Annotated in this window: 56 protein-coding genes and 2 pseudogenes (1 of these 58 cut by a window edge); 35 read left to right on the top strand and 23 right to left on the bottom strand. The window is 42.3% G+C overall.

Going from position 1 to position 57,265, the window contains the following annotated elements:
- Positions 1–622 carry the 3' portion of a hypothetical protein gene (locus tag V7K50_RS26485; protein ID WP_334965339.1) on the top strand. Its footprint begins 11 nt before the window's first position, so 622 of the gene's 633 nt are visible here — the last part of the coding sequence; its start codon lies off the left edge, out of view; the stop codon is at positions 620–622.
- Between the two features lie 17 nt (positions 623–639).
- Here V7K50_RS26485 and V7K50_RS26480 read toward each other — a convergent pair whose 3' ends face one another.
- The 3 genes from V7K50_RS26480 to V7K50_RS26470 all read right to left on the bottom strand — a co-directional run bounded on the left by V7K50_RS26480 (position 640) and on the right by V7K50_RS26470 (position 3,731).
- Entirely contained in the window at positions 640–1,863 is a 1,224-nt protein-coding gene (locus V7K50_RS26480) for a M20 family metallopeptidase (RefSeq protein ID WP_334965337.1), read from the bottom strand.
- A gap of 100 nt (positions 1,864–1,963) precedes the next feature.
- Positions 1,964–2,656: a DUF4337 domain-containing protein gene (locus V7K50_RS26475; RefSeq protein WP_334965335.1), complete on the bottom strand. Its 693-nt coding sequence runs from the start codon at positions 2,654–2,656 to the stop codon at positions 1,964–1,966.
- A gap of 169 nt (positions 2,657–2,825) precedes the next feature.
- A complete protein-coding gene (locus V7K50_RS26470; RefSeq protein ID WP_334965333.1) occupies positions 2,826–3,731 on the bottom strand; it encodes an undecaprenyl-diphosphate phosphatase in 906 nt (301 codons plus the stop codon).
- A gap of 544 nt (positions 3,732–4,275) precedes the next feature.
- On the opposite strand from V7K50_RS26470, the gene V7K50_RS26465 reads away from it, so the two are divergent.
- From V7K50_RS26465 to V7K50_RS26455, 3 genes are read left to right on the top strand one after another with little or no spacing between them, the layout of a single operon-like run.
- The gene (locus tag V7K50_RS26465; RefSeq protein WP_334965331.1) at positions 4,276–4,440 is read left to right on the top strand and encodes a type II toxin-antitoxin system HicB family antitoxin; all 165 of its coding nucleotides are present in this window, start codon (positions 4,276–4,278) and stop codon (positions 4,438–4,440) included.
- Positions 4,441–4,490: 50 nt separating this feature from the next.
- Complete coding sequence (locus V7K50_RS26460) at positions 4,491–7,349, top strand: protein kinase domain-containing protein (RefSeq protein ID WP_334965329.1); 2,859 nt, start codon at positions 4,491–4,493, stop codon at positions 7,347–7,349.
- A 27-nt stretch (positions 7,350–7,376) separates the two neighbouring features.
- Positions 7,377–7,532 (top strand): hypothetical protein, encoded by a 156-nt coding sequence (locus V7K50_RS26455; RefSeq protein ID WP_334965327.1) that lies wholly within the window; start codon positions 7,377–7,379, stop codon positions 7,530–7,532.
- 314 nt (positions 7,533–7,846) lie between these two features.
- On the opposite strand, the gene V7K50_RS26450 is transcribed toward V7K50_RS26455, so the two are convergent.
- A complete protein-coding gene (locus V7K50_RS26450; protein WP_334965325.1) occupies positions 7,847–8,821 on the bottom strand; it encodes an alpha/beta hydrolase in 975 nt (324 codons plus the stop codon).
- A 151-nt stretch (positions 8,822–8,972) separates the two neighbouring features.
- Here V7K50_RS26450 and V7K50_RS26445 point away from each other — a divergent pair, with 151 nt between their 5' ends.
- The gene (locus tag V7K50_RS26445; RefSeq protein WP_334965323.1) at positions 8,973–9,932 is read left to right on the top strand and encodes a lysylphosphatidylglycerol synthase domain-containing protein; all 960 of its coding nucleotides are present in this window, start codon (positions 8,973–8,975) and stop codon (positions 9,930–9,932) included.
- 122 nt (positions 9,933–10,054) lie between these two features.
- Here the strand turns inward: V7K50_RS26445 and V7K50_RS26440 are convergent, their stop codons facing one another.
- A complete protein-coding gene (locus V7K50_RS26440) occupies positions 10,055–10,732 on the bottom strand; it encodes a Uma2 family endonuclease (protein ID WP_334965321.1) in 678 nt (225 codons plus the stop codon).
- A 215-nt stretch (positions 10,733–10,947) separates the two neighbouring features.
- Between V7K50_RS26440 and V7K50_RS26435 the strand changes: the two genes are divergently transcribed.
- The gene (locus V7K50_RS26435) at positions 10,948–12,522 is read left to right on the top strand and encodes a CPBP family intramembrane glutamic endopeptidase (protein WP_334965319.1); all 1,575 of its coding nucleotides are present in this window, start codon (positions 10,948–10,950) and stop codon (positions 12,520–12,522) included.
- Here V7K50_RS26435 and V7K50_RS26430 read toward each other — a convergent pair.
- Positions 12,508–12,765: a hypothetical protein gene (locus V7K50_RS26430; RefSeq protein WP_334965317.1), complete on the bottom strand. Its 258-nt coding sequence runs from the start codon at positions 12,763–12,765 to the stop codon at positions 12,508–12,510. The two genes, V7K50_RS26435 and V7K50_RS26430, sit on opposite strands and share 15 nt — an antisense overlap.
- Positions 12,766–13,054: 289 nt before the next feature.
- On the opposite strand from V7K50_RS26430, the gene V7K50_RS26425 reads away from it, so the two are divergent.
- The 6 genes from V7K50_RS26425 to V7K50_RS26400 all read left to right on the top strand — a co-directional run bounded on the left by V7K50_RS26425 (position 13,055) and on the right by V7K50_RS26400 (position 18,012).
- On the top strand, positions 13,055–13,330 hold the full coding sequence (locus tag V7K50_RS26425) for a TM2 domain-containing protein (RefSeq protein WP_334965315.1): 276 nt from the start codon (positions 13,055–13,057) through the stop codon (positions 13,328–13,330).
- 107 nt (positions 13,331–13,437) lie between these two features.
- Positions 13,438–13,704, top strand: coding sequence for a TM2 domain-containing protein (locus V7K50_RS26420; RefSeq protein ID WP_334965313.1), 267 nt, complete (start codon positions 13,438–13,440; stop codon positions 13,702–13,704).
- A gap of 26 nt (positions 13,705–13,730) precedes the next feature.
- Entirely contained in the window at positions 13,731–14,207 is a 477-nt protein-coding gene (locus tag V7K50_RS26415; protein WP_334965311.1) for a DUF2752 domain-containing protein, read from the top strand.
- A gap of 68 nt (positions 14,208–14,275) precedes the next feature.
- A complete protein-coding gene (locus tag V7K50_RS26410; RefSeq protein WP_334965309.1) occupies positions 14,276–14,470 on the top strand; it encodes a hypothetical protein in 195 nt (64 codons plus the stop codon).
- A 347-nt stretch (positions 14,471–14,817) separates the two neighbouring features.
- The gene (locus tag V7K50_RS26405) at positions 14,818–17,295 is read left to right on the top strand and encodes a heavy metal translocating P-type ATPase (RefSeq protein ID WP_334965307.1); all 2,478 of its coding nucleotides are present in this window, start codon (positions 14,818–14,820) and stop codon (positions 17,293–17,295) included.
- A 225-nt stretch (positions 17,296–17,520) separates the two neighbouring features.
- The gene (locus tag V7K50_RS26400; protein WP_334965305.1) at positions 17,521–18,012 is read left to right on the top strand and encodes an FHA domain-containing protein; all 492 of its coding nucleotides are present in this window, start codon (positions 17,521–17,523) and stop codon (positions 18,010–18,012) included.
- 181 nt (positions 18,013–18,193) lie between these two features.
- On the opposite strand, the gene V7K50_RS26395 is transcribed toward V7K50_RS26400, so the two are convergent.
- Positions 18,194–18,541, bottom strand: a complete 348-nt coding sequence (locus V7K50_RS26395; RefSeq protein ID WP_334799169.1) for a hypothetical protein — start codon at positions 18,539–18,541, stop codon at positions 18,194–18,196.
- A gap of 312 nt (positions 18,542–18,853) precedes the next feature.
- On the opposite strand from V7K50_RS26395, the gene thyD reads away from it, so the two are divergent.
- Positions 18,854–19,774, top strand: coding sequence for a thylakoid membrane protein ThyD (gene thyD, locus V7K50_RS26390; protein WP_334965303.1), 921 nt, complete (start codon positions 18,854–18,856; stop codon positions 19,772–19,774).
- 133 nt (positions 19,775–19,907) lie between these two features.
- Here the strand turns inward: thyD and V7K50_RS26385 are convergent, their stop codons facing one another.
- From V7K50_RS26385 to V7K50_RS26370, 4 genes are all read right to left on the bottom strand, one after another.
- Positions 19,908–20,153 (bottom strand): hypothetical protein, encoded by a 246-nt coding sequence (locus V7K50_RS26385; RefSeq protein ID WP_334799070.1) that lies wholly within the window; start codon positions 20,151–20,153, stop codon positions 19,908–19,910.
- A gap of 117 nt (positions 20,154–20,270) precedes the next feature.
- Positions 20,271–20,693: a tetratricopeptide repeat protein gene (locus tag V7K50_RS26380; protein WP_334965301.1), complete on the bottom strand. Its 423-nt coding sequence runs from the start codon at positions 20,691–20,693 to the stop codon at positions 20,271–20,273.
- 120 nt (positions 20,694–20,813) lie between these two features.
- On the bottom strand, positions 20,814–21,170 hold the full coding sequence (locus tag V7K50_RS26375) for an iron-sulfur cluster assembly accessory protein (protein ID WP_334799170.1): 357 nt from the start codon (positions 21,168–21,170) through the stop codon (positions 20,814–20,816).
- Positions 21,171–21,356: 186 nt separating this feature from the next.
- On the bottom strand, positions 21,357–21,566 hold the full coding sequence (locus tag V7K50_RS26370) for a hypothetical protein (protein WP_334965299.1): 210 nt from the start codon (positions 21,564–21,566) through the stop codon (positions 21,357–21,359).
- 81 nt (positions 21,567–21,647) lie between these two features.
- Here V7K50_RS26370 and V7K50_RS26365 point away from each other — a divergent pair.
- The 4 genes and pseudogenes from V7K50_RS26365 to V7K50_RS26350 all read left to right on the top strand — a co-directional run bounded on the left by V7K50_RS26365 (position 21,648) and on the right by V7K50_RS26350 (position 27,922).
- Positions 21,648–23,300 (top strand): annotated as a pseudogene (locus V7K50_RS26365) (DUF6930 domain-containing protein).
- 2,239 nt (positions 23,301–25,539) lie between these two features.
- Entirely contained in the window at positions 25,540–25,704 is a 165-nt protein-coding gene (locus tag V7K50_RS26360; RefSeq protein ID WP_334965297.1) for a CopG family transcriptional regulator, read from the top strand.
- Between the two features lie 271 nt (positions 25,705–25,975).
- A complete protein-coding gene (gene zds / locus V7K50_RS26355; RefSeq protein ID WP_334965295.1) occupies positions 25,976–27,415 on the top strand; it encodes a 9,9'-di-cis-zeta-carotene desaturase in 1,440 nt (479 codons plus the stop codon).
- A 63-nt stretch (positions 27,416–27,478) separates the two neighbouring features.
- Complete coding sequence (locus V7K50_RS26350) at positions 27,479–27,922, top strand: SRPBCC family protein (protein ID WP_334965293.1); 444 nt, start codon at positions 27,479–27,481, stop codon at positions 27,920–27,922.
- A gap of 149 nt (positions 27,923–28,071) precedes the next feature.
- Here V7K50_RS26350 and V7K50_RS26345 read toward each other — a convergent pair whose 3' ends face one another.
- The 4 genes from V7K50_RS26345 to V7K50_RS26330 form a co-directional block, all read right to left on the bottom strand.
- Positions 28,072–28,266: a type II toxin-antitoxin system HicB family antitoxin gene (locus V7K50_RS26345; protein WP_334965291.1), complete on the bottom strand. Its 195-nt coding sequence runs from the start codon at positions 28,264–28,266 to the stop codon at positions 28,072–28,074.
- 99 nt (positions 28,267–28,365) lie between these two features.
- Positions 28,366–28,602: a 2Fe-2S iron-sulfur cluster-binding protein gene (locus V7K50_RS26340; protein ID WP_334965289.1), complete on the bottom strand. Its 237-nt coding sequence runs from the start codon at positions 28,600–28,602 to the stop codon at positions 28,366–28,368.
- Positions 28,603–28,690: 88 nt separating this feature from the next.
- A complete protein-coding gene (gene cobQ / locus V7K50_RS26335) occupies positions 28,691–30,172 on the bottom strand; it encodes a cobyric acid synthase CobQ (RefSeq protein ID WP_334965287.1) in 1,482 nt (493 codons plus the stop codon).
- Positions 30,173–30,396: 224 nt separating this feature from the next.
- Positions 30,397–30,801: an Npun_F0494 family protein gene (locus V7K50_RS26330; protein WP_334965285.1), complete on the bottom strand. Its 405-nt coding sequence runs from the start codon at positions 30,799–30,801 to the stop codon at positions 30,397–30,399.
- 195 nt (positions 30,802–30,996) lie between these two features.
- On the opposite strand from V7K50_RS26330, the gene V7K50_RS26325 reads away from it, so the two are divergent.
- Entirely contained in the window at positions 30,997–31,434 is a 438-nt protein-coding gene (locus V7K50_RS26325) for a peroxiredoxin (protein ID WP_334965284.1), read from the top strand.
- A 79-nt stretch (positions 31,435–31,513) separates the two neighbouring features.
- On the opposite strand, the gene V7K50_RS26320 is transcribed toward V7K50_RS26325, so the two are convergent.
- From V7K50_RS26320 to V7K50_RS26305, 4 genes are all read right to left on the bottom strand, one after another.
- On the bottom strand, positions 31,514–31,897 hold the full coding sequence (locus V7K50_RS26320; RefSeq protein ID WP_334965283.1) for a hypothetical protein: 384 nt from the start codon (positions 31,895–31,897) through the stop codon (positions 31,514–31,516).
- Positions 31,898–31,933: 36 nt separating this feature from the next.
- A complete protein-coding gene (locus tag V7K50_RS26315) occupies positions 31,934–32,821 on the bottom strand; it encodes an ABC transporter permease (RefSeq protein WP_334965281.1) in 888 nt (295 codons plus the stop codon).
- A gap of 350 nt (positions 32,822–33,171) precedes the next feature.
- Entirely contained in the window at positions 33,172–34,191 is a 1,020-nt protein-coding gene (locus V7K50_RS26310) for an ABC transporter ATP-binding protein (protein ID WP_334965279.1), read from the bottom strand.
- Between the two features lie 426 nt (positions 34,192–34,617).
- The gene (locus V7K50_RS26305; RefSeq protein ID WP_334965277.1) at positions 34,618–35,976 is read right to left on the bottom strand and encodes an amidase; all 1,359 of its coding nucleotides are present in this window, start codon (positions 35,974–35,976) and stop codon (positions 34,618–34,620) included.
- A 207-nt stretch (positions 35,977–36,183) separates the two neighbouring features.
- On the opposite strand from V7K50_RS26305, the gene V7K50_RS26300 reads away from it, so the two are divergent.
- From V7K50_RS26300 to V7K50_RS26290, 3 genes are all read left to right on the top strand, one after another.
- Positions 36,184–37,962 (top strand): asparagine synthetase B family protein, encoded by a 1,779-nt coding sequence (locus V7K50_RS26300; RefSeq protein WP_334965275.1) that lies wholly within the window; start codon positions 36,184–36,186, stop codon positions 37,960–37,962.
- A gap of 254 nt (positions 37,963–38,216) precedes the next feature.
- Positions 38,217–40,364: a beta strand repeat-containing protein gene (locus tag V7K50_RS26295; protein ID WP_334965273.1), complete on the top strand. Its 2,148-nt coding sequence runs from the start codon at positions 38,217–38,219 to the stop codon at positions 40,362–40,364.
- A 318-nt stretch (positions 40,365–40,682) separates the two neighbouring features.
- Positions 40,683–41,339, top strand: coding sequence for a pentapeptide repeat-containing protein (locus V7K50_RS26290; RefSeq protein WP_334965271.1), 657 nt, complete (start codon positions 40,683–40,685; stop codon positions 41,337–41,339).
- 469 nt (positions 41,340–41,808) lie between these two features.
- On the opposite strand, the gene V7K50_RS26285 is transcribed toward V7K50_RS26290, so the two are convergent.
- On the bottom strand, positions 41,809–42,237 hold the full coding sequence (locus V7K50_RS26285; RefSeq protein ID WP_334965269.1) for a hypothetical protein: 429 nt from the start codon (positions 42,235–42,237) through the stop codon (positions 41,809–41,811).
- Positions 42,238–43,348: 1,111 nt separating this feature from the next.
- Here V7K50_RS26285 and V7K50_RS26280 point away from each other — a divergent pair.
- Positions 43,349–44,059 carry a hypothetical protein gene (locus V7K50_RS26280; protein ID WP_334965267.1) on the top strand — a complete coding sequence of 237 codons (711 nt, stop codon included), beginning with the start codon at positions 43,349–43,351 and terminating at the stop codon, positions 44,057–44,059.
- Positions 44,060–44,353: 294 nt separating this feature from the next.
- Positions 44,354–45,673: a hypothetical protein gene (locus tag V7K50_RS26275; RefSeq protein ID WP_334965265.1), complete on the top strand. Its 1,320-nt coding sequence runs from the start codon at positions 44,354–44,356 to the stop codon at positions 45,671–45,673.
- Positions 45,674–45,877: 204 nt separating this feature from the next.
- On the opposite strand, the gene V7K50_RS26270 is transcribed toward V7K50_RS26275, so the two are convergent.
- The gene (locus V7K50_RS26270; protein WP_334965263.1) at positions 45,878–46,093 is read right to left on the bottom strand and encodes a hypothetical protein; all 216 of its coding nucleotides are present in this window, start codon (positions 46,091–46,093) and stop codon (positions 45,878–45,880) included.
- A 156-nt stretch (positions 46,094–46,249) separates the two neighbouring features.
- Between V7K50_RS26270 and V7K50_RS26265 the strand changes: the two genes are divergently transcribed.
- The 5 genes from V7K50_RS26265 (at position 46,250) to V7K50_RS26245 (ending at position 49,516) form a co-directional block, all read left to right on the top strand.
- Positions 46,250–46,867 (top strand): tRNA-(ms[2]io[6]A)-hydroxylase, encoded by a 618-nt coding sequence (locus tag V7K50_RS26265; RefSeq protein WP_334965261.1) that lies wholly within the window; start codon positions 46,250–46,252, stop codon positions 46,865–46,867.
- An 18-nt stretch (positions 46,868–46,885) separates the two neighbouring features.
- Positions 46,886–47,290, top strand: coding sequence for a VOC family protein (locus tag V7K50_RS26260; RefSeq protein WP_334965259.1), 405 nt, complete (start codon positions 46,886–46,888; stop codon positions 47,288–47,290).
- A gap of 191 nt (positions 47,291–47,481) precedes the next feature.
- Complete coding sequence (locus tag V7K50_RS26255) at positions 47,482–47,976, top strand: GNAT family N-acetyltransferase (protein ID WP_334965345.1); 495 nt, start codon at positions 47,482–47,484, stop codon at positions 47,974–47,976.
- Between the two features lie 51 nt (positions 47,977–48,027).
- Positions 48,028–48,705: a ComF family protein gene (locus V7K50_RS26250; protein WP_334965257.1), complete on the top strand. Its 678-nt coding sequence runs from the start codon at positions 48,028–48,030 to the stop codon at positions 48,703–48,705.
- Positions 48,706–49,060: 355 nt separating this feature from the next.
- Positions 49,061–49,516 carry a PPC domain-containing protein gene (locus V7K50_RS26245; protein WP_334965255.1) on the top strand — a complete coding sequence of 152 codons (456 nt, stop codon included), beginning with the start codon at positions 49,061–49,063 and terminating at the stop codon, positions 49,514–49,516.
- Between the two features lie 80 nt (positions 49,517–49,596).
- Here the strand turns inward: V7K50_RS26245 and cobS are convergent, their stop codons facing one another.
- A complete protein-coding gene (gene cobS, locus V7K50_RS26240) occupies positions 49,597–50,370 on the bottom strand; it encodes an adenosylcobinamide-GDP ribazoletransferase (protein ID WP_334965253.1) in 774 nt (257 codons plus the stop codon).
- A 381-nt stretch (positions 50,371–50,751) separates the two neighbouring features.
- Here cobS and V7K50_RS26235 point away from each other — a divergent pair, with 381 nt between their 5' ends.
- The 7 genes from V7K50_RS26235 (at position 50,752) to V7K50_RS26205 (ending at position 56,779) form a co-directional block, all read left to right on the top strand.
- On the top strand, positions 50,752–51,204 hold the full coding sequence (locus tag V7K50_RS26235) for a hypothetical protein (protein WP_334803748.1): 453 nt from the start codon (positions 50,752–50,754) through the stop codon (positions 51,202–51,204).
- 259 nt (positions 51,205–51,463) lie between these two features.
- Positions 51,464–52,612 (top strand): tRNA guanosine(34) transglycosylase Tgt, encoded by a 1,149-nt coding sequence (tgt, locus tag V7K50_RS26230; protein WP_334965251.1) that lies wholly within the window; start codon positions 51,464–51,466, stop codon positions 52,610–52,612.
- 78 nt (positions 52,613–52,690) lie between these two features.
- Positions 52,691–52,828 carry a photosystem II reaction center protein K gene (locus V7K50_RS26225; protein WP_006195022.1) on the top strand — a complete coding sequence of 46 codons (138 nt, stop codon included), beginning with the start codon at positions 52,691–52,693 and terminating at the stop codon, positions 52,826–52,828.
- 185 nt (positions 52,829–53,013) lie between these two features.
- Complete coding sequence (locus V7K50_RS26220; protein WP_334803746.1) at positions 53,014–53,310, top strand: 2Fe-2S iron-sulfur cluster-binding protein; 297 nt, start codon at positions 53,014–53,016, stop codon at positions 53,308–53,310.
- Between the two features lie 160 nt (positions 53,311–53,470).
- On the top strand, positions 53,471–53,587 hold the full coding sequence (gene psbM, locus V7K50_RS26215; protein WP_084227279.1) for a photosystem II reaction center protein PsbM: 117 nt from the start codon (positions 53,471–53,473) through the stop codon (positions 53,585–53,587).
- Between the two features lie 534 nt (positions 53,588–54,121).
- Complete coding sequence (locus tag V7K50_RS26210; RefSeq protein ID WP_334803743.1) at positions 54,122–55,306, top strand: NAD(P)H-quinone oxidoreductase subunit H; 1,185 nt, start codon at positions 54,122–54,124, stop codon at positions 55,304–55,306.
- Positions 55,307–55,462: 156 nt separating this feature from the next.
- Positions 55,463–56,779: a phospholipase D-like domain-containing protein gene (locus tag V7K50_RS26205; protein WP_334965248.1), complete on the top strand. Its 1,317-nt coding sequence runs from the start codon at positions 55,463–55,465 to the stop codon at positions 56,777–56,779.
- Here the strand turns inward: V7K50_RS26205 and V7K50_RS26200 are convergent.
- A pseudogene (locus tag V7K50_RS26200) lies at positions 56,776–57,162 on the bottom strand (ISL3 family transposase); the annotation flags it as partial. The gene V7K50_RS26205 and the pseudogene V7K50_RS26200 sit on opposite strands and share 4 nt — an antisense overlap.
- Between the last annotated feature and the right edge of the window lie 103 nt (positions 57,163–57,265).

Below are 57,265 nucleotides of genomic sequence, written 5' to 3'. Positions count from 1 at the left end.
TGAGATTGAAACAGCTATGCTTGCAGCCTTTAATCGTTGTGATACCGCAAGCTGTCCTCTCACTGACACGCAAAAGCAGATATTACTGCAAGTTCTAGAGCAAATTCAGGGAAATTCCACCTCTGGGATGTCAAATATTGCTAATCCCCTAGACGAACTTACCCCAGAGGAGTTAGAAGCATTTTTACAATTTGTTAAGGATGAAGAACAACGCAACCGAACTTGGAAAGTGCAATTACTCAACGACTGGTTGCTGGAAAATGACTCTGGAACGGTACAATTTATTCGCCAACGCTATGGTTTACAGTGGCTCAATCGTGTTGAGTCATGTCATTTTGATAAGTATTCTTATTTTGAGGATGCACTGAAGTTAAGAGTAGGCGATCGCATCGAAGTTTCCAATGCACTATGGGAATGGGTGCAAGAGGATGGCCCTTGTAAACGGGAATGGTTTCCCTGTATGGTGATTCAGGTGGATGAAATTAGCGATGTCTACGACGGGCGTAGATGCAGCGATGATTCCTCTACTAATTGCGTTGTCCGCTTTTTCAACGGCGCTGAGTATGAAATTCAAGGCATCTACGAATGGAATCGCTATAACTGGCGCTGGCCTCAGAAGTAAATGTGATTACTTACCCTTTAGGTTGACATAAAGTAATTTTCTACGCATCTAACAAATATTTCCACACCCATTGCCAAGGCGGTTTCATCAAAATCAAACCGGGGATGATGATGTGGATAAGCCAAATCTTTCTCTGGATTTGCAGAACCTAAAAAGAAATAGCAACCAGGAACCTCTTGCAAGAAAAATGACATATCTTCAGCAGCCATCGTTTGGCATTCTGGTACAATACCCAACGGGGTTTCTACCACTTCTTCTGCTACAGTTCGCACCAATTCTGCCATTCTGATATCATTAATTACTGGTGGATAAAGTGACCAGTATTCTAAGTCATAACTCGCACCATAACTCTGACAAATTCCAGCAATAATCTGCTCGACACGCTCCTTGAAGAAGCCTTTTAAACTAGGATTAAAATACCTGACAGTCGCAGTCATTCTCGCTGTATCAGCAATCACATTCCGCTTGGTTCCTGCATGAAGTTCGCCCACCGTCACCACTGCTGAATCAATGGGATTAACATTCCGAGCGACAATGGTTTGCAGAGCATTCACAATTTGGGCAGCAACTACCACAGAGTCAACAGTTTGATGGGGTAGTGCGCCGTGTCCACCTTTGCCCAAAACTGTGCAGTTAAAGCATTCCACAGCTGCCATCAGCGCCCCAGCCCGGACACCCACTGTTCCTAAAGGCAAATTATTCCACAAGTGCAAACCAATAATCGCGTCAACATCAGGATTTTTCAGGACACCAGCTTCAATCATCGGCTTTGCGCCTCCTGGTGATTCTTCGGCTGGCTGAAAGATAATTTTTACGGTACCGGAGAAGTCTTGGCGATGCTGCTGGAGATAATAAGCTGTACCTAAAGCGATCGCTGTATGTCCATCATGTCCACAAGCATGCATCACTCCATCATGCTGGGATTTGTAGGGCACTTCGTTGAGTTCTTGGATTGGCAAAGCATCCATATCTGCCCGAATCGCTAAAATTTTGTCACTGGGGAGTTTGTTACCTTTGATGGTGGCAACTATGCCAGTGTGGGCAATACCAATTTGATGCTCAATTCCCCATTCTTGCAGCTTTTGTGAGACAAACTCAGCCGTCAGTTTTTCTTGAAAACCCAACTCTGGTTGTTGATGCAATCGCCGCCGCCACTCTACTAATTGTGGTTGCAATGAGCGGATCGCTAGTCGGATGCGAGATAGATCAACAGAAGAGGAATTGGGAAAGATAGAAACCATTATAAAGACAAATTAGTTTAAGTACAGCTAACGCAAGTTTATCGTCAGGAATGGGAAAGAATCAGCATCAGAATCTTTTTAGCGACTGACAACAAATAAATTATCCAATCTTGTGGGGTGGGGAAGTGCGAGTGGAAAGCACTATTTTTTCTTCGGCTGGCTTTTCTAAGAAATTTTCCGATAGTAATTTGGTCAAAGCATCAGGGTGTAGTTGCCAGTTTAATAATCCTGATAACCCCATGATCAAGCCAAATATAGTTGGAACTAAGGCGGCGTAGAACAACCATTTTTTCTGAGATAGAGATGTAATGGCAAATAGCGAGACAGAGAGCGATAAGGAGGCATCAGCTAAATCAAACTGGTCGTCATGGTAATTAAGCTGATCATAGGTTGTTTGATCTTTTTCGGCAGCTGCCTTCTGTTCCTGCTTTTTCTGGTCTTCTTTATCAGCAATGAGTTGATAAGCGGCAATCTGTTTTTCATAGTCAGCCTTCACAGCAGCAGGTTGAGAAAGAGATTGCAATTTCAGTTGCACCACATTTGCTTTGGCTATTTCTTCACGAATATTACGAGCCTGGTATAACGCCCAATCGTCAATTTTATTTGCTTGAGCTTGCTGCATTGCCTGAACCAGATTATCATCTTTGACTTTACAGATGCCCATAAAGGTTGCTATCAATGCAACCGCAATTGCCACACCACTATTTAAACGACTTTTGCGTTTTTCGCGGTTAGCTGGCGTTTCGGGTTCCTCGTTGTCATCCTCAAGCAGGTCAATTGGGTTTATGTCCATATCGATTTGGAGACTGGGGACTGGGGGCTGGGGACTGGGGGCTGGGGACTGGGGGCTGGGGACTGGGGGCTGGGGACTGGGGGCTGGGGACTGGGGGCTGGGGACTGGGGACTGGGCAAGAATGGGGTCTGAATCCACATACTTATCTTAAGAGTCCGCAATCCCTAGTTCAATTCTGCAACCAACCAGCCATCACCGCAACTATCAAAAATACACCCATCGCCAAGCGGTAGAAAATAAAAATCAAGGTACTGTGTTCTTCCAGGTAGCGTAGGAGTCCCCAAATTGCTAGAAAAGCGGAAATGCTGGCGGAGATTAAGCCCACCAATAAAGTTAACCAACCAGCTGCACTCAGTCCTGCTTTGCTGAGAGTGTGGAGTTCTACGGCACCTGCCAAAATGACGGCTGGTAAGCCTAACAAAAAAGAAAATCGGGCTGATGTCTCCCGTTTCATGCCCAAAAATAATCCAGCAGTGAGGGTGGAACCAGAGCGAGAAACGCCAGGTATCAGGGCAAAAGCTTGAGCAACCCCTACCCAGATGCCATCCCAGAGGGTGAGGTTGTCGAAAGTGCGATCGCGTCCTCCACGTTTTTCGGCGATCGCCAGCAATCCTGACATAATAATTGAAGCTGCACCAATCACTACTAACCCTCGGATTGGTGAGTTGCAGGCGTTAAGAATTGGTTTGAGTAGCACACCAGCTACAGCAATGGGCAAGGTTCCTACCAATAAACCTAACATCAGTTGCAAAGAACTAGATTGATAGTCTTGCCCGCTAATTGCTCTAACTGTCTCTCCGGTTAATTTTTTTAAGTCTTGCCAAAAATAGACTAAAACAGCCGTCAAGCTAGCTAACTGCATTGCTGCTGAAAAAGCAGATCCCGGATCTTTGAGTCCCAGTAGAGTTGGCACTATCCGCAAATGAGCAGTACTGCTAATCGGCAGTAGTTCTGTAATTCCCTGAACGATGCCTAAAATAATCACGTCAATCCAGCTAAGGTTAGCAAAGTCTAGATTCACTTCACTACCGTTGCCACAGACTGCACTCGCCACCGCAAAAGAAAGCATCATCATCTCAGGCGTAAGTAATTTACTTTTTAATCAAATACCGACAAATTAACTTATGCCAGTGACATTTCTGTGACTAAGACATGGCACTTGGATGACATTGAACGCAATAACCCCTATCTAACTTAGATCCCCGACTTTTTTGAAAAGTCGGGGATCTGAAAATTGCTTAAAGTTTAAGCTTGGGAAAAGAAGTCGTTGCAAATTAGGAACAGTAGCCGTATCAAAAGAGGCATAGCTATTAGCCTCAACTGCGTAATAACCTCGCATAAACCCAATGCATCCGACCGCCGAAAGGTGATCTGCGGCGGATGATTGGAAACGTTAAAGCAAATTTAGGTTTGACATACCCCAGATGAATTATTCTCGCTTTTGCTAATCACGCTCCCCGATCATATTGTCGAGCAAAAGCGATGTCTAGGACGGGCTATTCGGCGTCGCCCCATTTAGTCTAAAAATGCGATCGCCATAAATTGATTACGATTGAATATACTGCTTATTGTAGGCTCCATCAGAATCGCCTAAAATCTCCCTTGCCAAAGCCCTAGCGATGAAACAAATCAAAATTATTGTAGAAAAACATTCTGACGGTTATGTTGCCTATCCTCTGGGTATAAAAGGGGCGATCGTTGGTCAAGGTGACACCTATGAAGAAGCCTTAGCCGATATCAAGTCAGCTATTCGCTGCTATGTTGAAATATTTGGCAAACGCTGATATTTATGATGTGCAAAAATAAAATATCAGTAAAACTACGGTTTTGACCAATGGCGTGGAATCCAGGGCAGGAGTTATTTGGCGATCGCTACATAATCGAGAGAAAATTGGGCGAAGGTGGAATTGGCATCACCTATCTTGCCAGAAACCAAAGCGATGAGTTGCGCGTAATCAAAACTCTGCTAGACAAGTTTTTTAATGACCCTAAATGGATACCCCACTGTAACAAGTTACAGCAAGACTTCCGGGATGAGGCTTTACGACTGGCTTTGTGTCACCATCCTCATATTGTGCAAATAGAAAATGTCTTTGATGAAGGTAATTTTCCCTGCATGGCGATGGAGTATATTGAGGGACAAGATTTAGGTAAGCGAATCACTGAAAACGGTGCATTATCAGAAGCCGAAGCACTTATATATATTCAGCAAATTGGCGACGCTTTAACTTTAGTTCATAAAAAAGGCTTGCTGCATCGGGATTTGAAGCCGAGTAATATCATGATGCGTGTGGGTAAACCCGAAGCTGTGCTAATTGATTTTGGCATTGCGAGGCAATTTATCCCTGGTGCTATTCAACAGCATACAGAGAATCGTACTGATGGTTACGCCCCACCAGAGCAGTATGTACCGGATGCTGAACGAGGGGAATTTATTGATGTTTACGCTTTAGCCGCGACGTTGTATTCTTTGCTGACTGGACAGTTGCCAATGCCAGTACCAGCTAGATTACAAAATCTTACACTGCGATCGCCCAAAGATTTTAATTCCAGTGTTAGCGATCGGGTGAATAAGGCAATTATGCAGGGGATGACGCTAAATTATAAGTTGCGTCCCCAGTCAGTGCAAGAATGGTTGGATTCATTAAGAGTTAATACAGGGGTAACTTCAGCTACAAAACCCGTTAAAAAAGCAAAATTGACTCCTCAACCATCCATTCAAAATTTAAAATCCTTAAATTCATCTGTAGTAACTTCTCAAAACTGGTATCGGTTAAATACCATTCCTGGTATTGGTAATATATTTGCTCTTGATCCTGATGGAAGAATTTTAGCGATCGTTACACACAGTATTGGTGAAGAAAATTCCATTAATTTAGTAGAAACAAGTGATATTGAATTGGGTATATGCAGGCATCTGCATACTCTCACTGGTCATTCCAAGGAGATTGGCTCACTTGCCTTTGGCTCTTATGGACACGTTACTACACTATTGGCTAGTGGTAGTGCAGATGGAAAAATAAAACTTTGGGATGTCGCCACTGGCAAAGAAGTTTACACACTACATCATTCCGAGTGGGGAGTCTGGTCTGTCGCCTTTAGCCCAGATATGAAAATATTAGCTAGTGGTCATGGTAGAGAGGGGACAGTACAACTTTGGGATGTCCCAACTGGCAGAAAAATTCATAGTTTTCCTGATTCTGGTGGCTTTCATGTTCATTCTCTTGCTTTTAGTCCAATTTCTTACGAATATTCTAATAAAAAGACAGTACAAATGTTGGCTATTGGAAACCTTCACTATTTAGCACTTTCACTAATAGCAGATGGTGAAGAAGTTTATTTTAATCCAAAGAATGTGCAAATATTACCTAGTAGTAATACCTACTGGAAACCTCAAAAGGAATCGCAGAGCCAAGCAATATATATACCTTGTGGCACGGTTAATTCTATCGCCTTTAGTCCAGATGGACAATTATTAGCTACTGCTGGTAATGGAGTTATCAGACTCTGGCGGATTACAGATTCATCGAGCAATAGAACACTTTTTAGACAATCAATATTTACTAGAATACAAAACTTAATTGGCACATTTTTAAATCACTTTGTTGGTAAATTATTAAGCCACAAGTCTTTGCGCTCCTTTTTTCGAGGGGGAATTATAGTTGAAGAAATACGTCAGCTTACTGGTCATTCTGGCAATATTTGGTCAGTTGCTTTTAGTCAAGATGGACGAAAATTAGCAAGTTGTGGTAAAGATAAAACTGTCAAACTATGGGATGTTGCCACTGGTAGAGAAATTCGTACCTTCACTGATGATTCTGACAGATATGATGGGTTTATTAGCGTCGGTTTTTGCTTTAATACTGGGAACCTTTTAGCTAGTGGTTGGTCAAAACTGAAACTGTGGCAAGTTGAAACTGGCAGACAAATCCATACCTTTGCTGGGAATAGTAGTATGTCTGTGCGTGATAGCGGTGACCCTATTGCATTGAGTCCAGATGGGCAAATATTAGCAAGTGGTAGTTTCAGATGGATTCAATTGTGGGAGGTTAGAACTGGTAGAGCAATTAAAATCCTCCGTGATCATGATTATCCAGTTACGTCTATTGCATTTAGTCCAGATGGACTACTTTTAGCTGGTGGCGGTCAAGATAATATTATCAGACTGTGGCATATCGGAACTCTTAAAGAAATTAGAATTATCTATGGTCATTCCCACACAGTTAATTCTGTCTCTTTTAGCCCAGATGGAAAACTCTTAGTTAGCATTAGTTCTGATGGAACTATCAGGCTGTGGCAGGTAGCAACTAGTAGAGAAATCTCTACTTTCAATTATCCTTCTGACTGGGTGAATTCCGTTATGTTTAGTTCTGATAACCAATTATTAGCCATTGGTAGTAAAGGTACAACTATCAAAGTATGGCAAGTTGAAACAGGTGCAGAAATCAATACTTTTACTGCTCCTTCACAGTTTAATTCTTTTGCTTTTAGTTCAGATAGACAATTCTTAGCCATTGCTAGTGAAGATAAAACTGTTAAATTGTTGCACATAGCTACAAAAACAGAAATCTATAAGTTTACTGCTTCTTCACGAGTTCATTCAATTTCCTTCAGCGCCAATGGACAGTCGCTAGCCATTGGCGAATATGGCGGTAATATCCAGATATGGCGATCGCAGTTAATTGTAGAATAACAGCGTCAAAATATCATCTTGAAAGAAATGGTAGACCGTCCAAGAGGAGATAATACAGGAGTAAAGCCCATCAGATTTTCCCAACACGCTTTGGGTTATGTGACAAAACGCGGTTTCACAATAGCTGAAGTAGAAGAAAGCATCCGCAGTAGTTCCTGGGAAGAAGCTGAAGAAAATCGTTGACAATGCCACAAGATGTGCAAGCTCGGATTGAACCAATCGTCTTTCAAGAACTAGAATCAGAAAATCCCTTTGATTTAGGCTATTTGCAAAAAATGAAAGGCTACGACGATAAATAAAAAATTCACGTAGGTGATTACAGAATAGGTATTAATGTTGACAAAGAAACAAAAACATTAATTTGTCAAAGAGTCGCACATCGTAAAGATATTTATAGAATTTTTCCTTAATACAGTCTTTAACTTAGGTCAAAGTCTCCCCACCCCGCTTGCGGGGAGGGGTTGGGGGTGGAGTATTAGGGGACTTTTGCAAGAATTCTAATGAATTTGAGTAATTTTAGCTTGTGTACCATCTAAATTTTTAGTCTTATGTGCTACTTCAGCAAATCGAAATTGTTCACCCACAAATGTTAAAGAATTAGCTAAATTTTCCCGCCAGTATTGCCAAGTGTGACTCCCAGGAAACTGACGAAATGAATTAGAAATTTTTAGGTTGTTTAGTACTTTAGTAAATTGTTTGGCTTCGTCGATTTCTTCAATATCTGATGTACCTGAATCCAGGTAGATTTTTAACCTTTTTTTAGCTTGTAGGGGAATGGTTTTGATATAAGTTATTGGGCTATTTTTCGGGCCGCTTTTGTCATGAAAATAACCACTATGACTAAATAAAATTGAGAAATGATCCACGTTGTGTAATCCCACATTCATTGCTCCCCAACCACCAGAAGATAAACCACCTATCGCCCAAAAATCTGGATTAGTTAGTGTCCGATAACGAGTTCGCACAATTTTTACTAACTCACTCCCTACGGCTGTGGAGACTTTGCCGTTAGGGCCATCGATATATTGCGGGTCCCAATAGGGACTAGAACCACGTTTGTCGTTGCCATCTGGTGTGATGATGATGCTGGGCGGCAACTTACCTGTAGTATAAAGTTGTTCCACTGTCTTGAGAGCTTGTCCCTTATTGGGAATAAACCAATCACTGGGGTTGCCATGTCCACCGTGGAGGAGAAAGATTACAGGATAGTTTCGTTTTGGGTTTTGTTCATAGCCAGGAGGTAATGAAACGCCGTAGGTACGACTTGCGCCCATTACTTGACTATCGTAAGTCTCAATTTTATAGCTGAGGGGAGTAGCCAACTCGCTAGGATTCTGGGATGTTAACAGAGAACCCGTTGTTTCTAAATGCTGCTGTTGCTGTGATTTTGCTGCTAAACTTTGACAGGAATTACAGCCCAATAGAGTTAATACTGAAATTAGCAAGAGAATTTTAGATTGTTTGTAGTTCATCTTTGAAGGGCATTGGGCATTGAGCATGGGGCGGTTAGTGGTGGTAATAATAAAGTTTACCCAAGTAATTTGTCAATGCTGTGTCAACAAGATGGAAACTTTGCGACTGGTTGTAAGTTAAAACTCAAGAGTTAGGATAAGTTTCTTCACGATGCTTAAAAAGCTGCGACTCAATTTCAGTTCTTTGTTTGGCTTGTTGCTGTTGGTGCTTTCTTTGTGGGCGATCGCTAGCCAATTGCATCAGTATAATTATCGTGATATCCTCAACTCTCTAGCCGCTATCCCCAAAAGTCGCTTAAGCTGGGCAATTTGGCTGACAGCTTTGGCCTATCTAGTGATGATTGGCTACGATATCTTAGGTTTTAGCTACATTAATCGTTCCCTAAGTTGGAACAAGATTGCTCTAACCAACTTTATTAGCTCTGCATTTAGTAATACCATCGGTTTTGCTTTGCTGACTGGCAGTGCTATCCGTTATCGATTTTACTCAAATTGGGGAGTGTCAGCAGTTGCGATCGCTCAAGTAATTGCTTTCGCCAACTTCACCTTTTGGTTGGGGATGTTTGCGGTTGCTGGGTTAATATTTGTGATTAATCCCTTGACAATTCCCACACAAGTACATTTGCCTTTTGCAACAGTACGTCCCATTGGTGTAATTTTTTTGCTGTTGATTGCTATTTACTTGTTGGGAAGTATTTTAATTAAACAACCATTAACCATTCGTGACCAAGTATTTCGCTTTCCTTCTTTGCCAATATCCTTAGCTCAAATTGCAATTTCTAGCCTAGACTGGATTCTGGCTGCGGCGGTTCTTTATCCGCTACTTCCTAGTAATACACCTTTGTCTTATCTGGATTTTTTAGGAATTTATTTATTAGGGATGTTTGCAGGTGTGGTTAGTAATATTCCTGGTGGTTTAGGTGTCTTTGAAACTGTGATGTTGCTGTTTCTCTCTGATGATAAAATTTCGGCGGCGGCAGTTTTGGGGTCACTGTTAGCTTATCGGGGAATATACTACTTTTTACCTTTGCTACTTGCAGCGTGTTTGCTGGGAATATATGAAATTAGATTTAGAGCCGCTAGGTTAAAAAATATCAATAAACGGTATTAATTGCTCCAAGTCTACGCGGTAAATATTGTCAGGAGTTTGCAGGTAAAAAAATTTATATTCCTGAGAATCCAATGTATGCACCCAGTAAAAAGGCATTGATAAAGCGATCGCACCCCACAAAATCAACTTAAAGAATCTGGATCTATCCCCAACCTTCGCAATTCTTCTGCAAACCTGTCGGCGCGTTGTTCGGCAGCGATCGCGCTTTCTTCTGGTGTTAGATATCTGACTCCTTGTTTGTCATACCAATACAACCAATCCCGCGTAATTCCCTGATAGATTCCCCGTTCATGACCAATTGCTAAACCTATCTCTGTTAACCAAACAGGATTTCCTCGCTGCAATACATATTCCCCATTTACTAATCGATAAACTTCTAAAGGCGCTTTTCTACGGCGTTGGGGATTGTAAACAACATAATACAAAATATCCATCTCAGCATACATTTTCTTTTTGGTGCTGTATTCCCCACGCCGTTTATGAGAAACTACCTCAAGCGCCATAATTGGCATCACCTTTTCTTCCCACAACACATAACTTAAACGCAAGTTCTCATCAAAAACTCGCTCGACTCCTAAACTTAAAAATCCATCAGGTACAATCGGCGGTAATTCGGGATCGTAATATATCCCCATATCAACCCCAAAAAACCAATCCATCCGGCTTGTCCATAACCAAGCGAGGATTGCTTTGAGCAAGCTGGGAATTAAATCTTGTAGTTCGTTGTCCACGGGTGTATAGTCCGAATCGGGCAGATCCTCGGCGGAGGGTAAGCAGTGCAATGGGTTGTAATTTAACATGGTGGGTGCTTAGGCTAGCAAAAACCGCAGGTATCGCAAACTTATAATATTGATGATATCTATCCACCTCTCACAAGCCCCGAAATTTATTTATGAGATTATTAATTTTGAATTTTGAATTTTGAATTTTGAATTCGGAGCGAAGCGACGTGACTTTTTCTTGCGATAATTCCCAAGGGGGACGCGCTCCTCACTGGTTAGTAAAAGAGGGATAGATGACACTCAAGCGGTTGATTTTAATTTTTATACTGACGCCCATAGCAGTTCTGTTGGCAGTTTCGCAATTATTCGCTAGTTGGCAAGAACCTCAGTTCCAAAGTCGCCTAGAACTGTACCAAACAAATATTGCTCTCCAAGCCCAAGCTTGGAAATCAGAAGATAGCAATGATGACAATCTCCAGGCGATTCGGGAAGCGATACTTGGTGATCAACCTCTGGAAAGCTCCACAAAGCAGTATGAGGAGGCGCGTCAATCAGTTCAAGCTAATTTGGACAAAGTTAATGGCAAACTTGCACAATTACGCTCTCAACCGGAAACAATTCCCATACCTCCGAAACCTTTACCTGACGTTCCTCCCACTACTAAAACTTCTAAACAGGGACAGAAACAGTTACAGCAATCTCTCAAGCAATTACAAAAATTACTGGCTGAATTAGATTTGCGCCTGGGAATTTTACAAGCACAGCAAGGACAGACAGATACAGCTCTCAAAACTTGGAGCGAATTACAACAACGCTCAAATATCAATCCAGAATTTGGGGAAACCGCCTCTGTATTGAGTGGACTATGGAGCAATCCTCCCCGTCTGCTCCAAAATGCTCAAGAACGAATTCAAAAGAATTTAGAAGGTTGGTTTCGCTCTACTGCTTTGGTTAAGCTATACGAACTTCAGCAACGACAAGACGCTTTATCAGCAGTAAAAGCTGCACAACAAGAATCTTCGGCTCAAGCGGTGGTGAAATTGGCGGTTATTGGCACTATTCCCACCTTGGCAGCTTTAATTGGTCTAATACTGCTGATTTTATTATTTGCTCAACGCTTGTTGAAAGGAAAAGCCTCGTTACTAGCTCAAAATGCTGATGTTCCTTGGTCAACTCCTTGGGATGGTGAAACGGTTTTGCAGGTTTTTATCATCGGCTTTTTCTTTATGGGGCAAATTTTTGTGCCCTTGGTGATATCGCTGCTACCCATTCCGCGTCCTATTGTTGATGTGCGACTTCAGGCATTTTCTGTCTTGGTTAGTTACCTATTGGTAGCACTAGGGGCGCTGTTAGTGCTGTATTTCTCTCTCAAGCGCTTTTTTCCACTACCCGAATTCTGGTTTCGCTTCCGGTTTCAAGATAACTGGTTTTGGTGGGGACTAGGAGGCTATTGCACGGCTTTACCTATAGTTGTGGTGGTATCTTTGATTAATCAACAGCTATGGCAAGGACAGGGTGGTAGTAACCCCTTGTTGCAACTAGCCTTAGAAAGCCAAGATGGTGTCGCACTTGGCATCTTTTTCTTTACAGCAGCGATCGCCGCTCCATTTTTTGAAGAACTTCTCTTTCGCGGCTTTTTGTTACCCTCTCTAACTCGCTACTTACCCGTGTGGGGAGCGATTCTGATCAGTAGTTTGTTGTTTGCGATCGCTCACCTCAGCTTGTCGGAAATTCTGCCACTGACTGCATTGGGCATTGTCTTGGGAGTAGTTTACACGCGATCGCGCAACCTCCTCGCTCCGATGTTAGTCCACAGCCTGTGGAATAGTGGTACACTACTAAGCCTATTTATATTAGGTAGTAATTAATACTAATAGACCACTGTTGCTTAAAACTAAAATATCTGTTTCTATCACCATAAGTAAGAACAATTTACTAGCATTTATTGTCATCTGGGTGATTTTAGCTAGCAACTGATCTTGTGATTGGTGCGTAGGGGTAGCCCGTCGTACTCCTACAGAGAAGGCATCGCAAAAAAATCCGGAAATAATACTGATGGACTTGTAAAAAGTGGTGTGTAATAGCAGTTTTTGCTGATTATTGAGGTTCATTCTTCTCAAGATAAATGCCTTACCTAAAAATCTGCAAAACTGCCGCACCAGGGTTTGAAATCATCAAATCCACCGAAACTCATTGAGGAGCGCCAGATTTTTAGGCTATGTCGCAAGATATCTTCGCGTCTCCTTTGGAATAGAAGCACGCTGATTTTGGTTATTCGTCTTAGGGCTTACTCATAATGAAGAAATTAAAACTCTAGTTATTAAGCAAATACATTTACTTGCTTTCATTACAAGAAAGACTTTATTTTTATACTCACTTATCAAGGAGCAGCACTCAATTATGGCAAATCTCAACCCCACCCACCCAACCAAACAACTTTTAGCTGGTTACTGTGGCATTATCCTTGGAGCATTTGGGGTTCATAAGTTTATTCTAGGATACGCCCCAGAAGGCTTTATCATGTTAGTGATTTCTGGGGTTGGGGGTTCTTTCAGCTACAGCATTGCCTTTTTAATTATGCAACTTGTAGGTTTAATTGAAGGCATGATTTACTTGAATAAGTCCCCTGAAGAATTTGTAAATACCTACTTTGTGAATAAGCAGGGCTGGTTTTAGGGCTGGGAATGTCAAAATTTATTACTGTGGGAGATATGCAACCCCTAAGTAAGAATAATTACATTAAAATTGAGGATGTCATTTATAGTTGAGGAGTATCCCTCATAGTGTCTAATATCAACCCCAGTGATGCTAGCAGCAAAAAAGTTGCAGCCGGCATCTGCGCTATCTTGTTAGGGGCTTTAGGTATTCACAAGTTTATTCTTGGTTACAGTACTGAAGGTCTAATCATGCTGCTTGTTACCGTACTCACGTGTGGTTTTGGTGGGGCAATAATGGGGATTGTCGGTTTGGTTGAGGGTATCACCTACTTAACTAAGACTGATGAAGAATTCCTCAATACTTACATTGTTGAGAAGAAAGGCTGGTTTTGATTGGCGTTTTAATTTAATGTGCATTGGTGTTTGAATTATCTCCTTATCCTTTGTTATCCCACGGGAAATTAGTTCGCTGGGGTTTGCTAGGATTTTCCTGTACACCCCTACTTGGTACTTATTTTTATCACCAAGGTTATAGAGTGAGATTCTTAGTTTGCCCAATCCGGTATTTAACTGGAATTCCATGTCCAACTTGTGGGATGACTCGCTCTTTTATGGCTATTGCCCAAGGAGATTTGGTTAAAGCAGTGGCAGAGAATTTATTCGGGCCACTTTTATTTGCTAGTTTTGTGATTGTGGCAGTTCATATTACTCTGGAACTTCTCACAAAACGTCGAATTACAGCATTTTATTGTCATCCAATTAAACAAAGAAAATTACAGATTATCGGACTATTTTCAGTTTTTATTTACTATATTTTCCGACTGTATAACCTATCACAAACTGGAGAAATGTATTTTTCTTTTATTAACTCCCCCTTGGGTAAACTTCTTTTTTGAGTAACTATTAATTGAAGTTATTGTGTACAGCATTTCTAGGTATAAGTAGATACTTCTGCTAAAAAATTATGAATCCGACTGCGATGCCAACTATCAAACGTAAACAACTGATCTGGATCATGTTCTTGTTGTTGGGCTTTGGCTATTTCAGCGCCATGTCTAATTTGGAAATTCACAATTTTTGGAAAAGCCTAATTGTGTTGATGCCAATGCAGGTTGGAGCAATTATTTATGTAACTTACCTACGCTGGAGCCGTCATTGACCCTTAGAGGTTGTTTCAAAAGTAGTTAGCATGTGATTTTAGGCACTTGGAGATCCCCCCTATCCCCCCTTAAAAAGGGGGGAACCGGAATCAAAGTTCCCCTTTTTAAGGGGAGCCACTGCGGTCTTGGGGTCTCCCCAAGTAGAGCACGTGGCGTGGATTTAGGGGGATCTCCTAGGGTTAAACTTATACAAAAAAACTTTTCAAACAACCTCTTAGCGAGATCCGATAAATTAAGAAATTTAATAGGGTTGACATACAGTCGTAGTTCCATATTTAGCCTACGCTCAAATTAGAGACGCTTTTAGTCAGGCGTTGAATTTCTGTAGCGAATCTAAACACAAGCCATGCAACTCGTCCCGAAAACTAAGCTAGCCCCAGAACTTGACCCAATCCTAGAGAAGATTATTCTTGATGTTGGGGGCATGAAGTGTGCTGGGTGTGTGAACGCAGTAGAGCGACAGCTAACCCAACATCCAGGAGTCAAGAGTGCCTGTGTGAACCTGGCCACAGAGGTAGCAGTTGTGGAGTCAGAAGTTGGTGCAATCGATGCAGATGCACTCGCACAGCGATTAACAGGCGTTGGATTCCCAACTCAACCCCGAAAAGCTAGTGGCACCTTAGCTGGTGAGATATCTACTTTACCAGACCCAGCAGAACGACAACGCCAAGAAATGCGTTCTTCTGTAAGACAGTTAGCGATCGCTGCAATATTGCTGTTATTGTCGGGAAGTGGACATTTTGGTAATCTTGGTAGCTCAGTGCTGCCAGTGTTAAATAACATCTGGTTTCACTGTGGATTGGCGACAGTGGCGCTATTAATTCCCGGTCGCCCGATTTTAATTGATGGCTGGCTGGGCTGGCGGCGAAATGCGCCGAACATGAATACCCTAGTGGGATTAGGAACACTGACAGCCTATATTGCTAGTTTAATAGCACTGCTTTTTCCCAAAATGGGTTGGGAGTGCTTTTTTGACGAACCAGTAATGATGCTGGGCTTTATTCTCTTAGGAAGAACATTAGAACAACAAGCTAGAGGTCGCGCCGCCGCCGCATTTAGGAAATTGCTGGCACTCCAGCCACTCTTAGCGCGATTGATTGCCAATCCAGAGAAAGGCGGAGTGGGGTCTTCTAGTGTAGAAATTCCGGCTGAACAGGTGCGTGTTGGAGAATGGTTACAAGTGCTGCCAGGTGATAAAATCCCTGTCGATGGTGAATTGGTGGTTGGTCAAACAACGGTCGATGAGTCAATGTTGACTGGGGAAGCCGTGCCAGTAATCAAGCAACCGGGAGATATGGTGACAGGGGGGACATTGAACCAGTCAGGAGCGATCGCTATTCAAGCAACCCGTACTGGAAGTGATACAACTTTAGCTCAAATTGTTGCCCTAGTAGAAGCCGCCCAAACTCGGAAAGCCCCAGTACAGAAATTAGCAGATACAGTCGCGGGTTACTTTACCTACGGGGTGCTGACGGCATCTGTATTAACATTTATCTTTTGGTACTTTTTCGGTACTCACATTTGGACTAATATCACCATGTCTGGTGGCATGGAAATGATGAGCCACGCTCCCCACTCCCCACTCCCAACTCCCCACTCTCCCCTATTAATCAGTTTAAAACTAGCGATCGCAGTTATGGTAGTCGCCTGTCCCTGTGCTTTAGGACTTGCCACACCAACAGCCATTCTTGTCGGAACTGCGATGGGCGCAGAACGGGGTCTGTTAATCAAAGGCGGCGACGTTTTAGAAAAAGTACACCAACTAGACACCGTAGTTTTTGATAAAACAGGTACTCTGACCACAGGTAATCCCATCGTCACAGATTGTTTACTAATTGAGGGATTGGGGACTGGGGAAGAGGCAGAAAAGCAGGAGCAAAATAACAATCCCCAATCCCTAATCCAACTAGCAGCAGCCGTAGAAAGCGGTACTCACCACCCCCTAGCAAAAGCGATTCAGCAAGAAGCACAACGCCAACAGTTATCGATTCCAGAGGCTGTGGACTTTCACACGGAACCAGGATTAGGGGTGTCTGCTGTGGTAGAAGGCACAGTTGTACTATTGGGTAACTGGGAGTGGTTGAGTTGGCATGGCATTGCCATTAATGAAACTGCACAACACATAATGCAGCATTTGGCAACAGATGGTAAAACAGTCGTTTGTGTAGCAGTTGGGGGAACATTAGCCGGACTAATTGGTGTTTCTGATACCCTCAGACCAGATGCCCAATCCACAGTAGACAAATTGCGTCAGATGGGCTTACGGGTAATGTTGCTCAGTGGCGATCGCCCCGAAGCAGCTAGCGCCATAGCCAAACAACTAGGATTAGACAGCGCTGATGTCATCGCAGGTGTCCCCCCAGCCAAAAAAGCAGCTGCAATACAAGCCCTCCAGGGACAAGAGATACAGAGAGAGGGAATTCCAAATCCAAAATCTAAAATCCAAAATTCAAAATCTGTTGTCGCAATGGTCGGAGATGGAATCAACGATGCTCCAGCTTTGTCCCAAGCAGATGTCGGAATTGCTTTACACTCCGGGACAGATGTGGCGATGGAAACTGCTGAAATTATTTTAATGCGCGATCGCTTAAACGATGTTGTCGAATCTATTCAGCTTAGTCGCGCCACCTTCAACAAAATCCGCCAAAATTTATTCTGGGCTTTCGCATATAACACAGTTGGCATTCCTTTAGCAGCAGGTGTTTTATTCCCTAGTTTCGGTTTTGTCCTTAACCCATCTGGTGCTGCTGCATTAATGGCTTTTAGCTCTGTTAGCGTCGTCACAAACTCAATATTATTACGGCGATTAGCTCATCACCCGTAAAATGCTCTTTTCTACCTAAGATTTCCCAGCACAAATCTTGGTTCTTCTCATCTCAAGTTAAACTGAGTCGGTATTCAGGTTTTACACAGCCCAAAAGTTTATTGAGATACTTACCTAAAGCTATCATAGCTACTGGAGTAGAACGGACATGTTCTACTCTTTCAAGCTATTATGCAATTTTAAAGCTTAATTTAGATCAGCACCCTAGATTTATGGTGCAAGAAAATGGCCGGATACGATACTAAACAAATCTTGATAGATCACAGTTTCACCAATTTGTCAATGGCAGCAGAAACCAATGAAAACCATCTACTGATTATTGAAGACGATCAAGGTCGCAAAGAATTTTCTCTAGAGTACCCCGTCTACTCTATCGGTAGAGATCGTGAGTGTAATATCCGTTTGATGTCGCAGTTTGTCTCCCGGCGCCATGCCACATTAGTAAGATTGCCACGAGAGCATAATAGTCATAGCTACTATTACCGGATTGTAGATGGCGATGCTAAAGGTAAGGCTAGTTCCAACGGTTTGATGATTAATGGACGCAAGATACCAGCCCACGATCTCAGAAATGAAGACGAGATCGTTTTTGGTCCTCAAGTACGTGCCATTTATTACCTTTTAAAAAACACTCAGCGTTTGGGACAAACGGATTCGAGCGAATACGACATTACACTAATAAACCCCGGTATGGCCGAGGATTTAGAGGATAATTGAGTCTCTGGGTCAATGCCTGACTGAAGGCAGCAGCCCCTAGTCAGGCATTCCCATGTAGAGCATGGGAACGAAAAAACAATGGGAAACCGAATTTTTTCGACTTGTGTGTACACCGTCAGCCCGCAGGGAGAGTCTGGGGTGAGGTGTTAGGGGACTTTTGCAACAGGTCTAATCACGAAAACTATCCTGCAAGACTTTCTATCAAATGCCAATGGCGGCTACTTTCAATAGCCTGCTTGATGAATTCAAACATTTGTCGGCAGTAATTATCTAGTTGGAGTGGTAGTTCTTCATTTTTAATCACAATACTCATCCGAGTTTCTGTTTCGGTAGATTTTGATTTATCAATCAGTACTTCTACTGTTATCAATTTAGGAAAAGGAACATTGCCAGGAACCTGACGAGCGATAATGTAATCGCCCGTGTGGTATTGAATATCCAACTGACAGTCCTGTAGAAGTTCTACAAGTAACGGCAACAGATGGTCACTCTTGACAGAAACAATAAATGAACAGGTATAGCGAGCCATAATAGCCCCACCCCTTGCAACACTCTGTCCATCGTATAATACCGAAGCATCTAAACAGAAAGTCATTAAAAAAGCAACGTTTTTGATATGAGAGATATGGGACTTCCAATTAAAAAAATACCCAAAAAACTGGCGAAAAAGCTCTCTCCTCCTCATTGCTCTGTGTTCTCTGTGTCTCTGTGGTTCGTTTATTTGGGTAATTTATTTCTTGGAAGTCCCTATACAGTCACATCTGTTCTATCCACAATGAAAGCGCCGTAAGCTAAAAGTTTGATCAAAAACTTTACAATAAAGGTTTGGCTGAGGTGGAAAATGAAAGTCGCAATTACTGGAGCAACAGGATTTGTCGGTAGTCTTTTGGTACAACGACTCCACGGGGAAGGTCATAAGATAGTAGTATTAACTCGGAATACCGCCTTTGCTCAAAAGGTTTTTCCATCTGAGGCTTTTCCCAATGTAGAAATTGTTGCCTATACACCAAATACATCTGGTTCTTGGCAAAACGTCATTTCTAGTTGTGATGGCGTAATTAATTTGGCAGGAGAACCCATTGGTGAAGGACGCTGGACACCAGAACGCAAACAAGAAATCCTCAATAGCCGAAAGTTAGGTACACAAAAAATAGTTGAAGCAATAGCCAACGCTAATCCGAAACCCAGCGTCTTAATTAACGCTTCGGCTATCGGCTACTACGGCACCAGTGAAACGGCAACCTTTGATGAAACAAGTCTATCTGGTAACGATTTTCTTGCCCAAGTCTGCCAAGCCTGGGAAGCAGAAGCGAGAAAGGTAAAAGACGCTGGTGTACGCCTAGTAATTCTGCGTTTTGGGATTGCTTTGGGCAATGGTGGTGCTTTGGGTAAAATGATTCCGCCTTTCAAACTCTTTGCTGGTGGCCCCATTGGCAGTGGCCGTCAGTGGTTCTCATGGATTCACGTAGACGATTTAGTTAACCTGATTGTGGAAGCTTTAACTAAACCGGAAATAGAAGGCGTATATAATGCCACTGCCCCTAAACCAGTTCGGATGGCAGATTTAAGCCAAGCTTTGGGACAAGTGATGAATCGCCCTTCTTGGCTACCTGTTCCGGCTTTTGCGATCGAAGCGCTTTTAGGAGACGGGGCTATAGTAGTTTTAGAAGGGCAGCAAGTCATCCCAAAACGCACCGTGGAAACAGGTTTTGAGTACAAATATCCTAATTTGCAATCAGCATTAACAGAAATTCTGAATTAAAAGGGAGTGGGGAGTGGGGAGTGGGAATTGGGCAAAACAGGCAGAGAGAGGCACAGAGGAGAGAAATTTTACCACTGCTAATCTGCTTCTTTTTCATTACCCAGTCCCCAGTCCCTAATTCCCAGTCCCGAGTCTATTGACTAGAGAGAAATTTTTTGGAAACCCAACTGATAATACCGCTAAGAATGGCACCGCCCATAAGAATGCCGATCGCTGGATTAAACAAGGGTTGCCACAGTTTATGCCACAAATCCAAACCCAGGTTTACTCCCGCCGCATCACCGATCGCAGCGATCACTAACCAGCCAAAGCCAAACAAAACCAAAAAAACATCTGCGACTAAAACCATGTTTAGCCAATTTAACAATTTATCTTTCATCATTGGAGTGGGGAATGGGGCATTGGGAATGGGGCATTGGGAAACAGGAAGCAGGAGTTCTTCAATTTTGAATTTTGAATTTTGAATTTTGAATTGATTTCTCCCCACTCCCCACCCTCATTTTTCAAACAGCCAATTTTTGACTTTTGTCAAACTCTGCCAATCTGGTTTTCTACTTAAACCGTCGTCAATACTATTTTTTATTTCATCCTGCCATTCTTCATTGACAAAAATTAGCTGCTGTGCTATGTCAATGTGTTCCCGCAAACCTTTTTGCTTTGTTTCCAGCATTGCTAAGGCGAGATTTATTCTCGCCTGGGGATCTTGTGGGTTTAACTTGACTGCTTTCTGTGCAGCTTTGTAAGCTAAGTTGGGTTTGTTATCGAGTAGATATAACCAGGCTAAACAAACCCAAGCAGCACTAGTTTTCGGAGCGCGATCGCACACTTCTTTAAACACAGGGATTAAAGATTCTACTGTTTCTCCAGCTTTATAGCGTTCTAAACCTGTATCAAATAGGGATTCAACTGTATTAGTCATTGGTCATTAGTCATTGGTCATTGGTCATTGGTCATTAGTCATTAGTCATTGGTCATTGGTCATTAGGCAGCTGCAAATGATCAACGACAAATGATGAGGGACAAATGACAAAGGACTATATTACACCCCAAATGACTTGCCGCAACCGCAAGTTTGGTTAGCATTGGGGTTAGTGAATTGAAAGCCACCGCCAATCATGGCATCGCTATAATCGAGCATTAAGCCGTAGAGATATAAAAGACTCTTGCGATCGCTGACAATTTTGAAGCCATCGTAGTCAAAAACTTCATCTTCTGGGGTGATCTTACTAGTGTCTTCAAAGTCCATCATGTAAGACATCCCAGAACAGCCACCCTGACGTACTCCTACCCGTAAGCAGAAATCTGTCCCTTGCTTGTCCCGGAGGGATTTTACCTGGTGCAATGCGGATTCGCTCAACAGAATTCCGCGTTGTTGAGCCTGAATTGCTTGTGTCATCTGCTTTTTAACTCCTTAATTAGTGTCAGCATTACCCCGTATCGGCTGATTAATGCCTCTGGGTTGCCCGTTGAGTGTTTTTGTATTCATTCTAGCGACATCTAAGCCGCTAGATACCAAATTGTAAACACTCCGTTAAAAGCAGCCAAATATTTTTATTCTAGAATTGAGAGACTCTTTGTGTTTCTACATCCGGTATTCTTGAAGTTCAACAGGTTGCGCCAGGATTGCCCAACTTCGGCGCAGCAAGTTGTGGAGGAATGGGGACTGGGAAGAAATTCCTTGATTGTTTTGGTTGGAGTCTGAATCCCCATCCAAATCTTCCCAGTCCCCAATCCCTAGTCCCCAATCCCCAGTCCCTAGTTCAAGCCTTGCGGCAGCAACAGAAGCAACCACCCTTCAGGTGCAGCCAGAAAAATTTAATTCGAGGCTAGTTATCCCCCAAAGTTTACTTCCAAATTGCTTCTTTTGATCTCTATGACAAGTTTTAATCGCTCTACCAGTCGTCGCTTGAAGAAATTAGCTCAAATTCCTTCTGTATGGGAGGGCGATCGCCGTCCGTTGTCATCACCAAACCAGTTCTCAGACCCAGAGGCAAAGGGAGAATGCATTCTTTGGGTAGATTACTCCCAAGGTATTGTTCGAGGAATGGACGTGGTAGCTTCAGAGATCGGACCCGAAGCAATAGTTCGTACCTTAATGCAAGCAATGGAGCATCCCCAGAGTCCAGCAAGACCTGCTAGACCCCAAAGAATTGTAGTCAAAGACCGCGAGATCCAATTTTACCTGCGGGGGGTGTTACAAGATTTGGATATCGCCATTGACTACGCACCAGAACTACCTTTAATTGACGAACTATTTCGCGGATTTGCCGATCTCCTCGATAGTCAAACCCCCGACTTACCCCCACAATATGCACAGATATTGCGAGAGAAAGCATTTGCAATTTGGCAAGCAGCACCTTGGGAATTTTTGGAAGAACAGCAAATTTTATCAATTGAGATTAATAAGTGGGATGTTGGCAAACTCTACGCCTCAGTTATGGGAATGCTGGGAATGGAGTATGGAATTTTGTTTTATCGCTCAGAAGAGTCTTTAAAACAGTTTCGCGCCGCAGTTTTAACAGATGAAGAATCAACGGAGCATCTAGAAGAAGCGTTTCTCAAACAAGATTGCCTGTTTCTGACTTTTGAGAGTGCTGATCAAACCGATGATGATGAGGATGAAGAAGATGATTTGGCGGATCTGCCATTATCAGAAATTGACCCCACCTTCGGTAATATCCACCCCTTAGAAGGACTACGGTCTGTTTTGTATGACGAAGAAGCACTGGTAATGTTTGTTGCACTCGAAAGCCTAATCCGCTTTATTCGCGATCACCGTCGCCAACTTCATGAAGATATCTTCCCTCCCCTCAGCCGTCGCTATCGTATTTCTCTACCTCAGTCGGAAGAATCAACTAAATCTCTGCCTGTGACAGTCTCTAGCATGCCGCAGTTAGCAGCAGAATTAGAGGAAATGGTAGGCTTTGATGACGATGATCCCGATATTGACAACCTTGATTTCCAATCATTGCAAGATGACTTAATACCAGAAGATTCCTTTCTTAGCTTGGGTGTGGTGTCCTGGGAAATGTTGGAGTCTCTGCGAAAAGGAGTCACATACCATCAGGCTGGTGAAATCAAACCAGTGGGTGACGGTTTGCCGGTGATTTTAATTCAAACTTCCCGGCCCAAAGCCAAGACTGTAATTGAAAGAATTGAAACAGCAGGCGGACTGAGAGCAATTTGCTTTAATCCAGGTGCGAACCCCTTCGATGGCGATCGCTACGACCTCGGTTTATTACAAACTAAAAATGGCGAATTGTTCCTATTTGGTGAATTTTTAGATGAAGATCCGATTCATGTAGAAGCCCGGAAAAAGTGGAATCAGCGCTGTAAAAATACTCAGGGCTACTGTGGCTTAATCATTGCCAAAGGACTAACGGGAGCCTCCGGTGGCAATCCTCAGTTAAAAGATATGATGGCTTTGTTTGAGGCGCGTAGGCAAAGCCCGCCGTAGGCATCGCTTTCACCTAAAGATTTAGGTATTGGCACTCTCCAACTGATGCCCCAACTTAAATTTGAATAGTTGCACCAATTGCCACAATCCTCAATCTCAAATTGTGGGTACGACAATTTAAGTCAATATGTATTTGATTTACATCTTGACTGAAACTGCATTTCACAGAGGAAAAGGGGAAGGTTTACTTTTTAAGGTTTACACCTCTTCTCTTTAACAACTTAGTGTTGAGCCGAGCCGGAGCCGGAGCGTCTCCGGTGAAGTAAAAATACTCAAGATTCTTCATCCTTGTTCGTTTGCGTACCTCTCATATCAGATCCGCTTGATTAGACATTTGTAGAGACGTAGCAGTGCTACGTCTCTACAAGGGTTCTGGGTAACGCATATTTAATTTCTGGAGATGTCTATTGCTTATTAAACCCCAAGAACCCCACCCCGCCAAAGCGATGCTTTATCTTTGCTCCCGAAGAGCCGGGAGGGGATTAAGGGGAGCCAGTACGTTGGGCTGCGAGCCACTGTTGTTGCATCTGGTGTATGGGGTGTAATGACTGTGGTTACCCTAACTAATTATGCGGACATGATATCAGTTCGCGGCACATTGCAATCCACGTTCATGTATATGTTTAGAAGTTAACTTTACCTAAATTTCATGAAGTACGTGTATTCTCATAGTTTTCTAATTATTTTGTTCGTATAAAAAGTTACGAGATACGCAATAAAAAATTATCTGCAAGTTTGGTTTAATCAAATCTAGCTAACGCACTTAGAGGTTGTTTGAAAAGTCGTTGGGTGTGATTTTAGGCACTTTTCGATCCCCCCTAACCCCCCTTAAAAAGGGGGGGAAACTTATTGAAGTCCCCCTTTTTAAGGGGAGCCACTGCGGTCTTCTCCCAAGGGGAGACGCTAAAAGCGATGGGGTCTCCCCAAGTAGAGGAGCCAGCCGCGTGGGCGAGTTTCCCGACTTGAGCGGACTGGCATCAAGTGGCATGGATTTAGGGGGATCTAGAACTTTTTGCTACCGCCTAGAGGATTTTTAAAACATCCTCTTAGATATCGGAATCTTTTTTGAACAAATTTTTGACTTTAGCATCTTGTCACATATCAATATCATCAAGCAAAAGTTCAGATATATATATTTTCTTTGTATTTTTTTTACAAATAACGAAAAATAGCTTACTTAGTCTCTAAATGAAGATTATTTAAAGTGCATAAATCATAGCTATAATAAATTAACTACCGAAAAAGATTGAGATATACAATTAACTTCATGGATATATATACCAAATAATAGATGATTGTAACTCCAACCTTTCTTGCCAGTAATTTATCTCTTAGTTTAAATCTGAGAACAATCTTTGCCGTCTAATTGTTAGCCCCATAATTTGCTAAGGATGATTGATATCACCTCCAAATAGATGAATAGGAGCAATGGGAAAAATCGCTGATTTGAAATTAACCTATATCGCTAGAGGGAAGATAAAAAATATGCAAGATCCTATTTTATCTTGATGAAAGTTAGTTTAAAAGCATGAAACAAAACTAAAATATTATCGGCAACAGTCAACTAACATCACACCTATTCTGGGTTAATTCATCTGTGTGAAATTACAGATAATACTGTCAAATTTTACCAAAATAGTTGGCTATCGACACCCAGTAGACTGAGTTTTGAGACCTTTTTTGCGGCTACTATATTGGCATCGAAAAGCAATCAGCTTGATCGAGGTAAGCCAAAATTGATCACCCTTCAAATAGCTCTTAACTTCTTGGTTACAGCAATGAGTGCAGATGGGTGTTTGTTCTAGAGCGATCGCTTTTTGCCTAGTTTATAAGGACTATTCACGCTCTATACACACCACTCTAACCCGCCTGTCAGCCAGCATTTCAGCATGATAATGATTCGGAAGCTTTATTTTCTGGTGTTGTACCGAATGTTCTCTCCAAGGGGATTTGGCGAACTTAGTTAAGAGAGAAGGTCAAATGCTTTCAATGGAAAATAACTTTGGAAATCTTGATTGAGTCAACAGTAGGTGTCTCAAATTCATTTATCAAATTTAATTGTCAGGGTTTACTGATGCTGTTAGTAGGGTTATTATCTTCCAAATCAACTATGTGCTTTTTTCACTGTCACAATAGTAACAAATAAACTTGGGTCTTTTAATTTCTTCATAAAATGATGAATACTTTGACAAAATGAATATTTTTAATATCAATGGTATTACTTGTTTCGTGAGACAAACTCTGATAATGTTATCGGTCTCCTCCTGACTTAGATTCTTTCGATCATCTAAAATATACAGCAAATAGCATGATAATGACAAATAAAAAATGGGCCGTTAAACGTATAACAGTCAATCTCGCAACACAAGAAGCGGAAAAGCTAGAAAAATATTGCCAACAAACGGGTAGACCGGCAACCGATGTGATTCGTGAACTGATTAGAAGTTTGCCTGTCTCCGATGACAGCAGATAGGTGATGAAGATGCTTTCACAACTTATCCAGATAAATGCTTTACCACCGAAAAAATAGCTATGATACTTTTTTGAGTCCGCCACAATAGACAAGACTGATACAGACGCGTTTTTCTCGCGTCTGATCATTTGTCGGGACTAAAAGAAGCAATCAAAGAGATTTTAGTATCGACATTGCCCAGCCTGAATATGCTGGTGGAGTTGATATTAAGTAGCAAATTCCGACACCAACCCAGTTACAATCTGTAAAGAAACTGAAAAGGAACGACGGAATGCGTGTTGCAATCGTAGGTGCGGGACTGGCTGGACTAGCAACCGCAGTAGATCTAGCTGATGCTGGTTGTGAAGTCGAGATTTTTGAGTCTCGCCCCTTTGTGGGTGGTAAAGCTGGCAGTTGGGTTGATGGAGATGGCAACCATGTAGAAATGGGGTTGCATGTATTTTTCGGGTGCTACTACGAACTATTTGACTTGATGAAGAAAGTGGGGGTATTAGAAAACTTACGCCTCAAGGAACATACCCACACTTTTATTAACAAAGGGGGGGGCACTGGTGCTTTAGATTTTCGCTTCCTTACGGGTGCGCCTTTCAATGGCTTAAAGGCATTTTTCACCACTTCCCAACTATCCTTGCAGGATAAATTGCAAAATGCGATCGCTTTGGGTACTAGTCCCATAGTTCGCGGATTGGTAGACTTTAACGGGGCGATGAAAACCATCCGCAATTTAGATAAAGTTAGCTTTGCCGATTGGTTCCGCAGTCACGGTGGGAGTAATGGCAGTATTAAGCGCCTGTGGAACCCCATCGCCTACGCATTGGGATTTATTGATTGCGAAGATATGTCTGCCCGTTGTATGTTAACGATATTCCAGTTATTTGCAGTCAGAACTGAAGCTTCAGTTTTGCGAATGCTGGAAGGTTCTCCATCGGAGTATTTACACAAGCCTATTCTGGAATATTTGGAAGCTAGAGGCACCAAAATTTACACGCGTCGGCAAGTGCGGGAAATTCAGTTTACAGAGTCAGCCCAACAAACCCGCGTCATTGGGATAGCAGTTGCCCAAGGTGATACCGTAGAAACTATCACTGCTGATGCTTACGTTTTTGCCTGTGATCTTCCAGGAATTCAACGCATCCTACCCCAGGAGTGGCGTAAGTGGTCAGAATTTGACAATATTTACAAACTGAATGCAGTACCAGTGGCGACAGTGCAGTTACGCTTCGATGGTTGGGTAACGGAACTGAACGATGGAGAGGAACGTAAACAGCTAAATCATGCGGCGGGAATTGATAATTTACTTTACACAGCCGATGCTGACTTTTCTTGTTTTGCCGATTTGGCCTTGACTAGCCCTGCTGATTATTATCGCCCAGGACAGGGATCTTTGTTACAGCTAGTGCTGACACCGGGAGATCCGTTTATTACCCAAAGTAATGAAGCGATCGCGCAACATGTCCTCAAGCAAGTTCATGAACTGTTTCCCTCGTCGCGGGAGCTAAATATGACTTGGTACAGTGTGGTAAAACTTGCTCAGTCTCTCTACCGAGAAGCAACAGGGATGGATGCGTACCGTCCCAACCAAAAAACACCAGTAGATAATTTCTTCCTTGCTGGGAGTTATACTCAGCAAGATTACATCGACAGCATGGAAGGTGCTACTATTTCTGGACGACGTGCGGCAAAAGTGATTTTGGAGAGTTTCAAGAGATAACGAACCGCGAAGGGCGCAAAGAACGCGTTCGCAAAGCGTCTCGTAGAGAAGGAAGAAATAGAGATGTCAGATTGGTTAGAGCATACTGTACAGGTAGAAGTAGAGGCTCCCATAGATTTAGTATGGAGCCTCTGGTCTGATTTGGAGCAAATGCCCCGGTGGATGAAGTGGATTGATTCGGTGAAAATTCCGCCAGATAATCCCGATATATCTCTTTGGAAATTAAAGACGGGCAGTTTAGAATTTACTTGGAAATCTCGAATTCTCAAAGTTATTCCCAACCAAATTATCCAATGGGAATCGATTGACGGTTTGCCAAATCAGGGAGCGATTCGCTTTTACGATCGCAACAATAGTAGCATTGTTAAAATGACCATTTCCTACGCTATCCCCGGTATTCTTGGCAAAATTATGGATAACTTATTTTTGGGGCGGATAGTTGAATCGACGATTCAAGCTGATTTGGAAAGGTTTAAAGAATACGCGCTGAATGTTAAAGCTAATTGATCTAAAAATAGGCAGTAGGAAACAATGTGTAAAAGTTTCTTACTGCTTAATGGAAAAATATGGATTTTTTAATTAAAAATAATATTTTAACCAAAGTAAGCCGCGATCGCGCAAATTGTTCTGCATTAGTTACAACCTAATCAATTGCGTTAACCCACTCTACTTACTGTTGGTTCTGGAAGTGGATCACCCACAGCTTCGTAACCAATAATTAGAGACTCTAAAGCTTCAATTCCATTTGCCACAGCTAACTCATAAGTATCCCCATGAGTCTGCCAGCATTGTCCTGGAAAATCAGGGAATCCTACCAAGAAGCAATTACAGCGCTTCCGGCTATTATGCAATACGATTTTCCTCTTGCCCCTCTGCTATCATAGCTTTCAGCTTTGAGGATGTACCTCATAGCCGCCGGAAGTGCTGTAATGATGATAACAGGAGCGACATTACCAAGTTGGATCACTAAACAAATTAATCGTCAATTCTTCGCGTGGTGGTACTGCGGTGATACAAGCGCGGATGATTTCTCCATCCTCTAATTCGACGGTGCAAGCGTGACAAGACCCCATGAGACAACCGGTGGGAATAAATACCCCAGCCCGGTCTGCTACATCTAATATGGCTTCTCCCACTTCGGCATCTATTGTGACATCATCTGGTAAAAAGTGGACACGAACAATCATCAATATTACTTATTTAATTTAGTTTTATTATTTGTCATTAGTCATTGGTTATTTACTAATGACTAATGACATTTCAACGCACTTTAGCTTAAGACAAAAACGGAGTTAAGTCTAAATGGCTTTCAACTTCAGTAGCTAAAGAATCCAAAATCTGCTCTCGCTGTTCCCGATAGTTAGCAACACCAGTGGGCAAAGATTTTAAACCGCGCTGTTGACGGAGGCGATTTAACCAAGCTCGTCGCCAAGGGCCATTGTCAAAAAGCCCGTGCAGATAACTACCCCACACTGATTGACAACTATCTACCAACCCTAAATTAATATCGTCAAATAGGGCATGGTAGGATTGAGGATCTATACCTTGCTGTTCGATGCGCGATCGCCCTTGGTGAATTTCAAAGCCATTAACTGGTAAGCCCTGTTGGGGATAATTTGAGCTAACTTGGCGCTGACGGGCAATTTTTTGTCCTGTAATCACAGTTCTGATTGGTAAAAGATTTAACCCTTGAAATCTGCCAGCTTGTCCCTCTATACCTTCTGGATCGGCAATGATTTGACCGAGCATTTGATAGCCGCCGCAGATACCTAAAACCGTTCCGCCAGAAGCAGCATAGTGTTGGATAGCTTCTGCCATACCGCTTTTTTGCAGGAGTAACAAATCCGCAATTGTGGTCTTTGTACCTGGAATAATTACGGCATCAGGATGTCCTAAATCTTGCTTAGGACTTAAGTATTTCACGGAAACAGTACTTTCTGATTCTAGTGGGTCAAAGTCAGTGAAATTGGCAATTCTGGGTAAGCGGATGACGGCAATATTGAGGTCAGTTTGGGCTTTATTCGACGATTGACGATCTAGCAGATCAAGGGAGTCTTCTGCTGGAAACACTTCTTCTAAGTAGGGTATAACACCGACAACAGGGATACCCGTGCGTTCTTCCAACCATTTTATCCCCGGATCGAGGAGCGATCGCTGTCCTCGAAATTTATTAATTACTACACCCTTAATTAAGGCGCGTTCATCCGGTTCTAATAACTCTAAGGTGCCAATGACATGGGCAAAAGCACCACCCCGGTCAATATCAACTACTAACATCGTTGGCGCATTTAAATGTTTTGCCACCCGCATATTAGTTAAATCGCGGTGCTTGAGGTTAATCTCTGCTGGACTACCGGCACCTTCACAAACCACCATGTCAAATTCTGTTCCTAAATGCTGTAGCGATTCTTCAATTGTCCGCCACCCCAGTTCAAAATATTGCTCGTAGTAATCTGAGGCACTCACTTTGCCTACAGACCTACCTTTGATAATTACTTGGGAGGTCATATCCCCTTGGGGTTTGAGTAAAATTGGGTTCATTTCTACCCAAGGTACGACTCCCGCCGCCCAAGCTTGCACTGCTTGGGCATAGCCAATTTCTCCACCACTGGCAGTGACATAAGCATTTAAAGCCATATTTTGACCCTTAAAGGGAGCCACTCGCCAGCCACGCCGCGATAAAATGCGACAAATAGCTGTAGTTAAAAGTGATTTCCCTGCATGGGATGTTGTCCCCACCACCATAATTGATTTCATAGTTGCTATCACTTAGTTTTTTCAAGATACAGGGTGAATTTTTAGGAGCGAATAAAAGGTGAGCAGGGGGAGATGAACTAATACACGATGCCCCATGCCCAATGCCCCATGCCCATCACAAACTTCAATTAGATAGTTATGGTAAAGACTTCATGAATAGATGTGATGTTTCCGTATATATTGTTCCCTTTGATTCACTAATCCTAACTCTTGGGTTGTTTATTCTAAAAGGGTATCCGCAACCAACGAGTCACAGCATCATAAAAACGATCGCGCCATGAAGGAGTCCGCCAAGTTTTTCCCTGGTATTGTTCCACTAACTGGCGACCCAAGGGAGTGAGGCGAAAACTATCTGTAATCCCCTGACCATCGACTTCTCGCCGCAATACACCTACTTGAATCAGCCAGCCCAAGGCGTTATCACAGGCTAATTCTGACAAAGGGCGTTTAGTATAGCCCTGCTTAAGTCCATTTTCCAGGGCGATCGCAGTTAATGACACGCTCTGGTGTCCCATCACTTCAAATAAAGATACATTAAAGGGTGAACACACTAGCGATCGCTCGGCTCTTTCTACTGTGCTTTGAGGATAGACAAAAATATTTGGGTTTTGGGAATCAACAGCAGGCATTGTGTATGGGTAGTAATTTTTCTTCTGATAAAAATTAATCTAAGAATATATTTTTTCTTGTACCAACTACCTCATTTAACCAAAAATCGCTTAACAAAAGTATAGTGATGCTATTTTTTAGTAATTATATTTAATGATTATAAATTAATGTAAAATTTCAAGTGCATCAACAATCTGAAACAGGAAAGGTTAATTATGCCTCTAGCAGTTGGTACGGATGCACCTGCATTTACCGCCAAAGATACAAACGGCAACACAGTCTCCTTATCTGATTTTGCCGGGAAGACAGTGGTTTTGTATTTTTACCCTAAGGATGACACGCCAGGCTGCACCAAACAAGCCTGTAGTTTTCGGGATGCCCAAGCTAAATATCAAGGCAAAGATGTCGTCATCTTGGGAGTGAGTGCAGATGATGAAGTCTCCCATCAGGCATTCACCCAAAAATATAATTTGAATTTTCCCCTACTGGCTGACAGCGACAAATCCCTCATCAAAGCTTTCGATGTGGATGGCGGCGGTTATGCCAAGCGCGTCACTTACGTAATTGACCCCCACGGCAAAATTACTCATGTTGACAGTGCGGTAAATACCACAACCCATGCTAGCGATATTTTAGCTGCACTTGGGCTGTAGTTTTTTACCCTGATAACTAAGGATTTTTAAAATAGTCTCAACCCCAAACCCTAGAGGGTTTGGGGTTCTTTGTTTGAATTCAATTACCTGATGGTGGTGTAACCACTGGTAGAGTAACCGATGGCAAACTCGGAGTTGCTTGCTGTTGTTGACCTTTAATTAGTCTTTGTTGCCTTGCTTTAAAGGCGGCGGCGGCTGAGTTTAGTTCTTCGTTCTGTTGGTCAGAATTCCAGTTGAGAGTCCCGAAATTCGCTCGATGAATCAGGTCAAACATATTAAAGTTGTCTGAGTTTGAGCGGGAGAACGGATCGGTATTTTGATCTGTTGAACTAGTACTCGGAAAAGCATCTGTTGGGCTGCTGACTTGAGCCGAGCTAGGTTTAGCCATAAGCAAGGAAGCAAAGCTAATTCCTGCCAAGGCAGCCACAAAGAATCTAGTAATTTGTAAAAGTGGTTTTTTCATGGGATTTTGACCCTAAAATTGTTACATTTTATCTTTTTAAGCAAGAGTCCGCCGCAGTTGGGGTTGAATGCTTAGTAAGGCGACAAGGGCAAAGCTAAACAACACCAGCAACGCTCCCCCAAAGGTAACATCACCCCAAGGAGCCTGCATGACTACACTAGCTAGTCCCCAATTACTGTGGAGATAGAGATAGCGAATTGGTTCGATGGCATAGCTGAGAGGATTGAGGGTAGCGATCACCTGCAACCACTGAGGCATGAAGGATAGAGGTGCCAAAGCAGTACTAGCAAAAAGTAATGGCAGGTTAGTGACAAAAATCACTGCAATCAATTCAATGTGCCCGGGTAGAGCAAAAGCTAAACCGAGGGAGATGGCTGTTACTCCCAAAGCTAAGAGTAAGACAATGAGAGCGATCGCACTTAAACCTACTACATCTGGTAGTCCAGCCCCCAAGAATGCTGCTGCTGCAACAATCACGGCTGCTTGCAACAAACTTTGGCTGATGATGAAGATTGCCGAAGCAAAAACAATGGAAAATCGTGATGCTAAGGGCGCTACGAGTAAACGATTCAAAAAGCCGAACTCACGGTCAAACATGACCGGCAAACCCGCATTCAGCGCCCCCGCAAAGGCTGTAAATACAATTATGCCGGCAGCCAAAAATTGCCCATAATTTGTTGTGTTGCCAAACATCCCTTTGGGAGCATTTTGGAACAAAGCACCAAATAGTATCAACCACATTACTGGCTGAATAATTCCGGCAACTAAAGATGAGGGACGGCGTTGTAACTGAATAAACAAGCGACGAGTTAAAGCCAACGTCTCTTGTACCAATTCACCGAAAAAGTTAGGTGCAGCATTAACATCTGCTTGTGGCGATGCTAATGGTTGCCAATTGATATCAGATTTAGGAGTAACGCTCATAGGGATTGGGGATTGGGGATTGGGGACTTGTACTGAGCGAAGCCGAAGTATTGGGGATTGGGGACTTGTACTGAGCGAAGCCGAAGTATTGGGAATTGGGGACTTGTACTGAGCGAAGCCGAAGTATTGGGAATTGGGGACTTGTACTGAGCGAAGCCGAAGTATTGGGGATTGGGAATTGGGGACTTGTACTGAGCGAAGCCTAAGTATTGGGAATTGGGGACTTGTACTGAGCGAAGCCGAAGTATTGGGAATTGGGGACTTGTACTGAGCGAAGCCGAAGTATCGGGAATTGGGAATCGGGAATTGGCAAAACTCCTTCCCAGTCCCCAGTCCCCATTCCCCATTCCCTACCTCATATTCTGCTTTTTCTCAGCCTTGGGATCGCGGGTGGCAACTGCTGCCAGTTCTGCATCCATCAGTGTGCGTCCGGTTGCGGCGAGGTAAACGTCATCCAGGCTGGGGCGAGATTGGGCAATGCCAAATATGGGCAAGCCCGCAGTATTCAGCGCTTGTTGTATGTTGATCAGAACATCATTCTGTGGTGTCACTACCAAGTTGAGGGAATTACCTTGAGCGCTGTTGATGATTGCTTCTTGCACAAATGGTAAAGATTGCAAGAGGTTTTTGGCAATTTCTGCTTCCTCAATGGGGGAAAACTCGCGGATTCGCAAGGTGATGCGATCGCCCCCGACTTGATCTTTCAATTGTGAAGGTGTCCCACTGGCAATCACAACGCCCCGATCTATAATTGCCACGCGATCGGCTAGAGCGTCAATTTCTTCTAAATAATGGCTGGTAATTACTACCGTCGTCCCAGAAGCGCGTAATTTTCGCAGGAATTCCCATACCACAAAACGTGTTTCTATGTCAAGTCCCACAGTTGGCTCATCTAACACCAAAACATCGGGTGAATGGAGCAACCCAGCAGCCAAGTCTAGGCGCTTGCGTAAACCGCCAGAATAGGTTCCTGTCTTTTTATTGGCGTATTCTTGCAAACCGAGTAAATCTAATACTGTCTCAATGCGTTGTTTGGCTATTGCGCCTCTTAGGTGATAAAGTGCTGCCTGCAATTGCAGTAATTCTCTTCCAGTCAGCACCTTATCTATGGCGACTTCCTGCGCTACATAGCCTAATCGTTGTCTTGCCACTCTCGGATTATCTAACACAGAGATGCCAGATACTTCGATTTTGCCAGCATCCGGTGTGGTCAGCGTACACAAGGCACGCAAGGTAGTAGTTTTCCCAGCACCGTTGGGGCCTAGTAAACCAAAGATTTCTCCTGATTCTACCTGAAAGGAAACATCTTGGACGGCAACCACTGTGCCGTAGCGCTTTTGCAAATTTTGAATGAAAACGGCGGGAGCCATGACAGCTGATCCCCAACTATACAAATCTCAATAAAGTCTATCTTTATTGTAGAAGGTAGAGAGCAAGGAAATAGCGCATGAGCGAAAATCTGTAAACAAGTTCGCGTCATGCGCTAGGCTGCCAAAAATTTTTAATTATTCTAAACAAGTTGCTTGATTGCGTTTGTAGCGAAACAAACCAAATACTACAGCAACTATAACGCTTCTCTGTTGAGTGCAATACAGACCTAACCGCCTGCACGGACTTTAGGAATTTGAAACCCACGGAGGTGGGTTTTGTCTGTATAGCCGCGTACTCCTACGGAGAAGCAAGCTACGCGTCAGCGTGCCGGAGGCTCTATTCTATTCGCCAGGGTAGGTGTGTTTTTACACTCATTGAGATGCTCCCGCACTTTAGTGCTTAGAAAAGAAGGACTAAAGTCCTGACTACGAACTTGAGAAACTAGTAGTAGCAAGTTGAAAAGTAAAGGCAACTCTCAAAATCAAAGCTTCAGTATAGGAATTACCAATAAGTTGCAATCCTATAGGTAAACCCTGACTGCTTCGGCCACAAGGTAGCGATATTGCAGGTAAACCTAGAAAACTGAAAGGTAACATAAATCGCTGATTTAATCGATAAATTTTAGTATCTGCGTTAATGAGAGGTGCAAACATTGGTGTTGTGGGTGTCACCACAATATCCACCTGCTGAAACAGTTTTTGTCGTTGCAAAAAGCATCTTTCCCATTTCTCCTTCGCTTTTTTGTAACTGTGACGAGAAATTTTAACTCCTTTGGATAAGTCACTTTGCACTTTCGCTGCAAATATATTGGGGTTTGTAGTGTATTCTGCTTGCAAAACTTGATGGAATTCATAAAGAGCAATGGTAGAGTAAGTCACCTCATCAAACTCCTCTACTAAAAATGGAGAATTTATAGTGATAATTTCCGCTCCAAGTTGTTTCAAGATGAATATGGCGTTATAAATTGCCTTGGCAACTTCTCCTTCAATTCCCCGAAATGTATAGTTACTAACTATGCCCAACTTTAAACCGTTGATATTAGTTGGTAGAGGATACAGTTGTTTTAAATATATAGATGTAGGGAAGAGTACAGCATCAAGTAAAATGGCAATATCTTCTACACAATTTGTCAAAAACCCAACTGTATCAAAACTAGGAGTGCGGGGAAAAATACCGTCATTGCTAAGTAGTCCGTGAGTTGGGCGGAGTCCTACCACTCCTGACCAACTGGCGGGAACTCGAATTGAACCACCAGTATCGGTGCCAATTCCAGCTAAACAAAGATGAGCTGCAATTGCTGTTGCGCTTCCACTAGAAGAACCTCCTGATGAATGGTTGTGGTTCCAGACGTTGCAGGTATGTCCATAAAAAAGATTGTTTCCAGAAAGGTCAGCCGCAAACTCGCTTAAATTTGTCTTACCTAAAATTACCGCACCTGCTGCCTTTAGCTTCTGAACAATTACACTATCAAATAATGATATGCGATCGCAAAAAAGTTCTGAGCCGACTGTCGTTTTTACTCCTACTGTATCAATATTATCTTTGACAACAATCGGAATTCCGTGTAACAATCCTCGTTCTTGACCGTTGCTTCGCTCTAAATCTAGTTGAATCGAGGTTTCTAGCGCTTGTTGCTCTATAACGGTAATAAAAGCATTGAGTGTAGGATTTAACTTTTGGATACTTTTGAGATAATGCTTGACTAAGGTTTTTGAAGTCAGCAAGCCACTTCGCATTTGCTGGCTTGCTTGTGCGATCGTTTTAGGGATAAAATCTGCTTGCATTTTGGAAAAAAGGATGATTCATGCTGGAATTACAGCGATTTTTAGTTGAGTAAGACTCCAATAAAAGACCTAACCCCCTAGCCCCCTTCCCGACGCAGCAAGGGGGAAAATTCAAAGCCTCTTTCCTTTTAGGAGAGAGGTTTAGAGAGAGGTCTATTAATTTGAAGCAATGCTCTAAAATTACTGATTATGCGTTGAAAATTTCCCATGCTATTTGATGCGTTTAAAAATCGTAAATCTCCTAAAATCGAATTTATCAAAACTAACCCAACCTGGCGGGTAGCTTGGGGAACAGTTGGTGCAAATTATGAAGATATAGCTTGGCGAGATGAAAAAATTTCTGTAATTCTACCACGCACAACTTCTGAATTTCCGACGGAGAAATTAGCAATCAGTTATGGAGGACGATTTGTTGTTGTTGGTGATGTTTGGTTAACTAACCGAGTGCAATTGCTGCAAAAGTTGGGAATTGAACCAGACAGCTTTCAAGGAAGTTATCTGCAACTGGTAGCTAATCTTTGGGAACGATGGGGTAATGAATGTCTTAGCCAACTTGTGGGGATGTTTGCGTTCGTGGTTTGGGATAGGGAAAAACAGGTGTTGAAGTTGGTTCGCGATCGCATCGGTGTTCGTACCCTCTACTACACTACCACTGGTTCAGTTCGTTGGATTGCGCCTCAACTAAGAACTTTATCACCCCATCGGTCATCCGATTTAGATTTGGTGGCGTTGCGAGATTATCTTTGTTGCGCCTTTGTTCCCGGAGAACGAACCCTTTGGGAACAGGTGCGAGAACTTCGACCTGGAACTGTTTTAGAGTTTCCTGACCACAAAGTTAAAGCTTATTGGCAGCTTCAAGAACAGATTATAGCAATAGATCAACCCTTAGCATGGTATGGCGATCGTTTGCGAGAACTCCTAGACCAAGTTGTTCAAGAATATTTACCACCAGCCAATGAACCCGTTGGTGTTTTTCTTTCTGGTGGTTTAGATTCTAGCGGTATCACTGCTTTAGTGGCAAAATTCCACAAAGCACCTGTTCACACCTTCTCGATTCATTTTGGTGCTGAATATCCCAATGAGTTAGAATTTTCCAGTCTCGTTGCATCCCATTGTCAGACGCAGCACCACATTTTAGAAATTACTTTTAAAGATATGTGGTCACGTCTACCAGAAACAATGGCCTATTTAGATGACCCCATTGGCGACCCTCTGACTGTTCCCAACCTTTTGCTAGGACAACTGGCGAGAAAAAGTGTAGAAGTAGTTTTAAATGGTGAAGGTGGCGACCCCTGTTTTGGTGGGCCAAAAAATCAGCCAATGTTAATTAATAGTTTATATGGTTCTATCACCAATCAGGATGCATTGCAAGCTTATTTAATTTCCTTTCAAAAGTGCGCTGTTGACTTACCACAACTTTTAAAACCAGAAGTTTTTCAAGCAGTACAAACAGCACCTTGGGTTTTTGAAGAAGATTTATATTCCCAAGCTAACTATTTGAATCGGTTGATGGCAATGAACATCAAATTTAAAGGTGCTGACCAAATTCTGACGAAAGTTAGTAACTTGACTCAAGCTGCTCTTTTACAAGGTCGTTCTCCCTTGTTTGACCAACGATTAGTAGACTTAAGCATGGAGATACCCCCAGAGTATAAGCTTTCTGGAGTAGAAGAAAAAGCAGTATTAAAGCAAGCGATTACCTACGGTACGTCTTTGACGAACGCAGATATTTTACCAGACACAATTATTCATCGTCCCAAAAGTGGCATGATGGTGCCGGTGCAGTTAGGATTTCGCAAATATTGGCAGCAAGAAGCTAGAGATTTATTGCTCAATCGCAATGCGGCTATCACCCCCTACTTAAACCAGTTACCTATTCGTAATTGGTTAAACTATCAAGGAGATACTTGGAGTCGTTATGGTGTGAAGTTGTGGTTGCTTGCTAGTTTAGAAATTTGGTTGCAGGTGAATCAAAAAGCGCAGTAGTGAAAACAAATTTAGTGGTGTTATAAGAGGTTGTTTTAAAAGTCCTCCTATCGGTAGTAAAAAGTTTTAGATACCCCTAAATCCCCCGATAAATTGGGGGACTTTGATTCCGGTTCCCCCCTTTTTTAAGGGGGGTTAGGGGGGATCAATAAGTGCAAAGATACAGCCACCCACTTTTCAAACAACCTCTAAAATTATTTTTATAATTGTAATCTTTCTGAGATAATTTTTATAATAAATCAAGGAAATGTAAAATGGCTCCTACAATTTTGACAGTCAATACTACAGCCGATCAAAATGATGGCAGTGCTGCTAATGGGTTATCTCTGCGGGATGCGATTATAATTGCCAATGCAAACCCGAATACTGGCTATGAAATCGACTTAACAGGAGGAGCAACTTACAACCTAACATCGAACGGGATTGATGAAGATAATGCCCTCACCGGAGATTTAGATATTAAAACTCGGAATAATGTACTTTATATTGTGGCAGTTGGTGGACAAAAAGCAACTATTGATGCTTCAGGTTTAATAAATAGCGATCGCGTCTTTGATGTACTTACTGGAGGAGCCTTAGCCTTACAGAATGTAGTGGTTACAGGCGGCAATATCTCTACTCATGGTGGAGGTATTAGGGTTGATTATAATAGCTTTCTCGATTTGTCTAATTCGACCGTTACAGGCAACCAATCGTCCAGTTATGACGGCGGAGGCGGCATCTACAACGATGGTACAGTCTACTTGGAAAATGGTTCTAATATCAGTAACAATCAAGCTAACGTAAGCGGTGGCGGTATCCTTAACTCTGGCACTGTGGTTGCGATTGACTCCACAATAAGTAATAATAGCTCAGATGATGGAGGTGGAATCTACAACCTTGATACATTGACGCTGATAAACACTACAGTTAGTGATAATAGTGCAAGTAGCGCTGGCGGTGGTATCACAAATAATGGTGGCTCTAGTGCTTTAGTTAACACAACAATTAGTGGAAACAGTGCCGCAACAGCTGGCGGTGGTATAGATTCTGATGGTACGGGTGTGACAAATATACTTAACAGCACAATTACCAATAATACGGCGGGTACCAATAATACGGCGGTCAGTTTAGGAGGAGGTGGAATTTACGGCAGTGCCAATTTAAAGAACACAATTGTTGCCGGAAATTTTGGTAATTATGATAACCAGGGTACAGGCAAAGATATTCAAGGGACAGTTAACGGCAATAATTATAATCTAATTGGCTCTCTAGCTGGAGCCAGTGGCACTGTAGGCACTGGTACAGATATCGTCAACCCTTACCCCGGACTCAGCCCCCTACAAAATAACGGCGGAATCACCCTTACCCATGCCCTCCTGACTGGTAGCCCAGCCATTAACGCCGGCAACAACAACTTGATTCCTGCTGATACACAAGACCTTGACGGCGATGGCAACACTTCAGAACCCATTCCCTACGACCAACGAGGCTTGGCGCGGCTTGTTGGCGGTACAGTCGATATTGGCGCATTTGAAGTACAAGCAGCTACTGGAACTGTCCCCATCACTAACACCTTACAAGCTAGTACCACAACAACCTTAGCTAATGGTGTCGATAATCTAACTCTGATTGGAACCAGCAATATTAACGGCACTGGCAATAGTGGCAATAATATATTGACGGGTAATAGTGGCAATAATATTCTCACTGGTGGTCTGGGGAATGATACTTATGCATTCAATGCTTCCACCCCATTAGGTAGCGATCGCATTCAAGAAACTACCACAGGTGGGAATGATTCTTTAAGTTTCAATGGTACTACTACAGATATACGAGTGAATTTAGGCATCATTACCACCCAGACAGTCAATAGTAACTTGAAATTGACCCTATCAGCTAATAATGTCATTGAAAATGTGGTTGGTGGTAATGGTAGCGATCGCTTGATTGGCAATAGCCTCAATAATACCTTGAATGGGGGGACTGGTAATGATGTGTTGACAGGTGGAAGTGGGGCTGATACTTTAATTGGTGGGTCTGGAAATGATATTCTTACAGGTGGGGCTGATAGCGATCGCTTTTTGTATAGTAGTGGACGAGCTTTTACTAGTAGCGATTTCGGTAGCGATATCCTGACTGATTTTACCTCTGGAAGCGATAAGTTGGTGTTGAGTAAAAAGACTTTTACTGCTTTGAATAGTATTGTGGGTAATGGGTTGAGTCAAGCTTCTAATTTTACGACTGTAGACGATGATGATTTAGCTGCAACCAGCAATGCTTTCCTGGTTTACAGTCGCAGTAGTGGCAGTCTTTACTATAACCAAAATGGCAATGCAGCAGGCTTAGGAACTGGAGCCGAATTTATCAATCTGCTTAATATTCCCACCTTGACAACGACTGACTTCACAATTGTTACCTGAGTGGAATCATACAGCATAATTCAACGGGTCGCGCCATTCCTCCACGACTTCGGCGCAGTAAGTCGTGGAGGAATGGCGCTCCGGGACTGAGCTTGTCGAAGTGTCCCCAGTCCCTTTTTCAATGAATATTTCTTGACTTATGTCAGGATTTTTTGTTTTAAAAACCACTGAAAAAGCGCATTTTCAGGTGATTGGCGATTTTTCGTCAATTTATTTTTGATTATTTACTGAGATGATCTCCATTTGGGGTGTACTCTCAAGGTACGGTAACTTATCACACTCGACCTTTGAGATAAATTACACCCAGAGGTGAATACCATGAAAAATTATGTTGATCAGCAGGAATTTATATTAAGTCAAATCACAAACAAATATTTTCAGCGCCGGGATTTTAGTGGATGTGACTTGAGGGGAATCGACCTCAGAGGAATTGATTTAAGTAGTATTAATTTCATCGGTGCGGATTTACGGGGTGCAAATTTGTGTGGCTGTGTTCTGACTCGTGCTAATTTAAGTGGCGCAAATTTGATGCAAGCTAGCCTACGTGAAGCTAATTTGTATGAAGCCTCTTTGTGTGAAGCCAATTTGACAAATGCTGATTTAACACAAGCAAACTTGTGCGGAACTTTCTTATGGCGGGTGAAATTCACAGGTAGTAATCTTTGGGGTGCTTCTTTGTGTGATGTGGATTTGAGAGAAGCAGACTTAAGTGAAGCCAAATTAATTGAAGCATCGCTGATTGAAGCTAACTTAAGTTTTGCAAATCTCGCAGGAGCAAATCTTGCCGGAGCAAAATTACTAGAAGCTAATTTGACTGAGGCTAACTTAACGGGTGCAGACTTGACTTGGGCAAATTTAACTAAGACAAACTTGAGTAAGGCAAACCTTTGGAAAACAAACTTAATGTATACAAAATTCCGGGATACTATCATGCCTGATGGCACAATTGAGCAACCTCAGATAGTCATTTATTAGTTAGGAGTTAGAGGATGTTTGAAAAGTCCTCTTCTCGGTAGCAAAAAAATCTATATCCTCCCAAATCCACAGATAAATTGGGGGACTTTGATTCCGGTTCCCCTTTTTAAGCGGGGTTATGGGGGATTAATCAGTGTCAAAAATTACAGACAACTACTTTACGGACTTTATCCTAACGCACCCTACAATACCTAGTTTTTTTATAAATTAAACCGGATTCCTATAGCTGATTTATACTGCAATAAGGAAGATTCTTTCTTTTTATCCTTAATCCTTATTTATCGAACAGAATAAAGGCGCCAGTCGTCAGAATTCAGCAATGAATTCTTTCCGACTGGTGGATGAATAACCGGCGTTTTTGCACCCCCACAAAACAAGAAAATTTGGTGGTCAACAAGAAAGTCGCGGGTCTGAATCCCCGACTGATTTATTCTGACTCCTGAATTCTGACTTCTGAATTCTTCTTCAATTAGTATCTACTACTGGGAAAAATTAGAATATCTATTACTTCACCTACTACCAAACCTAATACTGCTATGACTGTTAAAATCCAAAATGAATCTAGCTTGTTGAAGTCAGAAAAGCGCATTTCCAAATCAGCTAAAAGGGTAGTGGCTAGTGGTATGAGAAAAAGACTGAATAATAATGACCAAGTTGCTACTAAAGCAATTGAAATACTTAAGAATAATATCACAATTAAGGTTTGAGAGCCAAATTCAACTAATCGCTCTAACCAAGTAATGCTCTTTTGCACTACAGCTATAACCATAGCAGCCACAAAAGCTCCTACGAACCAAATAATATGATTAGTGGCAAGATACCACCCCAGGAGAGTATAAGCCAATAAGAGTAATACTAAAGGCATCAAAGGAATCCTATTAAAAAATACCACATTCATACTCCTAAAACTGGTAAAAACACCAAGTTAATATTTTATTTAATTGTAGTCAAAAATTATTACTGGCCCGACTTCTAAACATACCAACTTCGCTCAGGGTATTCCTCTATCTACAGAGCAAATTTTAGGGCATACTCTTTCATCATGACAATATATAGCCTTACTTAATCAACACTTAGAGAAGTTGAGAATCTGAGCCTTAGATGCTTATAATATCTCTGGCAACAACAGCTTGCTAAATCAGAAATTTTATACTTGCAATCTAATTTAACTTACTTTGATGCGATCGCTCGACAGCCTAACTAACAACTCAGGTTGGTTTTTAAGTATAATTTTATACCTATTATATCATGAGCAAGTTATATTTAAGAGATAAATTTATTGATTTAAGAACAATAGTATTAAATTCTCAAATACTAGTAATCTATAAACAGATTGACTTTGGCTCTCACCTATTTGCCATGAAATTTAATGAAGAGGTCGTTACAATTCATGGTGTACAACTTTGACAACTGTCCACAATACCCTTGCATGTCTCAAGGTCATGGTAATATTATTTTACTGCCAGTAGATATTATTTTATACATCAAATTAAAACCATGCTGAAACAGCTAGTTAGGTGTGCTACCTCCAAAAAACAAAAAATTATTCAACCCACTCAGGAAATCACCAAAAGTGCTAGTACGCAAAGCACAGAGCTTTTGAAATTCTGCTTATATAAGATACTAAATAGCTGAAAAAGCCCTTTTTTATAACTTATGAAATCCAGCGAAAAAGGCATAAAACTCTCTTGTAATGGGAAAAAATTAGACAAGAGTCCATAGAGAACTTTTGACACGCTCTGAATTGTTTTTTGGATATGTGAAAATATCAAAAAGCTCAATTTTTCGTTCAAAACAGATGTCAATATTGTCTGTTTTCTTTAGATATTGGTTTTCTTTGTGCTTAGTTACCTATATATAAAAGTCCTATTTTATTAGTGAAAATTTAAGCTACCCTCGACCAAATGAGGCAAATTATTAAATTTAACAAATGATTTAGGACTGCTAGATCAATGCTGATTTAGCAAGACTTGATTATTAACAACGTCAGCAAGAGTAACAGGAAAAACATGAATATCATTCTTCGTTTATTTGGAGCGATCGCTCTTCAAGTATCTGCGTTGGCTGCGATGTCTAGCATGGCAATGTCTGACGAAAATCCCTTACCCTTCCATACCCAGCAGACTCCTGCTGTTTCTCAACGGAAAACAACACAGAGGATTTGCTCTTTAGATCCTATTGAGGATTTATTACCTCCACCACAAACCAAGGCAAATAATTCTTTGCTTTCTTACCTTGCGGAACAAGGTTTTACACAGAATCAAGAGGGTTCTTGGGTCTGTTATGCGAATGATCCTAAAAAAGAAGGGCGTTACTTTACTCTGTTTAAGGTTAAACAAGTTGATCGCAGGCTCATAGCAAGTTCTTTTCTAGATGAGGGGAGTCTGATTCAGGGTCAGGAAAATCGTAGCTTGGACTTCTTTATGATGCTGATTGAGCATCATACGAATACTACTCAAGAGAACCGTCAGGGTATACGTAGATATTTAGAAGCCTTCGTTTCTTTGGTAAAGGAAGGGAAGATCAAACCCACAGCCCGTGGGTTTCTTTTCGACCAACCAAACCGGGCATTGGTCTCATATCACAGACTCTCATCAGGAACTCTCAAAGGCACGGGAATCACGATCAATATTTATTTACCTAAGAGGATGTTTGAAAAGTCGCAAAGTGTACTAAAAACCCCTCTCCAAACCTCTCCCCCCCAGGGAGAGAAGCTTTGAAACCCCTATTCTCTCCTAGGGAAGGCTTGCTGAGGGGTTAGCTTTCCGAGGCTTTAGATATTACGAAAAATACTTTTCAAACATCCTCTAAGAGTTGAAGTGGGAGTGGGGGAGAAGAATTAATAACCAATACCGAATGGCACGAAGAAAAGCCCAAAGACTTATGTAGCCTTGTTCCCAGCCTGGAGGCTGGGAACAAGTTAGGGCAAAGCTTATAGCTTTTCTAAGTGCCATTCAACCAATACCCAATACTCAATACCCAATTAAATTGCTGTCGTTTAGTGGAGGTGCATCTTGCCTAAATCAATTGTTCAAAGAATTGCGATATCGAAGGCGGCTCACTTTGCGGCCATCGTATTTTCATCTGTTGCAGTAGTACTCACTACGTGTCAGTCTGCTTTTGCACAGCTAAATATTGGACGCTATGGTATCCAACAAGGACTGGAATCTGAGTATCTCCAGTACCAAATCAATAACCCGAATCTGAGCCAGATGCGAGTCATTCCTGGATGTGATGTGGGATTTGGTCTGAGCTGCAATAAAGCTGGATCGGTAATCCAGCAGTTAGTGGAGTTAAACAACGGGACTACCTATCAAAACCTCCTGATCAGAGCAGCCGGTGGCGAGAAAAACTTCCAGAATTTCTCTAGCTTTTACGGCAATAATCCCAATCTCTCTGCGGTGCCTTTCGCTTCATTTTGGAAAAATGAATCCCCCGCAATCATGGATGGATCTCAATACCTTCTTGGACAAAGTTTTGGTCGCAACCCCGTCGAAGGACTCGGACTTGTAACCAAGCAGTTCTACTGGGCACCTTACTCAGGAGTCAATAACTCCCTCAGTCCCCGTAATGGATTACTAGACTTGAAAATGTCATACGGACGACTGCTGTTTGAGGAGGCTTCCACAATTCCCGACATTAAGGAGCAGATTCAGTCTCTAGGTTTGTCGCCAGAGATGACAAATTTTTATTTATATAAAATCTCTACAGGCTTGGATGCGTTGAATTCTGGAGATCAGAAACAACTCCAACAGAGGATTTTTGAAGTACTATCCTTTCCATACTCCGAAGATGGTGGGGAACTGGGACGTCCCAATAACGGGATTCCACAGGAATTGAATCAACTTTTAGGACAAGATATCGCAGGAGATATTTTACTGACTGACAATCCAGTACCGTTGGCGGGAGAAGCAATGAATCTCGATACTTTCTCTGCCTCTGCGGGAGATGTCTTGGTACCAGAGAGTTCTGATTCCTTTCCACTCTGGCCAATAATTGGAGTTGGAGGCCTTGCTTTAATTCTGCTTCTACTACTGGGTGGCGATAGTTCTTCAGCACAACCATCTGTTTCTTTAGTAAATGCACCTTTGCCTCCCACCAACACTCCTTTGTCTCTGACTAGCAAAGGCGAATGTGATCTAAATCCTACTGGTAATGGTTCTGATCACACACAGATGATTGAGATTCCGTGTAATGTTACTCCTAAACCCCCTACGGAAGTGAGGAAGGTAGTGGAGCCATCTATGATCAAGGCGCTTTTATTACTAATTGTTCTACTATGCATAGTCCGTTACAAACATCGGTCTTTGAAAATTCGTAATGACGCTCGATGACTTGCTACCGCTACGCTAACGTAATTCGTAATGACGCTTGCGGACTTGCTACTGCTACTTTCATGTAATTAAGTTTTGTAATAGCGATTTACAAAGAGCCACAAAACTTGCTCCTTGTTAGTTGCGATGAAACTTAAACCCCAAGAATTAGTTAAACAAAGACGTAAGCGGCATCGAGAGATTGACGCTTAGACAAGTGGCAGATCATTTTTCCTTGATATGATCCCCTTCAAATCGAAAAACTATTTGTTGCCCTCGTTGTTTTGGGTTCCAGCCTTGATCGATAGCACATAAGATGGCTTTCCTCAACAACCAGGGGGAAATAATGTTTCCGTGGTCAATCCAGGTAATCATTCTCTGCCCTGGATTTTCTGCACACTCCACAACAACTGCCATACCAGGTTCATCGTCTGGTTGCACGACCCAACGGTATTCAACACCATCAACTTGTAATTAGCCTTGTGCCTTTTTTAGCAAGCGCCATAGTCGTCAAATTCTTTTGTCTTAAGTTATAGCTGTAAAATAAATTTGCTGCGGCTCTTTAGCTAAATTAAAATTCTGGAGTTTTGTGACTCTGTGCTTACTCAGTTACCGACTATCAATGCCCTGAAAAAACCCACTAGTTTTGCTTGGGTTGAACAAGCGATGCCTGCGGCGGGCTACGCCTACGCTAACTTAGATATCATCTTACTCGATCACTCCCACTGTGAACGCAAAACAGCAGGCGTGGCCTTGAACTTGATGTTTCGCTACCCTTCTAATAGTAAAATGGTACGGGAGTTAACAGCGATCGCCCGCGAAGAACTAGAACACTTTGAGCTAGTTAACCAATGGTTAGAACTCCGCAATATTCCCTTGGCTCCCTTACCACCGCCTCCCTACGGCGCGGGTTTAAAAGCTAATGTCCGCCCCAAAGAACCTGAGCGATTTTTGGATTCCTTACTAGTCACTGGTTTAATTGAAGCTCGCTCTCATGAACGCCTGGGATTATTAGCTGCTCACTGTCCAGAGCCAGAATTAGCAAAATTTTATCATGGGCTAATGGCGTCCGAAGCGCGTCACTACGGTATATATTGGGTTTTAGCTGCTACTTACTTCCACAGAGAAATTGTCATGCAACGCCTTGATGAATTGGCAATTGTCGAAAGTGAGTTGCTGGCGACTTTGCACCCAGAACCTAGAATTCACAGTTAGTAGACTAACCCAACAGGTATGAAGCTTCAGTTAACACATCTGAGACTGCTTGTATCCAACTACAAAGATTCTTTTCTGTTCTATCGGGATCTGCTGAAATTTGAAGTCGATTGGGGCGATGAAGATAGCGGATATGCTGAGTTTAACACCGGATATCTCAAACTGGGTTTGTTCAAAAAAGAATTAATGGCTGAAGTAGTCCCCAGAATCGAACAGCCTTCTTATGTTGTCAATCGAGATAAAATTGTCTTGATTTTCGCAGTCGATAACGTGGATGAGGTCTATGAGCAAGTAAAAGATCACAATGGGATTGTTGTAACTCAACCACAAGATCGCCCAGACTGGGGAATTCGCACAGCTCATTTCCGCGATCCTGATGGCAATCTCATCGAAATCTACAACAATCTCGGAATTGTCATTTAACGATAGGTAAAAGTCGCCACCGCTACTTCCTAGAGGGGTGGGTAGTTCATAGATGACTTTTTTTAGTACTGTTACTATTCAAGTCTTGAGAGTACTGCCTAAAATCAACTCTGCCAAAAAAGCTATTTGCTGGGTAAATTGGGATATAGATGCTCCTAAATTTTCTGTGTAAACTTGGCCAGCAAATGGTAATGAAAAACTCTTATCAAGATTTTATAATTCGTGATTGGGTTGAAAGCGATCGCACAAGAGCCGCCGAAGTCATCAGTTATGTATTATCAGAATACGGTTTGGGCTGGGAACCAAACGGTGCTGATAGAGATGTACTGCGAGTAGAAGAATTTTATTTAGCTACTGGGGGAGAGTTTTGGGTAGTTGAACACCAAAGCCAGTTAGTAGGTACTGGGGCATACTACCCCATACATCGTGGCAAAAAAGCTGTAGAAATCCGCAAAATGTATCTTTTGCCCAGCATCAGGGGTTTGGGATTAGGAAAATATTTGTTACAACAGCTAGAAGCAGCGATCGCCAAGCGTGGATTTCGGCAAATTTGGATTGAAACCGCCAGTGTTTTGGTGGAAGCAGTCAAGCTGTATGAAAGCAACGGCTACATTCCAGCAACGGTGGATGTAGAAACAACAAGGTGCGATCGCGTGTATGTTAAGTCATTGGTCAATGGTCATTAGTCATTGGTCAAAGACTAATGACTAAGGACAAATGACAAAGGACAATTCTAAATGCACACTTGGATTAAAAATCTCACAGGCTTACTCAATCTTTTTCTCCAATCCCATTGCCCTCTGTGTCAACGTGCAACTTCCCAAGAGTTGTGTCATAACTGCACCAGACAACTGCAAAAATGTCAACGTCAAGACCCGATTTCTTTGTGGCAAGAGCCACTACCAGTATTTGGCTGGGGGGAGTATGGTGGTCCGGTGAAACGCGCGATCGCAGCGATGAAATACGAAAATCAACCTCAAATAGCTCGTCCTTTAGGTCAATGGTTAGGAGAAGCATGGTTATTAAATTCACCGAGGCGAGATAGCCAGCCTGTGGTAGTTCCGATCCCACTCCACGCTAGCAAACAAAAGCAACGTCAATACAATCAAGCCGCACTCATAGCACAAAGCTTCTGTGAAATAACTGGATTAAAATTGAAACTAAACGGTTTAGCAAGAGTGCGAGAAACTGAAGCCCAATTTGGTTTATCGGGATCTAAACGAGAAAAAAACTTAGCTCAAGCTTTTGCTTTGGGGCAAGAATTTCGCGATCGTCCTCCAAATGTCCCAGTGCTGTTGGTAGACGATATTTATACTACTGGTGCTACTGCCAGGTCTGCTGTGCAAACACTTCGTCAGTATGGAATTGTAGTCTTAGGATTAGTAGCTGTAGCTACTGCCGTCAAAGACGGTTAACAATTCAAAATTCAAAATTCAAAATTAAATGCATTTCAGTCGTTCGCGTAGCGTCTCGTAGAGAAGAGGAGTGCGGTCTTGGGGTCTCCCCCGCCGTAGGATGCGCGTTCGCAAAGCGTCTCGAAGAGAAGCGCTGTAGAGGAGCAACTCCGGGGGATTTAAACCCCGATGGTTACTGAGCGTAGCCGTTGGCGCAGCCTCTCGTAGAGAAGGACTGAAATGGATGCTACATCTAGATTGCAGGTTCTTAAACCCTTTAAGTTACGATAAAAGAGCGTTAATGGGCAAGCTTTCATAGATAATTGCATAAATTGACCGAATTACCCTATTTTTGTAGAAAAATTGCTTGAAATGTATGAATAAAGTTTTGGCGGCAGGTTTAAAGCAACTCATAATCATTCCTGCCACATTGTTGGCAATAGATATAAGTACAAGTGCAGCTTTTGCTCAAAATAAGTTGTATAGTCCAATCCCTTTATCTAACAGTACGGAAATTACTGATAGCCTCTCAGACAAAGATATTCCCACCGGTCAAGGTGGGTTTGCTCGTGATTACACAGTGAAGTTAGAGAAGGGCGATAATTTAGCAGTTGACCTTTCATCTGAAAACTTTGACAGCATCATCACACTACTAGCACCTGATGGTTCGACTCTGGCAGAAAATGATGACGGTCCTGATGGTACTAGTAATTCCCTACTATTTACTCGCATTGTAGAGACAGGGAATTACGTTATTCGTGTCCGATCTTTTGGAGAAACTGGGGTTGGGGCTTTTAAACTCAAGGTGACGAAGTTGCAACCGATTAAGTGAAGGGATTGGGGATTGGGGATTGGGGATTGGGTATGGGTATGGGTATGGGTTATTCTCCTCATCTCTCCACTCCTCACATCTTAAAAAACGGTAAGCACACAGAGAAATAAGGCTTCAGTCCACTCAACGACTGCACCGTAGGTATCTCCAGTGTGTCCGCCTAGTTTGTGGTTGAACCATGCACCAGTTAAAGTGGCGATCGCACTTCCAACAACTATCGTTGCCGGTGCGAGAAATAGCTGGTGTTTATCTATCAGCCAAAGTAAAGCACTCAAACTAAACAACAAAAACAATCCTGGTAACAAATCTTTGTAATCACGAATGGCTTGTTTGTGCAAGGCACCTTTGCCAGTTGGTTTCAGATAAGGGTATCGCGCGATCGCTAGTTGCTGTCCCCAACGTCCCCAGCCACAAGCCGCCATCATCAACAAGCAACGGTTTTCTGGCATATCTGTCAAAGCTGCTATTTTCAGTGTCACCAAGGCGATGGCAGCCATTGCCCCAAATGCTCCTGTAGCACTATCTGCCATCACCTCCAACCGCCGCTCTGAGTCGCCCACTGCCAAACCATCGGCAGTATCCATTGCCCCATCTAAGTGCAATCCTCCAGTTATGGCAATCCAAACACTTACTACCAAAGCACTACGAGTTAGCACGGGCATACCAATATAATCCATCCCCGTATCCAGTAACCCTAAAATTCCCCCAATTATCAACCCTACAAGGGAAGCAAGACGCGCCACTCCCCGAAAGTCTAATCCGTTCAAATACGGTAATGGAATACTTGTGTAAAATATAATACTAGCTGCCAGCTTTAACAGCAGCTTTTTCCACCACTGTTGCTGTTTCGTCATCGGAATTACATTAATATTTGGTAAACTACTGGATAATAGTCTTGATTTCGGTACAACCGACATGAACAGACTTTAAAACTTTAGATAAGATTTACTTCTATCAGATATTCTCCTTGAAAATTTTGTTATCCTGGTCTAAGTGCTATAGTAAATAATCTTGAGTGTTTTTTATACAAAAAACGAATGGTTTAGGAAGTGAAAATTCCATCAAGGAGCAAAATTTGTGTTTTGTATTCGTTAACTAAAAACTTACTCAAAATTATTTAGACGATTGCCCCACAAAATTGATATTTTTTTATTAAATGTAGGGAGTATACAAGCTATTCAATTATGACAGTTTAGCTATGTTCTCGCTCTCCTTAGCTCAATCGCTATTTTCCTATGAGTCACCATCTACCCGACACCAGGATACCAGCTCCGTGCATTATTAACACGGGCATCATTGTGAATAAGCTCGACATCCGGCGATTGCTGACAGATTTAGGTCGAGTCCACTACATCTACACCCAAGAAGATAAGGTACTGAGCGAGGGTGAAGGGGATGTGATGGAAGTTTTTGCTAATCCACAAAGGTCTACCTTAGTGGCTAACCATGCGCTATATCTGAATGTTTGTAGTTTTGATTACTTGGAACTAAAACAGTCGTCGCAACAAGAAACCTACTTCGATTTGATGCAAGAAGGAGTGTGTCTGCGGTTGATTCCCCGATCAACCCCTTTACAAGAGCGGCGAGAGCGAGGCTTCAATGTCAGCGCCATAGAAGCAATGATGGAGCAAGTACTTTCAGCTAGGTGGGATGCAGAAATTGACGATGACTGTTCTGATTCTTTTTAAATAACAATTATTCCAGTATATACTCGTAAAGTGGGTAACTAGGTTAATAGTGAATGTTTAAGTGTTCACTAAAACTCAATTACCAGTTATTATATTTGTCCATAATTTAGCCAAATAATATTAATTTTGCCCTAATACCTTATGGTTTTATGGCTGCTAGTTATGGATTTCTGAAACTCTTTACCCATTAGCGTTTCACAATCCAAAATCTAAAATCGTTCGGCTGAACGCTCACGACAAGTCTAAAATCCCAAATGGCATGAGTGCGAATTTTTCTTTTCAATGTCTTGCTTGTTGTAGCCAAACTAAAGCTAGAGCCGGAGTGTTTTTCACGCCTCACGGTGTTGTGGAAACCCCCAGATTTATGCCCGTGGGAACGCTGGCTAATGTCAAAACTATCACCCCAGCACAGCTACTAGAGACTGGGGCGCAAATGATCTTATCCAATACTTATCATCTTCACTTACAACCAGGGGAAGCGATCGTGGCTGGGGGTGGTGGGTTGCATAAATTTATGGGTTGGAACGGGCCGATGCTCACAGATTCGGGTGGGTTTCAGGTGTTCAGCTTAAGCGAGATGCGAAAAATTACTGAAGAAGGCGTAACTTTCCGATCGCCCCACGATGGACAAATTATTAACTTAACACCAGAACGCTCTATTGAGATTCAAAATACTTTGGGGGCGGATGTAATCATGGCCTTTGATGAATGTCCGCCCTACCCAGCGACTCGCCAAGAGGTAGAAACTGCAACTGAGCGCACTTATCGCTGGTTAGAACGCTGTATAAAGGCTCATCAACGGAGTGATCAGGCGTTGTTTGGGATTGTGCAAGGGGGCGTGTATTTGGATTTGCGTTGTCGTGCGGCGTCAGCTTTAGCTAAGTTGGATTTGCCCGGATATGCCATTGGTGGGGTAAGTGTGGGAGAACCGCCAGAAATGATGGCTGAGATCGTCAAAGTCACAGCACCGCTTCTACCTCCCGAGAAGCCGCGTTACTTGATGGGTGTGGGTACTTATCGGGAAATGGCGATCGCGATCGCATCTGGTGTAGATTTATTTGATTGCGTAATTCCCACACGTTGGGCCAGACATGGTACAGCCATAGTCCAGGGCGGACGCTGGAATTTGAAAAATGCGAAGTTTCGTGAAGATTTTACGCCATTAGATGAAACTTGCCCATGCTACACTTGTCAAAATTTTAGTCGTGCTTACATCTCTCATTTAGTGCGATCGCAGGAAATTTTGGCTTACACCTTGTTGAGCATTCACAACATTACCGAACTAATTCGGTTTACGCAGCATATTAGAGAAGCAATATTAAGCGATCGCTTCACCACAGAATTTGGTCACTGGCTCAACTCATCTGAACCAGCACCAGATGAAGGAGAAATTAGAAATGACTATTGACAAATAATCAATACCCAAACCATGTTAAGATATTTCTCAATTCTGAAAGCTGTGTTGGATAGTTGGATTTAAACAAACATGGAAGCAGCACTTTTATTAGCAAAACTACCTGAAGCATACCAAATCTTCGATCCTTTGGTAGACGTTCTCCCAGTTATCCCCGTATTCTTCTTGTTGCTTGCTTTCGTTTGGCAAGCAGCCGTGGGATTTAGATAAGTTAATCTATTTTTCAAAAAATGGGACAGGGACTCTACCTGTCCTATTTTTTTGTCGCGCCATATTTGAGAAAGTTAATATTTATTAATATCTTGTAATGAATTAAGATAATAAATGAGATGTTAATCAAGCCATGTCAATATGAAGCCTTGAAAGCCAAGCTTACAGTCAAGGAGGAATCAGTTATGGGTAATATCAAATTCGTTAAAGAGAATAAAGAAGTAGTGGCGGCAGATGGTGCAAATCTTCGGCTCAAAGCCATGCAAAATGACATTGATATATATACATTCATTGGCAAGATGACGAATTGCGGTGGTAATGGTCAGTGTGGCACTTGCGTTGTCGAGATAGTCGAAGGACTAGGAAATCTTTCCCCCCGCACAGACGTAGAAAACCGGAAATTCAAGAAAAAGCCGGAAAATTATCGCCTTGCCTGTCAAACTTTAGTGAATGGCTCAGTCAGCGTAGTCACCAAGCCTTAAATTCTCAAATCTCCCATTGATTCAATTAGTATCCAGTCATAAGTAAAAATACTTACCAAAATCGAGTTTACTCATTTGGAATTTTGAATTGGTATAACTCTGTCATTGATGATGCTATCCTAATGTTGTTGACTGGAAATTTAAGAGAGGTTTTCTTGCCATGCAAGTTAATGACCTAGGGTTCATAGCGAGCATTTTGTTCGTACTAGTCCCTGCTGTGTTTTTACTAATTCTGTACATCCAAACTGCTAGCCGCGAAGGTGGAAAAGATAGTTAAGAGTTTGTATATAAAATAAATAACCCCTGCACCAATAGTGTAGGGGTTTTTATTTATCGAAACAGAATTCAGGAGTCAGAATTCAGTTGGGTTATAGGGATTGTCTAGAGGCGCTGCCTTGATAGGGCGATCGCACCCTTAAAATCAGAAATATCCAAAATTGTTGATCGCGATCGCTGTATTGAGTCTGATATATGCGTGAAATTTTGTCCAGAGCAATAATTGTCGCCCCCTGAACCTCAGTAATTAATGATTGAATTATTCGACCTGTCCCCTTGTCTGGACACCATGAGATGAAAAAAATCTGCTGCCTTAATTAAGTGGATATCGAGCTTCCATATAATAGTTAAAGAAGTGCAACAAAATGAAACATCAAGTAAAATCCCTCCTCTGTCACCCTGAGAATTCATTGTGAATTCTGACTCCTAACTCCTGAATTCTGTTATAAATTGGGTCTAGTTGGCATCTGAGCGGTTCAATTCAAAATTTTGCCTTCGGCATGGTACACGAACACAACAGGAGAACACGAAATCTATGACCAGACTAGAAACCCGCACTGAACCTATGGTGCTAAACATGGGGCCACATCACCCTTCAATGCACGGGGTTCTGCGGCTAATCATGACTCTGGATGGGGAAGATGTCGTTGATTGTGAACCGGTTATCGGCTATTTGCACCGGGGAATGGAAAAAATTGCCGAAAACCGCACTAATGTAATGTACGTCCCCTACGTTAGTCGCTGGGACTACGCTGCGGGAATGTTCAACGAAGCCGTAACTGTCAACGCCCCAGAAAAGCTTGCAGGTGTCGCTGTCCCCAAACGCGCTAGCTACATCCGCGTCATCATGTTGGAGTTGAACCGCATTGCTAACCACTTGCTGTGGTTTGGCCCATTCCTGGCTGACGTGGGCGCTCAAACTCCCTTCTTCTATCAGTTCCGGGAACGGGAGATGATTTATGATTTGTGGGAAGCCGCTACAGGTTATCGGATGGTGAATAATAACTACTTCCGCGTTGGTGGGGTAGCAGCCGATTTGCCTTACGGTTGGGTAGATAAGTGTCTGGAATTTTGCGACTACCTCTTGCCCAAAGTTGATGAGTATGAACGTTTAGTAACCGATAATCCCATCTTCCGGCGACGTGTTGAGGGTATTGGTACTATCACCCGTGAAGAAGCAATCAACTGGGGACTTTCTGGCCCCATGTTACGCGCATCTGGCGTGCAATGGGATTTGCGAAAAGTTGACCATTACGAATGTTATGACGATTTCGACTGGGATGTGCAGTGGGAAACTGCCGGTGATTGCTTTGCCCGTTATGTGGTGCGGATGCGAGAAATGCGCGAATCTGTGAAAATTATTCGCCAAGCAATTAAAGGACTTCCTGGCGGCCCTTACGAAAATCTGGAAGCCAAGCGTTTAGCCGCAGGTAAAAAATCAGAGTGGGACGCATTTGATTATCAATACATCGGCAAAAAGGTTTCTCCTACTTTCAAAATTCCCAAGGGTGAAATCTACTCTCGTGTCGAAAGTGGCAAAGGTGAATTGGGAATTTATCTGGTTGGCGATGATAATGTTTTCCCCTTACGGTGGAAGATTCGCGCAGCAGACTTCAACAATCTCCAAATTGTACCGCATTTACTGCGCGGCATGAAAGTTGCAGATATTGTGGTGATTCTTGGCAGTGTTGACGTAATTATGGGATCTGTGGATAGGTAGATAATATTTATCTAAACATTTTTTAGAGCAGTTGTATTATGCAACTGCTCTTTTTTTTATAATTTTTGAAGACGCGATAAATCGCGTCTCTAATCTAGCTATAAAATTTTTTTACTCATATAACAGATGTACGAAATATTTATAGAGTTTTGATTAATGCCCCGCATCTTTGACAATATTGATTTACAATTGCTACCGATTTTACGAGAAACCCTCAAAGTCTCCTATCGGGCAGATTTTTGTGTTGGCTACTTCAACCTCAGAGGTTGGCGAAGAATTGATGATTTGATTGAACAGTATGTTGGTAGTGAAAATGCTTGTTGTCGTTTACTAATTGGGATGCAAACCTTGCCCAGTGATGAAGTTCATGCAGCATTTAGCTTTGTTGGTGGTGATGGACGGATTGATAACAGTAGCATCGTGCGGTTTAAAAAACGGATGGCGGCAGAATTTCGCCAGCAGTTGACTATCGGTGCGCCGACTAATGAGGATGAAGCGGGGTTGCGGCGGTTAAGTCATCAGCTAAAAACTCAGAAAGTAATTATTAAATTGTTTCTCCGTCATTCTCTCCATGCCAAATTATATCTTGTGCATCGCCATGATCCCAACACTCCCACAGTAGGATTCTTGGGTAGTAGTAATTTAACCCTTCCCGGATTGGCGAAACAAGGGGAGTTGAATGTTGATATTTTAGACCATGATGCTTGTAATAAACTGCAAAAATGGTTTAGCGATCGCTGGCAAGATTACGGTTGTGTAGATATATCTCAAGAATTGGCTGAAATTATCGATCAAAGTTGGGCGAGATATGAGTTGGTCTCACCGTACTACATCTACCTGAAGATAGCTTACCACTTATCTCATGAAGCGATCGCTGGAATTTCTGAATTCCGCATCCCCCGCGAATTTAACAACTTATTTGATTTCCAAAAAGCCGCCGTTCAGCTAGCGGCACGTCATGTAACTAGGCGTGGTGGCGTGTTAGTGGGTGATGTGGTCGGTTTGGGCAAAACTTTAGTTGGAACCGCCTTAGCCAAGATATTACAAGAAGATTGTTTTTTGGAAACACTAATTATTTGCCCAAAAAACCTAGTTTCAATGTGGCAAGAATATAAAGATAAGTATCGGCTACTTGCCGAAGTTATGCCCATTAGTCAAGTCCAAAACAAATTACCAAAACTCCGGCGTTACCGAGTTGTGTTAATTGACGAAAGTCACAACTTACGGAACCGCGAAGGTAAACGTTATCGAGCAATCATAGAATATATTGCGGCTAACGAAAGTAAATGTATTTTATTATCTGCTACTCCATACAATAAAAGTTATCTTGACCTTTCAGCCCAACTGCGGCTATTTGTTCCAGAAGACCAAGATTTGGGATTAAGACCAGAAGCTTTAATTAATGAACTTGGTGGTAGTTCTATCGGAGAATTAGAGTTTATTGGCTCTTCAGTACTTGTTATGCTAAACTAATAATTAAAATGCCAATTCAATAAGCATCTTACTCTAAAATTATTAAAGTTTCTGAACCCATAAGCTGAACGCTTAATTAGCTTGAGTTTATTATTGATGCCTTCAACAGCACCACTTGTTGTCCTATTATCAAAGTAAGCTACTATCTCATCAAACCAGCGAATAAAAGTATTGTTGCTATTTGGGAAATGTTTTTTAGCTTTTGATAGCCATATACCTAGTTTAAATACTGCCGTATACCAATCATTCGTTTTATTAAAAACTCTTCTGAGTTTCTCTTTTAATTCATGCATTAATTTTAGGCTAGTAGACACAGCTTTCACCTGAATAAGTTTATTTTTTTGCTCTTCGTTTAAATCTGACTCATTTTTAAGTAAAACATATAGGAATCCTATTTGATTTTTGAATAAGCTCCGTACATCTGTAGAGTGTCAAAATCAAAGGTAGTGTGTCTAATAAACCACTCAAATATCCACTTTAAATGTG

This window comes from Nostoc sp. (assembly GCF_036917135.1).
In the GTDB taxonomy this organism is placed as follows: domain Bacteria; phylum Cyanobacteriota; class Cyanobacteriia; order Cyanobacteriales; family Nostocaceae; genus Nostoc.
Note: the sequence above shows the minus strand (reverse complement) of the source record. Positions and strands in the feature narration are given on the sequence as shown.

What these genes read in the sequence shown, in the direction of transcription:
- V7K50_RS26480 (WP_334965337.1), bottom strand. Translation starts at nt 1,863, where the DNA reads ATGGTTTCTATCTTTCCCAATTCCTCTTCTGTTGATCTATCTCGCATC.
- V7K50_RS26475 (WP_334965335.1), bottom strand. Translation starts at nt 2,656, where the DNA reads ATGGACATAAACCCAATTGACCTGCTTGAGGATGACAACGAGGAACCC.
- V7K50_RS26470 (WP_334965333.1), bottom strand. Translation starts at nt 3,731, where the DNA reads ATGATGATGCTTTCTTTTGCGGTGGCGAGTGCAGTCTGTGGCAACGGT.
- V7K50_RS26465 (WP_334965331.1), top strand. Translation starts at nt 4,276, where the DNA reads ATGAAACAAATCAAAATTATTGTAGAAAAACATTCTGACGGTTATGTT.
- V7K50_RS26460 (WP_334965329.1), top strand. Translation starts at nt 4,491, where the DNA reads ATGGCGTGGAATCCAGGGCAGGAGTTATTTGGCGATCGCTACATAATC.
- V7K50_RS26455 (WP_334965327.1), top strand. Translation starts at nt 7,377, where the DNA reads ATGGTAGACCGTCCAAGAGGAGATAATACAGGAGTAAAGCCCATCAGA.
- V7K50_RS26450 (WP_334965325.1), bottom strand. Translation starts at nt 8,821, where the DNA reads ATGAACTACAAACAATCTAAAATTCTCTTGCTAATTTCAGTATTAACT.
- V7K50_RS26445 (WP_334965323.1), top strand. Translation starts at nt 8,973, where the DNA reads ATGCTTAAAAAGCTGCGACTCAATTTCAGTTCTTTGTTTGGCTTGTTG.
- V7K50_RS26440 (WP_334965321.1), bottom strand. Translation starts at nt 10,732, where the DNA reads ATGTTAAATTACAACCCATTGCACTGCTTACCCTCCGCCGAGGATCTG.
- V7K50_RS26435 (WP_334965319.1), top strand. Translation starts at nt 10,948, where the DNA reads ATGACACTCAAGCGGTTGATTTTAATTTTTATACTGACGCCCATAGCA.
- V7K50_RS26430 (WP_334965317.1), bottom strand. Translation starts at nt 12,765, where the DNA reads ATGAACCTCAATAATCAGCAAAAACTGCTATTACACACCACTTTTTAC.
- V7K50_RS26425 (WP_334965315.1), top strand. Translation starts at nt 13,055, where the DNA reads ATGGCAAATCTCAACCCCACCCACCCAACCAAACAACTTTTAGCTGGT.
- V7K50_RS26410 (WP_334965309.1), top strand. Translation starts at nt 14,276, where the DNA reads ATGAATCCGACTGCGATGCCAACTATCAAACGTAAACAACTGATCTGG.
- V7K50_RS26405 (WP_334965307.1), top strand. Translation starts at nt 14,818, where the DNA reads ATGCAACTCGTCCCGAAAACTAAGCTAGCCCCAGAACTTGACCCAATC.
- V7K50_RS26400 (WP_334965305.1), top strand. Translation starts at nt 17,521, where the DNA reads ATGGCCGGATACGATACTAAACAAATCTTGATAGATCACAGTTTCACC.
- V7K50_RS26395 (WP_334799169.1), bottom strand. Translation starts at nt 18,541, where the DNA reads ATGGCTCGCTATACCTGTTCATTTATTGTTTCTGTCAAGAGTGACCAT.
- thyD (WP_334965303.1), top strand. Translation starts at nt 18,854, where the DNA reads ATGAAAGTCGCAATTACTGGAGCAACAGGATTTGTCGGTAGTCTTTTG.
- V7K50_RS26385 (WP_334799070.1), bottom strand. Translation starts at nt 20,153, where the DNA reads ATGAAAGATAAATTGTTAAATTGGCTAAACATGGTTTTAGTCGCAGAT.
- V7K50_RS26380 (WP_334965301.1), bottom strand. Translation starts at nt 20,693, where the DNA reads ATGACTAATACAGTTGAATCCCTATTTGATACAGGTTTAGAACGCTAT.
- V7K50_RS26375 (WP_334799170.1), bottom strand. Translation starts at nt 21,170, where the DNA reads ATGACACAAGCAATTCAGGCTCAACAACGCGGAATTCTGTTGAGCGAA.
- V7K50_RS26360 (WP_334965297.1), top strand. Translation starts at nt 25,540, where the DNA reads ATGATAATGACAAATAAAAAATGGGCCGTTAAACGTATAACAGTCAAT.
- zds (WP_334965295.1), top strand. Translation starts at nt 25,976, where the DNA reads ATGCGTGTTGCAATCGTAGGTGCGGGACTGGCTGGACTAGCAACCGCA.
- V7K50_RS26350 (WP_334965293.1), top strand. Translation starts at nt 27,479, where the DNA reads ATGTCAGATTGGTTAGAGCATACTGTACAGGTAGAAGTAGAGGCTCCC.
- V7K50_RS26340 (WP_334965289.1), bottom strand. Translation starts at nt 28,602, where the DNA reads ATGATTGTTCGTGTCCACTTTTTACCAGATGATGTCACAATAGATGCC.
- cobQ (WP_334965287.1), bottom strand. Translation starts at nt 30,172, where the DNA reads ATGAAATCAATTATGGTGGTGGGGACAACATCCCATGCAGGGAAATCA.
- V7K50_RS26330 (WP_334965285.1), bottom strand. Translation starts at nt 30,801, where the DNA reads ATGCCTGCTGTTGATTCCCAAAACCCAAATATTTTTGTCTATCCTCAA.
- V7K50_RS26325 (WP_334965284.1), top strand. Translation starts at nt 30,997, where the DNA reads ATGCCTCTAGCAGTTGGTACGGATGCACCTGCATTTACCGCCAAAGAT.
- V7K50_RS26320 (WP_334965283.1), bottom strand. Translation starts at nt 31,897, where the DNA reads ATGAAAAAACCACTTTTACAAATTACTAGATTCTTTGTGGCTGCCTTG.
- V7K50_RS26315 (WP_334965281.1), bottom strand. Translation starts at nt 32,821, where the DNA reads ATGAGCGTTACTCCTAAATCTGATATCAATTGGCAACCATTAGCATCG.
- V7K50_RS26310 (WP_334965279.1), bottom strand. Translation starts at nt 34,191, where the DNA reads ATGGCTCCCGCCGTTTTCATTCAAAATTTGCAAAAGCGCTACGGCACA.
- V7K50_RS26305 (WP_334965277.1), bottom strand. Translation starts at nt 35,976, where the DNA reads ATGCAAGCAGATTTTATCCCTAAAACGATCGCACAAGCAAGCCAGCAA.
- V7K50_RS26300 (WP_334965275.1), top strand. Translation starts at nt 36,184, where the DNA reads ATGCTATTTGATGCGTTTAAAAATCGTAAATCTCCTAAAATCGAATTT.
- V7K50_RS26295 (WP_334965273.1), top strand. Translation starts at nt 38,217, where the DNA reads ATGGCTCCTACAATTTTGACAGTCAATACTACAGCCGATCAAAATGAT.
- V7K50_RS26290 (WP_334965271.1), top strand. Translation starts at nt 40,683, where the DNA reads ATGAAAAATTATGTTGATCAGCAGGAATTTATATTAAGTCAAATCACA.
- V7K50_RS26285 (WP_334965269.1), bottom strand. Translation starts at nt 42,237, where the DNA reads ATGAATGTGGTATTTTTTAATAGGATTCCTTTGATGCCTTTAGTATTA.
- V7K50_RS26280 (WP_334965267.1), top strand. Translation starts at nt 43,349, where the DNA reads ATGAATATCATTCTTCGTTTATTTGGAGCGATCGCTCTTCAAGTATCT.
- V7K50_RS26260 (WP_334965259.1), top strand. Translation starts at nt 46,886, where the DNA reads ATGAAGCTTCAGTTAACACATCTGAGACTGCTTGTATCCAACTACAAA.
- V7K50_RS26255 (WP_334965345.1), top strand. Translation starts at nt 47,482, where the DNA reads ATGAAAAACTCTTATCAAGATTTTATAATTCGTGATTGGGTTGAAAGC.
- V7K50_RS26250 (WP_334965257.1), top strand. Translation starts at nt 48,028, where the DNA reads ATGCACACTTGGATTAAAAATCTCACAGGCTTACTCAATCTTTTTCTC.
- V7K50_RS26245 (WP_334965255.1), top strand. Translation starts at nt 49,061, where the DNA reads ATGAATAAAGTTTTGGCGGCAGGTTTAAAGCAACTCATAATCATTCCT.
- cobS (WP_334965253.1), bottom strand. Translation starts at nt 50,370, where the DNA reads ATGACGAAACAGCAACAGTGGTGGAAAAAGCTGCTGTTAAAGCTGGCA.
- V7K50_RS26235 (WP_334803748.1), top strand. Translation starts at nt 50,752, where the DNA reads ATGAGTCACCATCTACCCGACACCAGGATACCAGCTCCGTGCATTATT.
- tgt (WP_334965251.1), top strand. Translation starts at nt 51,464, where the DNA reads ATGAGTGCGAATTTTTCTTTTCAATGTCTTGCTTGTTGTAGCCAAACT.
- V7K50_RS26225 (WP_006195022.1), top strand. Translation starts at nt 52,691, where the DNA reads ATGGAAGCAGCACTTTTATTAGCAAAACTACCTGAAGCATACCAAATC.
- V7K50_RS26220 (WP_334803746.1), top strand. Translation starts at nt 53,014, where the DNA reads ATGGGTAATATCAAATTCGTTAAAGAGAATAAAGAAGTAGTGGCGGCA.
- psbM (WP_084227279.1), top strand. Translation starts at nt 53,471, where the DNA reads ATGCAAGTTAATGACCTAGGGTTCATAGCGAGCATTTTGTTCGTACTA.
- V7K50_RS26210 (WP_334803743.1), top strand. Translation starts at nt 54,122, where the DNA reads ATGACCAGACTAGAAACCCGCACTGAACCTATGGTGCTAAACATGGGG.
- V7K50_RS26205 (WP_334965248.1), top strand. Translation starts at nt 55,463, where the DNA reads ATGCCCCGCATCTTTGACAATATTGATTTACAATTGCTACCGATTTTA.